At 63.3% G+C, this 55583-nt stretch carries 55 protein-coding genes and 3 tRNA genes (2 of these 58 running past the window's edge); 32 read left to right on the top strand and 26 right to left on the bottom strand.

Features of this window, described 5'->3' with window-relative positions:
* Positions 1–1559, bottom strand: partial view of a phage tail protein gene (locus ACQ3C8_RS05525; RefSeq protein WP_428852754.1) — the 5' portion only. It extends 1411 nt beyond the left edge of the window; only the first 1559 of its 2970 coding nucleotides appear in the window; its start codon is at positions 1557–1559; its stop codon lies off the left edge, out of view.
* A 24-nt stretch (positions 1560–1583) separates the two neighbouring features.
* Here ACQ3C8_RS05525 and ACQ3C8_RS05520 point away from each other — a divergent pair, with 24 nt between their 5' ends.
* The 6 genes from ACQ3C8_RS05520 (at position 1584) to ACQ3C8_RS05495 (ending at position 4973) form a co-directional block, all read left to right on the top strand.
* On the top strand, positions 1584–1790 hold the full coding sequence (locus ACQ3C8_RS05520; protein WP_428852753.1) for a hypothetical protein: 207 nt from the start codon (positions 1584–1586) through the stop codon (positions 1788–1790).
* Positions 1791–1898: 108 nt separating this feature from the next.
* Complete coding sequence (locus tag ACQ3C8_RS05515; RefSeq protein WP_428852752.1) at positions 1899–2474, top strand: hypothetical protein; 576 nt, start codon at positions 1899–1901, stop codon at positions 2472–2474.
* A complete protein-coding gene (locus ACQ3C8_RS05510; protein ID WP_428852751.1) occupies positions 2453–3292 on the top strand; it encodes a DNA cytosine methyltransferase in 840 nt (279 codons plus the stop codon). The genes ACQ3C8_RS05515 and ACQ3C8_RS05510 overlap by 22 nt, the downstream gene beginning before the upstream one ends.
* A gap of 51 nt (positions 3293–3343) precedes the next feature.
* Entirely contained in the window at positions 3344–4435 is a 1092-nt protein-coding gene (locus tag ACQ3C8_RS05505; protein ID WP_428852750.1) for a DNA-methyltransferase, read from the top strand.
* On the top strand, positions 4432–4716 hold the full coding sequence (locus ACQ3C8_RS05500) for a hypothetical protein (RefSeq protein WP_428852749.1): 285 nt from the start codon (positions 4432–4434) through the stop codon (positions 4714–4716). The genes ACQ3C8_RS05505 and ACQ3C8_RS05500 overlap by 4 nt, the downstream gene beginning before the upstream one ends.
* Positions 4713–4973 carry an AlpA family transcriptional regulator gene (locus tag ACQ3C8_RS05495; RefSeq protein ID WP_428852748.1) on the top strand — a complete coding sequence of 87 codons (261 nt, stop codon included), beginning with the start codon at positions 4713–4715 and terminating at the stop codon, positions 4971–4973. Before ACQ3C8_RS05500 ends, ACQ3C8_RS05495 begins: the two co-directional genes overlap by 4 nt.
* On the opposite strand, the gene ACQ3C8_RS05490 is transcribed toward ACQ3C8_RS05495, so the two are convergent.
* The 4 genes from ACQ3C8_RS05490 to acs form a co-directional block, all read right to left on the bottom strand.
* Positions 4948–6180, bottom strand: a complete 1233-nt coding sequence (locus tag ACQ3C8_RS05490; protein WP_428852747.1) for a tyrosine-type recombinase/integrase — start codon at positions 6178–6180, stop codon at positions 4948–4950. The two genes, ACQ3C8_RS05495 and ACQ3C8_RS05490, sit on opposite strands and share 26 nt — an antisense overlap.
* A 144-nt stretch (positions 6181–6324) precedes the next feature.
* A tRNA-Ser gene (locus ACQ3C8_RS05485) sits at positions 6325–6415 on the bottom strand.
* Positions 6416–6504: 89 nt separating this feature from the next.
* The gene (locus ACQ3C8_RS05480) at positions 6505–8556 is read right to left on the bottom strand and encodes a VC_2705 family sodium/solute symporter (protein WP_428852746.1); all 2052 of its coding nucleotides are present in this window, start codon (positions 8554–8556) and stop codon (positions 6505–6507) included.
* Positions 8557–8657: 101 nt separating this feature from the next.
* Positions 8658–10640, bottom strand: coding sequence for an acetate--CoA ligase (acs, locus tag ACQ3C8_RS05475; protein WP_428852745.1), 1983 nt, complete (start codon positions 10638–10640; stop codon positions 8658–8660).
* 187 nt (positions 10641–10827) lie between these two features.
* Here acs and ACQ3C8_RS05470 point away from each other — a divergent pair, with 187 nt between their 5' ends.
* The 8 genes from ACQ3C8_RS05470 (at position 10828) to ACQ3C8_RS05435 (ending at position 17740) form a co-directional block, all read left to right on the top strand.
* Entirely contained in the window at positions 10828–11805 is a 978-nt protein-coding gene (locus tag ACQ3C8_RS05470; RefSeq protein ID WP_428852744.1) for a DMT family transporter, read from the top strand.
* A 75-nt stretch (positions 11806–11880) separates the two neighbouring features.
* Complete coding sequence (locus ACQ3C8_RS05465; protein WP_428852743.1) at positions 11881–12390, top strand: TIGR00645 family protein; 510 nt, start codon at positions 11881–11883, stop codon at positions 12388–12390.
* 145 nt (positions 12391–12535) lie between these two features.
* Positions 12536–14083, top strand: a complete 1548-nt coding sequence (locus tag ACQ3C8_RS05460; RefSeq protein ID WP_428852742.1) for a fumarate hydratase — start codon at positions 12536–12538, stop codon at positions 14081–14083.
* A 64-nt stretch (positions 14084–14147) separates the two neighbouring features.
* On the top strand, positions 14148–14969 hold the full coding sequence (gene murI, locus ACQ3C8_RS05455) for a glutamate racemase (protein WP_009522276.1): 822 nt from the start codon (positions 14148–14150) through the stop codon (positions 14967–14969).
* A gap of 412 nt (positions 14970–15381) precedes the next feature.
* Complete coding sequence (locus tag ACQ3C8_RS05450; RefSeq protein WP_428853037.1) at positions 15382–16044, top strand: energy transducer TonB; 663 nt, start codon at positions 15382–15384, stop codon at positions 16042–16044.
* Between the two features lie 14 nt (positions 16045–16058).
* Positions 16059–16793, top strand: a complete 735-nt coding sequence (locus tag ACQ3C8_RS05445; protein ID WP_428852741.1) for a MotA/TolQ/ExbB proton channel family protein — start codon at positions 16059–16061, stop codon at positions 16791–16793.
* Between the two features lie 11 nt (positions 16794–16804).
* On the top strand, positions 16805–17221 hold the full coding sequence (locus ACQ3C8_RS05440) for an ExbD/TolR family protein (RefSeq protein WP_428852740.1): 417 nt from the start codon (positions 16805–16807) through the stop codon (positions 17219–17221).
* Positions 17222–17422: 201 nt separating this feature from the next.
* On the top strand, positions 17423–17740 hold the full coding sequence (locus ACQ3C8_RS05435; protein WP_009521274.1) for a hemin uptake protein HemP: 318 nt from the start codon (positions 17423–17425) through the stop codon (positions 17738–17740).
* A gap of 307 nt (positions 17741–18047) precedes the next feature.
* Here ACQ3C8_RS05435 and ACQ3C8_RS05430 read toward each other — a convergent pair whose 3' ends face one another.
* From ACQ3C8_RS05430 to ACQ3C8_RS05420, 3 genes are all read right to left on the bottom strand, one after another.
* Positions 18048–18455 (bottom strand): GlcG/HbpS family heme-binding protein, encoded by a 408-nt coding sequence (locus ACQ3C8_RS05430; RefSeq protein WP_009521275.1) that lies wholly within the window; start codon positions 18453–18455, stop codon positions 18048–18050.
* Positions 18456–18716: 261 nt separating this feature from the next.
* The gene (locus ACQ3C8_RS05425; protein ID WP_428852739.1) at positions 18717–19028 is read right to left on the bottom strand and encodes a hypothetical protein; all 312 of its coding nucleotides are present in this window, start codon (positions 19026–19028) and stop codon (positions 18717–18719) included.
* Positions 19029–19318: 290 nt separating this feature from the next.
* Positions 19319–19759, bottom strand: coding sequence for a YXWGXW repeat-containing protein (locus ACQ3C8_RS05420; RefSeq protein WP_009521277.1), 441 nt, complete (start codon positions 19757–19759; stop codon positions 19319–19321).
* A gap of 235 nt (positions 19760–19994) precedes the next feature.
* Between ACQ3C8_RS05420 and ACQ3C8_RS05415 the strand changes: the two genes are divergently transcribed.
* Positions 19995–20465 (top strand): YbaK/EbsC family protein, encoded by a 471-nt coding sequence (locus ACQ3C8_RS05415; protein WP_428852738.1) that lies wholly within the window; start codon positions 19995–19997, stop codon positions 20463–20465.
* Positions 20466–20651: 186 nt separating this feature from the next.
* Positions 20652–21005 (top strand): ferredoxin FdxA, encoded by a 354-nt coding sequence (gene fdxA, locus ACQ3C8_RS05410; protein WP_428852737.1) that lies wholly within the window; start codon positions 20652–20654, stop codon positions 21003–21005.
* On the opposite strand, the gene ACQ3C8_RS05405 is transcribed toward fdxA, so the two are convergent.
* Together ACQ3C8_RS05405 and ACQ3C8_RS05400 are read right to left on the bottom strand one after the other, a co-directional pair.
* Positions 21002–22795: an NAD(P)-binding protein gene (locus ACQ3C8_RS05405; protein ID WP_428852736.1), complete on the bottom strand. Its 1794-nt coding sequence runs from the start codon at positions 22793–22795 to the stop codon at positions 21002–21004. The genes fdxA and ACQ3C8_RS05405 overlap by 4 nt on opposite strands.
* On the bottom strand, positions 22792–24048 hold the full coding sequence (locus ACQ3C8_RS05400; protein ID WP_428852735.1) for a cytochrome c: 1257 nt from the start codon (positions 24046–24048) through the stop codon (positions 22792–22794). Before ACQ3C8_RS05400 ends, ACQ3C8_RS05405 begins: the two co-directional genes overlap by 4 nt.
* A 207-nt stretch (positions 24049–24255) precedes the next feature.
* On the opposite strand from ACQ3C8_RS05400, the gene ACQ3C8_RS05395 reads away from it, so the two are divergent.
* Positions 24256–25674, top strand: coding sequence for a PLP-dependent aminotransferase family protein (locus ACQ3C8_RS05395; protein WP_428852734.1), 1419 nt, complete (start codon positions 24256–24258; stop codon positions 25672–25674).
* Between the two features lie 55 nt (positions 25675–25729).
* Here ACQ3C8_RS05395 and ACQ3C8_RS05390 read toward each other — a convergent pair whose 3' ends face one another.
* Positions 25730–26683: a LysR family transcriptional regulator gene (locus ACQ3C8_RS05390; RefSeq protein ID WP_428852733.1), complete on the bottom strand. Its 954-nt coding sequence runs from the start codon at positions 26681–26683 to the stop codon at positions 25730–25732.
* A gap of 374 nt (positions 26684–27057) precedes the next feature.
* Between ACQ3C8_RS05390 and ACQ3C8_RS05385 the strand changes: the two genes are divergently transcribed.
* From ACQ3C8_RS05385 to ybaL, 5 genes are all read left to right on the top strand, one after another.
* On the top strand, positions 27058–27519 hold the full coding sequence (locus tag ACQ3C8_RS05385) for an RrF2 family transcriptional regulator (protein WP_428852732.1): 462 nt from the start codon (positions 27058–27060) through the stop codon (positions 27517–27519).
* A gap of 82 nt (positions 27520–27601) precedes the next feature.
* Positions 27602–28807, top strand: coding sequence for a globin domain-containing protein (locus ACQ3C8_RS05380; protein WP_428852731.1), 1206 nt, complete (start codon positions 27602–27604; stop codon positions 28805–28807).
* A gap of 21 nt (positions 28808–28828) precedes the next feature.
* Positions 28829–30031 (top strand): NnrS family protein, encoded by a 1203-nt coding sequence (locus tag ACQ3C8_RS05375; RefSeq protein WP_428852730.1) that lies wholly within the window; start codon positions 28829–28831, stop codon positions 30029–30031.
* A 61-nt stretch (positions 30032–30092) separates the two neighbouring features.
* Positions 30093–30428, top strand: coding sequence for a cupin domain-containing protein (locus ACQ3C8_RS05370; protein ID WP_428852729.1), 336 nt, complete (start codon positions 30093–30095; stop codon positions 30426–30428).
* 220 nt (positions 30429–30648) lie between these two features.
* Positions 30649–32388, top strand: a complete 1740-nt coding sequence (gene ybaL, locus ACQ3C8_RS05365; RefSeq protein ID WP_428852728.1) for a YbaL family putative K(+) efflux transporter — start codon at positions 30649–30651, stop codon at positions 32386–32388.
* Here the strand turns inward: ybaL and ACQ3C8_RS05360 are convergent.
* From ACQ3C8_RS05360 to ACQ3C8_RS05340, 5 genes are all read right to left on the bottom strand, one after another.
* Positions 32360–33649, bottom strand: coding sequence for an acetate kinase (locus tag ACQ3C8_RS05360; RefSeq protein ID WP_428852727.1), 1290 nt, complete (start codon positions 33647–33649; stop codon positions 32360–32362). The two genes, ybaL and ACQ3C8_RS05360, sit on opposite strands and share 29 nt — an antisense overlap.
* Positions 33650–33733: 84 nt before the next feature.
* Complete coding sequence (locus tag ACQ3C8_RS05355) at positions 33734–34270, bottom strand: hypothetical protein (RefSeq protein ID WP_428852726.1); 537 nt, start codon at positions 34268–34270, stop codon at positions 33734–33736.
* Positions 34271–34275: 5 nt separating this feature from the next.
* Positions 34276–34965 (bottom strand): C39 family peptidase, encoded by a 690-nt coding sequence (locus ACQ3C8_RS05350; protein WP_428852725.1) that lies wholly within the window; start codon positions 34963–34965, stop codon positions 34276–34278.
* Complete coding sequence (locus tag ACQ3C8_RS05345) at positions 34962–35408, bottom strand: hypothetical protein (protein WP_428853036.1); 447 nt, start codon at positions 35406–35408, stop codon at positions 34962–34964. Before ACQ3C8_RS05345 ends, ACQ3C8_RS05350 begins: the two co-directional genes overlap by 4 nt.
* Before the next feature lie 152 nt (positions 35409–35560).
* Positions 35561–36907, bottom strand: a complete 1347-nt coding sequence (locus ACQ3C8_RS05340) for a hypothetical protein (protein WP_428852724.1) — start codon at positions 36905–36907, stop codon at positions 35561–35563.
* Between the two features lie 389 nt (positions 36908–37296).
* On the opposite strand from ACQ3C8_RS05340, the gene ettA reads away from it, so the two are divergent.
* A complete protein-coding gene (gene ettA / locus ACQ3C8_RS05335; RefSeq protein WP_428852723.1) occupies positions 37297–38961 on the top strand; it encodes an energy-dependent translational throttle protein EttA in 1665 nt (554 codons plus the stop codon).
* A 92-nt stretch (positions 38962–39053) separates the two neighbouring features.
* Here ettA and ACQ3C8_RS05330 read toward each other — a convergent pair whose 3' ends face one another.
* From ACQ3C8_RS05330 to ACQ3C8_RS05320, 3 genes are all read right to left on the bottom strand, one after another.
* A complete protein-coding gene (locus tag ACQ3C8_RS05330; RefSeq protein WP_428852722.1) occupies positions 39054–39500 on the bottom strand; it encodes a PAS domain-containing protein in 447 nt (148 codons plus the stop codon).
* Between the two features lie 168 nt (positions 39501–39668).
* Complete coding sequence (locus ACQ3C8_RS05325) at positions 39669–39962, bottom strand: hypothetical protein (protein ID WP_428852721.1); 294 nt, start codon at positions 39960–39962, stop codon at positions 39669–39671.
* Between the two features lie 416 nt (positions 39963–40378).
* Positions 40379–40455: transfer RNA gene (locus ACQ3C8_RS05320), tRNA-Arg, on the bottom strand.
* A 147-nt stretch (positions 40456–40602) separates the two neighbouring features.
* Between ACQ3C8_RS05320 and greB the strand changes: the two genes are divergently transcribed.
* Positions 40603–41163 carry a transcription elongation factor GreB gene (gene greB, locus ACQ3C8_RS05315; RefSeq protein WP_009521296.1) on the top strand — a complete coding sequence of 187 codons (561 nt, stop codon included), beginning with the start codon at positions 40603–40605 and terminating at the stop codon, positions 41161–41163.
* A 14-nt stretch (positions 41164–41177) separates the two neighbouring features.
* Here the strand turns inward: greB and ACQ3C8_RS05310 are convergent, their stop codons facing one another.
* From ACQ3C8_RS05310 to ACQ3C8_RS05295, 4 genes are all read right to left on the bottom strand, one after another.
* Positions 41178–43724, bottom strand: a complete 2547-nt coding sequence (locus tag ACQ3C8_RS05310) for a RelA/SpoT family protein (RefSeq protein WP_428852720.1) — start codon at positions 43722–43724, stop codon at positions 41178–41180.
* Between the two features lie 69 nt (positions 43725–43793).
* A complete protein-coding gene (gene rpoZ, locus ACQ3C8_RS05305; RefSeq protein ID WP_009521298.1) occupies positions 43794–44003 on the bottom strand; it encodes a DNA-directed RNA polymerase subunit omega in 210 nt (69 codons plus the stop codon).
* Positions 44004–44126: 123 nt separating this feature from the next.
* Positions 44127–44780, bottom strand: a complete 654-nt coding sequence (gmk, locus tag ACQ3C8_RS05300) for a guanylate kinase (RefSeq protein ID WP_428852719.1) — start codon at positions 44778–44780, stop codon at positions 44127–44129.
* A 5-nt stretch (positions 44781–44785) separates the two neighbouring features.
* Positions 44786–45721, bottom strand: coding sequence for a YicC/YloC family endoribonuclease (locus ACQ3C8_RS05295; RefSeq protein ID WP_428852718.1), 936 nt, complete (start codon positions 45719–45721; stop codon positions 44786–44788).
* Between the two features lie 203 nt (positions 45722–45924).
* Here ACQ3C8_RS05295 and ACQ3C8_RS05290 point away from each other — a divergent pair, with 203 nt between their 5' ends.
* The 6 genes from ACQ3C8_RS05290 to ACQ3C8_RS05265 all read left to right on the top strand — a co-directional run bounded on the left by ACQ3C8_RS05290 (position 45925) and on the right by ACQ3C8_RS05265 (position 50850).
* Complete coding sequence (locus ACQ3C8_RS05290) at positions 45925–46959, top strand: serine/threonine protein kinase (protein WP_428852717.1); 1035 nt, start codon at positions 45925–45927, stop codon at positions 46957–46959.
* Positions 46960–47013: 54 nt separating this feature from the next.
* A complete protein-coding gene (locus ACQ3C8_RS05285; protein ID WP_428852716.1) occupies positions 47014–47925 on the top strand; it encodes a PP2C family protein-serine/threonine phosphatase in 912 nt (303 codons plus the stop codon).
* An 81-nt stretch (positions 47926–48006) separates the two neighbouring features.
* Positions 48007–48723, top strand: a complete 717-nt coding sequence (rph, locus tag ACQ3C8_RS05280; protein WP_428852715.1) for a ribonuclease PH — start codon at positions 48007–48009, stop codon at positions 48721–48723.
* 40 nt (positions 48724–48763) lie between these two features.
* The gene (rdgB, locus tag ACQ3C8_RS05275) at positions 48764–49393 is read left to right on the top strand and encodes an RdgB/HAM1 family non-canonical purine NTP pyrophosphatase (protein ID WP_428852714.1); all 630 of its coding nucleotides are present in this window, start codon (positions 48764–48766) and stop codon (positions 49391–49393) included.
* Positions 49390–50613, top strand: coding sequence for a radical SAM family heme chaperone HemW (hemW, locus tag ACQ3C8_RS05270; protein WP_428852713.1), 1224 nt, complete (start codon positions 49390–49392; stop codon positions 50611–50613). Before rdgB ends, hemW begins: the two co-directional genes overlap by 4 nt.
* Before the next feature lie 147 nt (positions 50614–50760).
* A tRNA-Ser gene (locus tag ACQ3C8_RS05265) sits at positions 50761–50850 on the top strand.
* Positions 50851–51185: 335 nt separating this feature from the next.
* Here ACQ3C8_RS05265 and ACQ3C8_RS05260 read toward each other — a convergent pair.
* Together ACQ3C8_RS05260 and ACQ3C8_RS05255 are read right to left on the bottom strand one after the other, a co-directional pair.
* A complete protein-coding gene (locus tag ACQ3C8_RS05260; protein ID WP_428852712.1) occupies positions 51186–51941 on the bottom strand; it encodes a hypothetical protein in 756 nt (251 codons plus the stop codon).
* 6 nt (positions 51942–51947) lie between these two features.
* On the bottom strand, positions 51948–52442 hold the full coding sequence (locus ACQ3C8_RS05255; protein ID WP_428852711.1) for a hypothetical protein: 495 nt from the start codon (positions 52440–52442) through the stop codon (positions 51948–51950).
* Positions 52443–52528: 86 nt separating this feature from the next.
* Here ACQ3C8_RS05255 and ACQ3C8_RS05250 point away from each other — a divergent pair, with 86 nt between their 5' ends.
* Positions 52529–53671 carry a helix-turn-helix transcriptional regulator gene (locus ACQ3C8_RS05250; protein WP_428852710.1) on the top strand — a complete coding sequence of 381 codons (1143 nt, stop codon included), beginning with the start codon at positions 52529–52531 and terminating at the stop codon, positions 53669–53671.
* Between the two features lie 133 nt (positions 53672–53804).
* Here ACQ3C8_RS05250 and ACQ3C8_RS05245 read toward each other — a convergent pair whose 3' ends face one another.
* On the bottom strand, positions 53805–54137 hold the full coding sequence (locus tag ACQ3C8_RS05245) for a DMT family transporter (RefSeq protein WP_009521309.1): 333 nt from the start codon (positions 54135–54137) through the stop codon (positions 53805–53807).
* A gap of 312 nt (positions 54138–54449) precedes the next feature.
* On the opposite strand from ACQ3C8_RS05245, the gene ACQ3C8_RS05240 reads away from it, so the two are divergent.
* A protein-coding gene (locus tag ACQ3C8_RS05240) for an acetolactate synthase catalytic subunit (RefSeq protein ID WP_428853035.1) crosses the window boundary here: on the top strand, positions 54450–55583 show its 5' portion. The gene runs 567 nt beyond the window's last position; only the first 1134 of its 1701 coding nucleotides appear in the window; its start codon is at positions 54450–54452; its stop codon lies off the right edge, out of view.

The raw sequence follows: 55583 nt of genomic DNA, 5'->3' as shown, positions 1-55583 counted from the left end.
AGTCGGCCACGCTTGCGGAACTTGATCTTTCCACCGCTTTCGATCGCGTCAAAATAGTAGGCGCGTTGCAAGGGCTCGATTGCGCCACGGGCGGCCATCTGCCGGGCGACCACGTAGCCATCCACCACGTCGGTCAGTTCGGACACGTCGAATTGTGACGCGACCATCCCGGCCCGCTCACACACGTCCTTTACGATGTCGCTCAGATATACCGTGCCACGCGCGAGGCTGTCAGCACTCAGGTAGTCCACGCAGGCGGTACTTTTCGCGATTGGGAAGTCAACAGGGTAGGTTCCAGGGACACCGGCTGCGGCTGCGGCTGCGGTCCAGTAACCCGAGGTATTGAGTGGGTCGGTTGATCTGAGGACTGGACCGAGTGCATTGGTCAACAGCACGCCGTCCTCGTAAATGAGGTCGGTCAGTTGCAGGAATGATCCAGCTTCAACATCACCACGCGCGTTGAACGAGATGACGCCGTCGCGACTGATACAGAATGAAGGATTGTCCGGCAGTTGGGCAATGCCAATGTCACGAGGATCTCCGACGGCACAGGTCTGGCTGCACGACGGAGTACGTTCCACCTTGATCGAATGCACTTTCGTGTGCAGCGCCACGGGGAAATAGCCCCCTGCATCGGGATAGTTTGTACAGCTGTTGGAGAAAACGAACCCTTCAGGATATGGATTCCCAGTCGCTTCGTTGGGACGCAGCTGAAACAGTTCGTTCGGATAAAGCTTGAACCAGTAGACCTTTCCATCGGAAACCGTCGCTCCGGCGTCCGAGAGAACACTGCAATACAGGAAGTCGCCCGGCGTCGGATCGTTCGATAGGACCTCCGGCGTTGCTGATGCATAGTGGTAGTAAACGAACTGTGGATTGTCGGCTACCGTCGCGCCACCCTCGAAGACATTCGGGACCGGATTCGTGCCAGTACTCCACCCCAGGAAGTACTCTGGCACACCGTACTGAGGTTCTTCTGCCGCGACCTTGGCCTGCAACGCCAGCAGCGCCGCGGACAGCGAAGAATACGCGACATCGCCCACCCAGTAGGTCGTGATCTTGCCATCAGCGTGGACCGGACCGACGCCGGCCAACGACCAGTTCCCCACCGACTGAGGCATGAGCGCTTCGTCGCCAGTATTCGAAGATTCGCCGTTCGTGACTTCGAACTGCATCTGCGGCAGCCGGTTGCCATAGTTAGCCAGCGGTAGATCGGTAAACACCACATAGGCTGTCCCACGATAGGCTGGCACATTGCCCGCGCCGAGGTCGCTCTCCATGGTGGGGTCCGGCATCTGTGTCTCGGTGCCGGTATAAACCTGCATGTAGTTGGCGAACAGCGAACTGGCAGCCTGTGCCGCACTGTCCGCGGTATCGCTCACGTCGTACACCAGCTTGCCGTCCGCCCAGATGCGGCGCACACCGGAGATCTCGTTATCGCTCAGTGAAATGGCGAACGTGCCGAAATAGGCATATGTGACGTTCGTCTGAGTCGGTCCGCCCTTGCCTCCTACCTCTTCCTCAGTGCGCACCTCACGGATCGGCGGCGCATAGAACACGTTAGCCGTGCAGGAGGATCAGTGATGCACGCCCTCCCCTGGTACTTCGGCCTGCTCTTGCACCCGGCGACCTGGATCGCCGCCGGAGCAGTGCTGGTGCTGCTGATCCTGATCGTCATGCGCAAGCACCTGCTGTATGTGGCCACCACCCTGCTCTTCCTGGTGTGGGACGCATGCAAGCGTGTGCGCGGATGGTGGCGCCGCAACTTCCGTGGAGGTTCGAATGGCTGATTTCCTGCACTCCCTCGACAAGCACGACCTGCAGATCCTGGCATGCGCCATCGGCATCGCCTTCGTCTTCGTCGTGCTGGCGTTCTTCGGGCCACGGGGGCCGCGGCGATGAAGACGTGGAACGCCTACACACCGGCAGAGGACCGCATTTTGCGCAGGCAGTGGAAGTCGCCCCTGCCCATGAAGGAATGGCTGCATCTTCTACCTGGTCGCACGTATCGGTCTGTCATCTCCCGCGCCCAGTACCTGAAGCTTGGCCCCCGCAAGGCATTCGTATATCCCTGCTACTCGCCGACGTGGGATGCCGTCAAGCGCGTGCTGGCCACGAACCCAGGCCTCGATTCGATCCAGATCAGCCAGATGACCGGAGCATCCCGCCGTGCCGTCATGACCGCGCTGCAGGTGCAGCACGCAGCAGGAGAAGTCCACGTGCCGGGGTATGGCCCGCGTCCACCATCGGGATACGCACCGAAACTGTGGGCGCTCGGCCCGGGTAAGGACGCACCACGGCCGAAGCCCATGACGGCAAGCCAGAAGGCCAAGCGGTCGTATCGGCGCCTCAAGCAGGAACGGCCCGACATCCTGGCCAAGAAGTCCGCGCGGGCAAAGCTTACCTATGCCGAGCGGAATGGAAAGTTGATTCGTCGGGATCCGGCGGCAGCATGGATTCAGGGGGTCGCGTGAATGAGCTGGCTCTTTTCGCGGGCGCTGGTGGCGGAATACTCGGCGGCAAGCTGCTCGGATGGCGAACAGTCTGCGCCGTTGAGCGTGATGCCTACGCAGCACAGGTTCTGGCGCAACGACAAAACGATGGAATCCTCGAGCCTTTCCCGATTTGGTCTGACGTGTGCAGTTTTGACGGAACACGATGGAACGGCATTGTTGATGTCGTTTCTGGAGGCTTTCCGTGCCAGGACATCACCGTCGCTGGCAATGGGGCCGGCCTTGACGGCGAGCGTTCCGGCCTCTGGACCGAGTTCGCCCGCATCCTTGGCGAAGTACGACCCCGCTTCGCATACATTGAAAACAGCCCAGCTCTCGTTAATCGAGGACTTGACCGGGTGCTGTGTGACCTTGCCGCGCTCGGGTGCAATGTGCGCTGGGATTGTCTATCAGCAGCCGACCTCGGCGCGCCCCACGATCGAGACAGGATATGGATCGTCGGAACGTTTCCCGACGCCGACCGTTCACGGCAACTACAACCGCAAAGGCGTGAGCCCCTCAAGCGGGGATGGGCTGGCAACCTATGTGCGCAAGTTCCCCACACCGACAGCGACAGCCTACAAGGGCTGGAGCCCGAACCACAACCGCGCGCATACGGACGATCGTCTGGATTACACAGTGGAACGCGAGGCGCACCACGCTGGCCTGCCTGGCCGGCTGAACCCAACGTGGGAAGAGTGGCTGATGGCGTGGCCAATCGGGTGGACCGAGTTAAAGCCGTTGGGAACGGACAGGTATCAAGAGTGGCTGCAGCAGCATGGCATCTGCTCGCAACGTGAAGAGGCAGCATGAAACTTGACCACTGCTACCAAGGTGACTGCCGCGACGTGATGCGCGACCTGATCGCGGCCGACGTGCGCGTGCAATGCATCGTCACCAGTCCGCCGTACTGGGGCTTGCGCGACTACGGGGTGGGCGGCCAGCTTGGCCTGGAGCCGACCCTGCGCGAGTTCATCGACCACATGGTGGAGGTATTCGATCTGTGCCGCCAGCTGCTGGCCGATGATGGCACGCTCTGGCTGAACATGGGCGACGCCTACGCCGGTTCGTGGGGTGCACAAGGCCGCCCACAGGGGCCGGGAGAAATGAGCGGGCGCAGTGTGGCCAGCGCACGGCAGATAGGTGCAAGCCCGCGGTTCGGGACAGGAACCGGCACGCGCGGGCGCGAAATGGGGCTGAAGGCAAAGGACCTCATGGTCCAGCCGTGGCGCCTTGCGTTCGCCCTGCAGGACGCCGGCTGGTGGCTGCGGCAGGACATCGTCTGGCACAAGCCCAATCCGATGCCCGAAAGCGTGCGCGACCGATGCACCAAGGCGCATGAATATCTCTTCCTGATGTCCCGCAGCGACCGCTATTACTTCGACGCGGATGCCATCAAAGAGCCGGCAACCTGCGGGCCGACGCCGAGCGGCGTGGGGTTCGGTCATGGGTTCGACGCGGAGTTTCGGGAGCGGGGGCGCATTCGTGTGCCGGGCAATGTCAACCCTGCCAAGGGCCAGGCCGCCTACGAGGCGGGCGACGAGCGCCACCGCACGAAAGCAGGCCTCCAAGCCTATGCCCATAAGGTGCGCGAGAGCGTCAAGCGTGGGGAGTTCAACGGGAAGACGAACGATCTACCAGGCCGGGAGGCCTTCCGCGCGATAACCGAGATGCGGAACAAGCGCAGCGTCTGGACAATCGCCACGCAGCCATACACCGGCGCGCACTTCGCCACCTTCCCCGAGACGCTGGTCGAACCCTGCATTCTCGCCGGCAGCCGGCCGGGAGACATCGTTTTCGACCCGTTCATGGGTTCCGGCACGGTTGCCAGCGTTGCACAGCGACTGGGCCGGCGCTGGCTGGGCGCGGAACTCAACCCCGAATACATCGCCCTGCAGGCCGAACGTACGCGCCAGGCTGGGCTGATTCTGGAGACAGCATGAGAAAGGTATTTGACACCGTTGGCGGCAACTTCGAAGCCTGCCGCGAGGCCGAGGAATGGTGCGCCGAGCGCGGCATCACGGTCGGCCAGATGGAACGCACGCAGCCACGCGGGCTGATCCATGATGCATGCTGGCTCGGCAAATGGTCCAGCCTCGCCGGTCCGGTACGCCGGCAGCTGCACGGCACGATGACGGGCGACATGCGCCATGGCCCTGTGGTGATTGAGCTGAAGGGCGAGGAATCGGCTTACCCGGTCATCGAGGAAGAACGCGAGGAATGACCGAAGCGCTGGAAAGAATCTTGGCGGTCACCCGCCAGCAGTGGAGTGAGGATTACGAGATGAAGGCAATCAATATCAAGCAGGTCGCGGAGAAGGTATCGCTCGGGAAGTCGACAATTTACCGGATGGTGGCGGAAGGAGACTTCCCGAAGCCCTTTTCCCTGGGATCGAACCGGACGGCCTGGCTCGAGGAGGATATTGACGCTTGGCTTGCGGTGAAGGCCGGCCGCGCTACCCCGCAACCTGCGCTTGCGTGATCGGCACCACCACTGCTGTCTTGCCGCCGCAGTAGCGCGCCCAGTCCTCCATCAGACGACGGCGTCTTTCGAGCATATCACCGCGACGATAGGCGCCCTCCACCTTGCTCTCAACCAGGTGCGCGAGCGCCATTTCCGCCAGCGAGTCCGGATATTCCGTGCACTCGGCCACCCAGTCACGGAACGACGAACGGAAGCCATGCACGGTAATGTCGCCGTGCCCCATCCGTTCCAACAGATTCAGCATCGCCATATTTGACAGCGGCTTGCCCGGCTTCGCGCCCGGGAATAGGTATTCCCCGGCCGTCTTCATGGCTTCCTCAACCACTTCGACTGCCCGGGCGCTCAGTGGCACGCGGTGCGGCCTCTCCATCTTCATGCGTTCCGCCGGGATCGACCAGATGCCTGCCACCAGGTCGAACTCTTCCGGCCGGGCAAGCAGCACCTCGGATGTTCGTGCGGCCGTCAAAATCAGCAGCTCCAGTGCGCATGCGGCTGGCGCGGTCCGGTCACCCAGGTCGCGCAGGAATTCCGGCATGTGATGCCAGGGTAAGGCTGGATGGTGCTGGACGCGCCGGCTGCGCTCACGCTTCGGCAGAATCTTGTCCAGATGGCCACGCCAGCGCGCGGGGTTCTCGCCCGACCGCTTGCCGAGCGCCTTGGCGGCGTCGAGCACGCACTCGATGCGACCACGCACCCGGCTGGCCGTCTCGGGCTTCTTGCTCCAGATCGGTTGCAGGATCCGCACCACAAGCGGCGTATCGACCTCACCTACATCTGTGTCGCCAATGACTGGATAGGCGTAGGTCGCGAGAGTGTTTTCCCACTGCTGCGCATGCTTCTCGCTTTTCCAGCTTGAGCGGTGGGCGTCGATGTAATCCTTGGAGGCCTCCCGGAATGACAGCCCGTCCGGCACGGCGGCCTGTGCGCGGGCTTTCCGGTCCTCGATGGGGTCGATGCCTTCGGCAAGCAGTTTCCGGCACCGGGCGGCCTCCGCGCGGGCTTCGGCGAGGGACACAAGGGACAGAGGGCCGAGGCCCATCTCACGGGAACGTTTGAACAGCGAATATCGGAAGATCCATGACCGCGAGCCGCTGCGCGAAATCTGCAAGTACAGCCCGCCGCCGTCGGCATGGTAGCCAGGCTCCACCTCGCGCGAGACGCGCAGGGCGTTGAGCCGGTGTATTTGTCTGCTGGAATTTGCCATACCCACAATCCTACCCCCATTTGATGGGTGGATTATGTGGGTAGCCCTGAGAGCGGGCAAGAAGGTCGTTACCCCCGCAAGGCCGTGTTTTCATGGCTTGGCGGGAGCATCTGAGACTTAGCGAGAGTTGCTAAGACTGTTGTCTGGCGGAGAGAGGGGGATTCGAACCCCCGATAGGCTATTAACCTATACACGCTTTCCAGGCGTGCGACTTAAACCACTCATCCATCTCTCCGGAAGCCCGCGATTATAGCAGAAGCTGTTCGGCTGTCGCACATTTTTGGGCGCGGCATCTGCCTGGAGAGCAGGAGCGTCGCCTATCCCCTACCCCTTACGAATGTACGACACGAGCTTGCCGACCACCGGCCGCTCCGGCCGACTCAGCAGGCTGACGAGAATGGCTGCGGCGAATCCGGCCGGCACGCCGAATGCGCCCGAGGCAATAGGATCGACGCCAAACCAGCGGTCGCCGAAGATGCCGGTCATGCGGGTAAAGAACGGATAGTTGACGAAGATGTAGTAGACGCTGACCGACAGGCCGGTCAGCATGCCCGCGACCGCGCCGGCACGCGTGGTGCGGCGCCAGAAGATGCCCAGCACCAGCGCGGGGAAAAAACACGAGGCGGCGAGCGAGAAAGCGGCGCCCACAAGGAAGAGAATGTTGCCCGGCCGCAGCGATGTGGCATACGCCGCTGCAAGCGCCACTGCCAGCAGCACGATCTTGGCTGTGGTGACGCGCTTCTGGTGCGTGGCACTGCGATTGACCATGTGGTAGTACACATCATGCGACAGAGCATTGGCGATTGTCAGCAGCAAGCCATCGGCGGTCGACAGGGCCGCAGCCAGCGCCCCGGCGGCGATAAGGCCTGAGATCACGCTCGGCAACCCGGCGATTTCCGGCGCGGCAAGGACGATCATGTCGGGCTGCACCATGATCTCGGCCCACTGCACGATGCCATCGCCATTGATGTCGGAAATCGAGAACACGGCTGGGTCGATCTTGCGCCAAGGCACGGTCCACAGCGGCAAGTCGTTGAACGAGGTGCCGACCAGGCCGAACAGGAATTCATACTTGACCAGGGCAGCAAAGGTGGGCGCGGAAATGTACAGCAGGCCGATGAAGAACACGGCCCAGCCGACGGAGTTGCGCGTCTCGCGCACAGAGGGCGTGGTCTGGAAACGTGTGAGGATGTGGGGCAGGCTTGCGGTGCCAAGCATCAGGCAGAACACCAGCAAGACAAAATTGAGGCGCTGCGTGGTTGGGTCCTGCCCTGCATGCGCGGGAAACGGCTCCGAAAATGGCGTGGCTGGTCGGCTGCGCGCCAGCGCCGCATCGCGCTCGTCGTTCCATTGCACGTAGGCCGCCGCGGCATCGCGCGGAAACTCGACGCGCTCGCGCTCCGCAGCCTTGATCTCGCGCAGCGGCGCATTATGCTCGCGCAGGTCCTTGAGGCGCGCCTGCAGGGCCTCGCGTTCTTCCTCGAACGACGCGGGCAGGCGCGCGATCCGCTCGTCCACCGCCCGCGCCTGGGCCAGGTAATGCGCGCGGACGGCCTGCTCGTCAGGATCTTCGGCCAGTGTCCGTTCCCGCTCGGCAATCTGCGTGAGGAGACCGCCATAGGAAAACTGCGGCAGAACCATGCCATGGTGTTTCCACGCAATCAGCGAGACGGTGATGAGGAACGCCAGGATCAGGATGATGTACTGGGCCACCTGCGTCCAGGTGACGGCGCGCATGCCGCCAAGGAACGAGCAGACCAGCACGCCCGCCAGGCCAAAGAACACGCCCACCGCAAACTCCACGCCGATGAAGCGCGTGACGATCAGGCCAATGCCCTGGATCTGGGCGACGAGATAGACGAACGAGCACAACGCCGCGCCAGCCACGGCGATGCCGCGCACGGTCATGCTGCCGCCGGGCCGCCCGTTGCCATAGCGCACGGCCAGGAAATCGGGCACGGTGTAGCCGGCGAACTTGCGCAGGTACGGCGCGAGCAGGAAGGCGACAAGGCAGTAGCCGCCCATCCAGCCCATGATGTAGGCAAGGCCTTCGTAGCCGGAAGCGAACAGGATGCCAGCCAAGCCGATGAACGAGGCCGCGCTCATCCAGTCGGCCGCGGTTGCCATGCCATTGAACATGGCTGGTACCCGCCGGCCGGCGACGTAGTACTCGTTGAGATCGGCGGTGCGGCAAATCAGGCCGATGCAGGCGTAGACGGCGATGGTGACGAACAGGAACACATAGCCCAGCCAGATGCCGGGCCCGTTGCGCTCTTCAATCAGCGCCATCATGGCGACGAAGCCGATGAAGCCGAGGGTATACAGGCTGTAGTACAGCAGCAGCCGGTTGCGGAAGCGCGCCTGGCGTTCGGGCACGGTCACCCCTGCCGTGGGTCAACAGGCATGCCGCAGCCACCGCGAGCGGCTGCGGACATGCAAGGGGTGGGGCGCAGGCCCGGTCCGGCCATGGGGTCGGGTCAGCGGGCCTGCTTGAGCTGCTCGAGAATGGCGGGGTTTTCGAGCGTCGAGGTGTCCTGCGTGATTTCCTCGTTCTTTGCCAGCGAACGCAGCAGGCGGCGCATGATCTTGCCCGAGCGGGTCTTGGGCAGGTTGTCGCCGAAGCGAATTTCCTTGGGCTTGGCAATCGGACCGATTTCCTTGCCGACCCAGTTGCGCAGCTCGGTGGCGATCTGCTTGGCTTCCTCGTCGTTCGGACGCGCACGCTTGAGCACTACGAAGGCGCAGATGGCTTCGCCGGTCGTGTCGTCGGGGCGCCCGACCACGGCCGCCTCGGCCACGATCGGATTGGCGACCAGCGCAGATTCGATTTCCATCGTGCCCATGCGGTGGCCGGAGACGTTCAGCACGTCGTCGATGCGGCCCATGATGGTGAAGTAGCCGGTGTCCTTGTCACGGATCGAGCCGTCACCGGCCAGGTATAGCGTGCCACCAAGCTCGGGCGGGAAGTAGCTCTTCTTGAAGCGCTCCGGATCGCCCCAGATGGTGCGGATCATTGCGGGCCACGGGCGCTTGATGACGAGAATACCGCCATTGCCATTGGGCACGTCCTGACCGGTCTCATCGACGATTGCGGCGGCGATGCCGGGCAGCGGCAGCGTGCAGGAACCAGGCACGAGCGGTGTGGCGCCAGGCAGCGGTGTGATGACATGGCCGCCGGTTTCCGTCTGCCAGAAGGTATCGAGCACCGGGCAGCGTCCGCCGCCGATATTGGTGTGGTACCACATCCAGGCTTCGGGATTGATGGGCTCGCCCACCGAGCCGAGCAGGCGGAGGCTCGACAGGTCGTACTGGCGCGGATGCACCTTGGGATCCGCCTCAGCCGCCTTGATAAGCGAACGGATGGCCGTCGGCGCGGTATAGAAGATCGTGACCTTGAGGCGCTGGATCATTTCCCAGAAGCGCCCTGCATTGGGGTACGTCGGTACGCCTTCAAACATCACCTGTGTCGCCCCGGCAGCCAGCGGACCATAGGCGATGTAGGTATGGCCGGTGACCCAGCCGATGTCGGCGGTACACCAGAATACATCGTGCGGCTTGAGGTCGAAGGTCCACAGCATGGTCATCTTCGCCCACAGCAGGTAACCGCCGGTGCTGTGTTGCACGCCCTTGGGCTTGCCGGTGGAACCGGAGGTATACAGGATGAACAGCGGATGCTCGGCTTCGACCGGGACGGCGGGGCACTCGGCGGACTGGGCATCGGCCAGTTCGTGCATCCACAGGTCGCGGCCAGCCTGCCAGGCGACCTGCCCGCCGGTGCGGCGATAGACGATCACCTTGCGGACCGCCTCGGTGCCGCCGAGGGTCAGCGCTTCGTCGACAATGTTCTTGAGGGGCAGCGCCTTGCCGCCGCGCATCTGTTCATCCGCCGTGATCACGGCCACGGCGCCGACGTCGACGATGCGCTCGTGCAGCGACTTGGACGAGAAACCGCCGAATACCACCGAGTGCGTCGCGCCGATGCGCGCGCACGCCTGCATGGCAACCACGCCTTCCACCGACATGGGCATGTAGATCACCACGCGGTCGCCCTTGGCGATGCCGAGCGATTTCAGGCCATTGGCGAAGCGGCACACGCGGGCATGCAGCTCGCGGTAGCTGATATGGGTGACCTTGCCGTCGTCGGTTTCGAAAATGATGGCGGTCCTGTCGGCATTGCCGTTTTCGAGATTGCGGTCCAGGCAATTGTACGAGGCATTCAGCTCACCATCGTCGAACCATTTGTAGAACGGGGCATTGCTTTCGTCGAGCACACGCGAGAACGGCTTGCTCCAGTGCAGGTTCTCCCGGCCCAACCGAGCCCAGAAACCTTCATAGTCACGCTCGGCCTCGGCACATAGTGCGTTGTACCCTGCCATACCGGAAATCGTCGCCTGCTTGGCCAAAGCCTCGGGCGGGGGGAACACGCGGTTTTCCTGCAGAACCGATTCGATTGCGGACATGCTTGTCTCCTGATGTAATACTGATGCCGTGGCAGCAAGGTATGCGGAGCGCCTTACTCTAGCCTTACGCGGCTTTTCATAAGGCTAGCACAGCTGACCTGCCACGGATAAGAGACGCCGGCGTGACCTGACGCCCCTCGCACCTGTGCATGCCGGCCAACCCCACCGCTCCCTCTACAGGTGCCGCTTGCCGTTTTATCTTTCCTGCCTTGCCGCGGCCATGCTGCTGATCGGCACCAATGTCGGACTGGGCAAGTCAGTGATCGTGTTCTTTCCGGTCCTGCTGTTTACCTTCCTGCGATTCGGTATTGCCGTCATCTGCCTGCTGCCGTGGTTACGCCCGGCCCGCATGCGGCGCATATCGCGCAAGGAATGGCTGCAGATCTTCCTGCAGGCGTTCTTCGGCACCTTCCTGTTTACGCTGTTCATGCTGTACGGCGTGCGCTACACCACAGCCATGGCGGCTGGCGTGATCACGAGTGCCATTCCGGCGTCGGTGGCGATCGTGTCGTGGCTGGTGCTGCGGGAACGGCTGTCGCGACGCACCGCCCTGTCGGTCGCGCTGGCCATCGGCGGGATCCTGATCCTGAACCTCAGCACAGCACAGCATGCCGGTAGCAATACTGCGGAGAACGCCCTGCTGGGCAACCTGTTCGTACTGGGTGCAGTGATTTGCGAGGGGCTGTACGTGATCCTGTCGCGCAGCATCACGCAGACTGTGCCGCCAATGGAGAATTGCGCCTATACCCACCTGTTCGGCTTCCTGCTGATCTTGCCGTTCGGCGTGGCCGTACTGCCGGGATTCGATTTCTCGGCGATTCCTGCCTACGGCTGGGCCATCATGCTGTGGTACGTGCTATCGGCCAGCATATTCTCGTTTGCGCTGTGGGCCACCGGCATCCGCCATGTGCCCGCGACGCTGGCAGGCGTGTTTACCTCGCTGGTGCCTCTGGCGGCAGCGGCATACGGGATCCTGGTGCTCGGCGAGACGCCGGGCTGGGGCCACGCGGTGGCGATGATCTGCGTGCTGGCGGGCATCGCCGTGGCCTGCTGGCCATCCAAGCCGTTCCGGCATGCCCTGACGGCCCTTGACGATCCTGCTGCACCGGCTGATCCTGCCGCGCAGCGGACGCCGGCCCCTGTTGTGGAGCGCGACATGCGCTGACGGTACAATCGCGTCTGTTTTTTGACCACCCACCCTACCGCCACCATGGACACTACCTCTGCCGAACGGCGCCCGATGCCCCCCCTTGCCCGCGCGATTTTCGCGACCCGTTGGCTGCAGCTGCCGCTGTACCTCGGCCTGGTCGTCGCGCAGGCGATCTATGTCTACCATTTCATCGTCGAGGTCTGGCATCTCGTATCGCACGTCACCACGTACAACGAGACCCAGATCATGCTGGTGGTGCTGGGGCTGATCGACGTGGTCATGATCTCCAACCTGCTGATCATGGTCATCATCGGCGGCTACGAAACCTTTGTCTCGCGGCTCCATGTGGAAGGCCACCCCGATGAGCCGGAATGGCTCGACCATGTCAATGCCGGCGTGCTGAAGGTCAAGCTGTCGATGGCGCTGATCAGCATTTCGTCGATCCACCTGCTCAAGACCTTCATCGACGCAGCGCAGCGCGACTCGCAAACCATCATCGCGCAGGTGGCCATCCATTTCGCCTTCCTCCTGTCCGCCCTGGCCATGGCCTGGACCGACAAGCTGATTGCGCATCCGGCGGCATCCAGCCGCGCGCATTGAGTGGCGAACAAGGCAGCAGGCCCGGGGCCACGGCTGGTCCGTGTGCCTTGCCCGCCATGCCTGAAGACCTCGGTAACAACCGGAAAGGTGTATGATTTCCGGTTGTCGTCCCTCAAATCTGTCCCCCAATTCCAAGATCTGTCCAATGACTGCCGCTTCCCAATCTGCTGCCCAGCCCATTCGCCAGGAAGACCTCATCCAGAGCGTCGCCGATTCGCTGCAATACATCAGCTATTACCACCCGATGGATTACATCACCAGCCTGGGCCGCGCCTATGAGCTGGAACAGAGCCCGGCGGCCAAGGATGCCATCGCGCAGATCCTGACCAACAGCCGCATGTGCGCCGAAGGCAAGCGTCCGCTGTGCCAGGACACCGGCATCGTCACCATCTTCGTCAAGGTCGGCATGGACGTGCGCTGGGCGGATGCCACCATGGGCCTGTCGGACATGATCAACGAAGGCGTGCGCCGCGGCTATACGCACCCCGACAACGTGCTGCGCGCCTCCATCGTGAACCCGCCCGAAGGCGGCCGCAAGAATACCAAGGACAACACGCCGGCCGTGATCCACTATGAAGTGGTGCCCGGCAACACCATCGACATCCAGGTCGCGGCCAAGGGCGGCGGCTCGGAGAACAAGTCGAAGTTCGTCATGCTCAACCCGTCGGACAGCATCGTCGACTGGGTGCTCAAGACCGTGCCGACGATGGGCGCAGGCTGGTGCCCGCCGGGCATGCTTGGCATCGGCATCGGCGGTACCGCTGAAAAGGCGATGGTGATGGCCAAGGAATCGCTGATGGAGTCGATCGACATCCAGGAAGTGATTGCCCGCGGTCCGCGCGACTGGGTCGAAGAGCTGCGCGTGGAGCTGTTCCAGAAGGTCAACGCGCTCGGTATCGGCGCACAGGGCCTGGGTGGCCTGGCGACCGTGCTGGACGTGAAGATCATGGCCTACCCGACGCATGCCGCGTCCAAGCCGGTGGCGATGATCCCGAACTGCGCGGCCACGCGCCATGTGCATTTCACGCTGGACGGCTCCGGTCCGGCCAAGCTCGAGGCACCGGACCTGTCGGCCTGGCCGAAGGTCAATTGGGAGCCGAACACCGAATCGTCCAAGCGTGTCGACCTGAATACGCTGACGCCGGAGGAAGTGGCCTCCTGGAAGCCGGGCCAGACCCTGTTGCTGAACGGCAAGATGCTGACGGGCCGCGATGCCGCGCACAAGCGCATTGCCGACATGCTGGCGGCGGGCGAAAAGCTGCCGATCGACTTCACCAACCGTGTGATCTACTATGTCGGCCCGGTGGATCCGGTGCGCGACGAGGTGGTCGGCCCGGCCGGCCCCACGACCGCCACGCGCATGGACAAGTTCACCGAGACCATGCTGTCGCAGACCGGCCTGATCGCCATGATCGGCAAGGCCGAGCGCGGCCCGGTGGCCATCGAGGCGATCCAGAAGCATAAGTCGGCCTACCTGATGGCCGTGGGCGGTGCGGCGTATCTTGTCTCCAAGGCGATTCGCGGTGCCAAGGTGCTGGCCTTCGAGGACCTCGGCATGGAAGCCATCTACGAGTTCGACGTGAAGGACATGCCGGTGACCGTGGCCGTCGACAGCAGCGGCACGTCGGTCCACAAGACCGGCCCCGCCGAATGGCAGGCCCGCATCGCGGGCATTCCGGTCGCGACCAATTAAGCCATCCGCAGACAGAGAGAAAGCCGGGCACCGCCCGGCTTTTTGGTCGCACGAATCCGGCACCATGACCCAGGCATCTTCGGCACCCATCGGCGTATTCGACTCCGGCCTCGGCGGGCTGTCGGTGCTGCGTGATATCCGTGCGCAGCTGCCGGAGGAATCGCTGCTGTACCTGGCCGATTCGAAGTATGTGCCCTACGGCGAGCGCGATGCGGCCTTCGTGGCCGAGCGCACGCTGCAGATGGCACAGTGGCTCGAGGCCCAGGGTTGCAAGGCGCTCGTCATCGCCTGCAATACCGCCACAGCGCATGCCGCGCAACTGGTGCGCGAGCGCATTGCCCTGCCGATCGTCGGCGTCGAGCCGGGACTGAAGCCGGCCATTGCCGCCAGCCAGAGCAAGGCGGTCGGGGTGCTGGCCACGGCCAATACGCTCAAGAGCGCCAAGTTCGCCCGCCTGCTGGACAGCCTCTCGCACGAAGGCCGCTTCATCTGCGAGGCCGGTGTCGGACTCGTGCCGCTGGTCGAAGCAGGACATATCGACGGCCCGGAAGTCGAACAGCGATTGCAGTCCCTGCTGGCGCCGATGCTGGAAGCGGGCGCGGATACGCTGGTGCTGGGCTGCACGCACTACCCGTTTCTCTCCAACGCAATCGAACGGATCAGCCAACAACGCCTGACCGTGATCGACACCGGCATCGCCATTGCCCGCCAGTTGCAACGCCGCTTGCGCGAAGAACAGCTAAGCGCACCGACGGGGAACGTGGCATCCCTCCGTTTCACCACGACCGCGCGTGCTGCCCAGATGCAAGAGATGCTCCATACATTGCTGCAAATCGACGCCACACCGGAAACCGTGGTAATCGAGCCGGCGCCGGCCGCGCGCTGAGCCCCTGCCCGGCGCCGCCCTGGTGTGCGCCGCGCTTCCCTGCGTGGCTCAGGCCATCGCCACGTACACGGGAGGCAAAGTTGCGCACGCCCTGCACGTGCAGCGGTGGCCGTTCTTTTCACGTAAAGTGAAAGGACAAACCTTACAAATAAGAATCATTATCGTTTATAATTCGCGCTGGCAGAACGCAGATACACATGCACACGACGCGCATACGCGTCCGGCCTCTGTGCGTCATAACAGCGCAGCCACTCCCCCACGGCCGATGATTTCAGTCAGGAGGGCGTACGATGGAATTGCTGTTGAGTCTTGTGATTGGGTGTGGTGTCTCCCTCATCATTTTTTCGCGATGATGAAGGCAGCCACGCCAGAATTGGCGGTCCATGCTGCCGGCCACCCCAGTATTGCTAACATGTTCGATCAACGATTACTGAAAGTCACCTTCGCCGTCGTGCTGCTGCACGTCGGCCTGGTCTACCTGCTGCAATCCGGTCTTGGCCGCCGTATCAGCGAAGCTGTCATCGCCCCGGAAATCGTCGCCCGCATCATCCCTGCCGATATCCCCGCCCCGCCTGCACCGGAGCCGCCCAAGCCGATCAAGAAGCAGGAACAGCCCAAACCCGTCAAGGTCACCCCGCCCCGGCCGCAGCCCAAACTGACGCCTACGCCGCTGCCGCCCGCGCCGGATCTTCCGCCAGTGCCGACAGCCCCTGTCGTGGCCGCTGCTCCACCGACCCCGCCCGCCCCGGCCCCGGTTCCGGAAACCCCGGCGCCTGCGGCACCGAGCGTTCCGCGCGCCGTCGGCCTCGGCGAAATTCAGTGCACGCGCCCCGCGCCGTCCTATCCGCCGGTCGCGCGCAGAATGGGTGAGGAAGGCCGCGCGGTCATCAAGATCGTGACCGACGACACCGGCCGCGTCATCCGCTCGACGATTGTCGAATCGAGCGGCTCCTCGCGCCTGGATCAGGCAGCCATGGACGCGGTTCGCAACATGCGCTGCAAACCCTATACGGAAAATGGCCGGGCAGTCTCGGCCACGGCCAACCAGCCGATTGTCTTCAAACTCGATAACTGACCTCTGGACTCGCTATGCAAGAACTTTCCATCGCCCAAGTGTGGTCACAAGGCGACTTCGTCATTCGCGCCACCGCCATCATCCTGCTGGCCATGTCGCTCGCCTCGTGGATCGTGATCCTGATGAAGGGCTGGGACCTGTTCCGGCTCAAAGCCATGGCCTTCGGAGCGGAAAAGAAATTCTGGCACTCCGATGATTTCGACCATGCCCTGGAAACCCTCGGCAGCAACCAGAACAATCCGTTCCTGACACTCGCCGTGGCCGGCCGCGAAGCTGCCCAGCACCATCGCGCCAGCCAGCCGCAGCTGCATGACGTGATGGACATTTCCGACTGGCTCACGCGCTCGCTCAAGAGCTCCATCGACGAGTCGGTATCGCGCCTGCAATCGGGCCTGGCGATCCTGGCTTCGGTCGGCTCGACTGCACCGTTTGTGGGCCTCTTCGGGACCGTCTGGGGCATTTACCACGCGCTGGTTGGCCTGGGCGCCTCCGGCGTGCCGACGATTGACAAGGTCGCCGGTCCGGTCGGCGAGGCGCTGATCATGACCGCCTTTGGCCTTGCCGTCGCCATTCCCGCAGTGCTCGGCTACAACGCGCTGACCCGTGGTAACAAGTCGGTGATCTCGAAACTCAATCGTTTCGCCCACGACCTGCACGCCTACTTCGTGACCGGCAGCCGTGTGCGTCCGGGCAATGTGCGCGGCGCCATGGACGACAGCGTGCGCCTGGCGTCAGTCAAGGCTCAGTAAGGAGCACAGTCATGGCATTTGGCACCTTCGACTCCGACGACGAGGTAATGAACGAGATCAACATGACGCCGCTGGTTGACGTCATGCTGGTACTGCTGATCATCTTCATCGTGACGATTCCCGTGATCAACCATGCGGTCAAGATCGACCTCCCACGCGCAACCAACCAGCCGAACGACGACAAGCCGCAGAACATCAACCTGTCGATCGATGCCGAAGGCAAGATCACCTGGAACAATGCGCCGGTGGCCGACGAAGCCGAGCTGGAGGCAAACATCGCCCTCGCAGCGCAGCGGCAGCCGCAGCCGGAACTGCATCTGCGCGCCGACCGTAGCGTGCGCTATGAGCGCGTGGCCGAGGTCATGGCCGCCGCGCAGCGTGGCGGACTGGGCAAAATCGGTTTCATTACCGAACCGCGGACCCAGTGATGCCGCTGTCAGCCGCGACCCTCACGCCGGGCACGGCCCAATCGAAAGCGCCTTCGGGCGCTTTTTTCGTGCGCCCGCCCCCGCCTCTCATGGAATACCCATAAAATATGTACGGGTTATATTGAATGATAACGATTCTCATTTAATATAACACCCACGACATACGCACTGCATACCGCAGGCCTTTCAACCGGAGAATCCATGCTCGCTGCCGCCCTTACCAGCCAATCAGCCGAAGTCTCCCGCCAACCCGCTGAAATTTCTCGCCGCCGCCTTTCGCTGCGGCACGTCCGGGTGGCACCGGCGCGCGACATGCACCGGGAAGCCGCGCTTCGGACCGAAACGATCCTGGCGCCCCTGATGATGCCGACACGCGCTGCTGCCAACGAGAAAAAGCCGGCAACACCGCTGACGACCGAAAAGATGTTCCAGGGCCAGGGCTCGCTCGAGATCCTGCACAACGGCGAAGCCTACACCCTGCGGATCACCAGCAAGGGCAAGCTGATCCTGACCAAGTAACGATCACCGCCGCACGACCTGTCTGCGCGATACGTTGGGCAGGACGGGCAGCAACACCGTCTTTTGTGGGGACCACCTCCCAGCGAGGTGTTAGGCGTTAGCCAGCCAACCGGTGCAGAAAAACTGCTAGACCCCGTTTGCGTCTTGCACCGGCCAGCCAGCCAGGCCCTCTTTTTATTCCGCCCGCCGCCTTTTACCGGCGGACAACAAAAAACGCCGCATCTGCGGCGTTTTTTTCGTCCGGAACATGCATCCGGTGCAGGGTCGGCGGCACCCACGCTCCCGGAACGCAGACCGCGCGGAATGCTCAGAGGCCCAGTGCAGCGATACCCGCCTTGGCAATCTGCGCATCTTCCGATGATTTCACACCAGACACACCTACCGCGGCAATGCAGTGGCCATCCACGACGACCGGCACACCGCCTTCCAGCATGCCCTGCAGCGTCGGTGCCGTCACAAACGAGACACGGCCGTTGTTGATCACGTCTTCATAGACTTTCGATTCACGGCAGCCGAGCGCCGAGGTCTTGGCCTTTTCCACGCAGATATGCGACGAAATCGGCGCTGCCTTGTCGAGACGCTGCATCGCCAGCAGATGGCCGCCATCGTCAACCACGGCAATCGACACGGCCCAGCCGTTCTGGGTTGCTTCGGCTTCGGCGGCTGCCATGATCTTCTTCACATCGGCAGCGCTCAGGGCGGACTTCTGGTACATGCGTGGCTCCTTGGGAATTGAGTTTGGCTGCAAGTATACCCCGCCCGTCGCCCGAGCCAAGCCCATGCGGCATGAAGACTCTGCATCGCCACGATGAAAAGTACCGGGCTGGCAACATGATGCTCGCCCACGCTAGCGCAGACATGCCGCCATGGTCCGCTCCATTTCATTTAACGCTGAGCGCCCGACGGGATGGTAAAACCGCTACCAAAGAAAAGAGCCCACAGGGGGCTCTTCTGGTACATACGGTCCGGTTACCGATTACCGGTGGCCGCGTCCGCGCCGGTGTTCATGCTTCCAATGGCGATGACCGTGGCCATATCCCGGATGACGGTAGTAACCGCGCGGCGGGCCGTAATAGTAAGCGGCCGGGGGCGGCGCGTAATACACCGGAGCCGGATGGACGTAGCGCGGAGGCGGTGCGTAATAGACCGGCGGGGGCGCATAGTAGCCGGGGCCAGCCACGACGACGCCAGGCACGCCGACTGCGATGCCAACACGGACATCCGCAGCCGCTGCACCGGACAGCAATGCCGCAGACACGCCAAGGGCCAGCAGGATACGTTGTTTCATGGGGTCTCTCCTGTCGCGTCAGCCGAGCTGAGATATTTTTCGTGCTCTTATTGTAGGTGCGCAGCATCACACAGGGTGCAACCTGTGGGCTAAAGCTGTAAGCAATGGTAACGATGCCCAAAAAGAATCCCGCTGACGACGGGTCAGCGGGAAATGTTTGCCACAAAGGGGAAATGTGGACTTAAGGGGCATCTCGGGGGAGAGTGCACTATCAGTGTAGACAGGCCCCCACGCCCATACTGTCCGCCGTGCACTGAAGTCCTTGTCGGTGCATGGCCTACAAAACTCCCTCAATGGCGGTGGCCGTACGCATGGCCGCGGCCGGGGTGACGGTCATGCCGGTCATCGCGGTTGGCTTGCCGGTATCCCTGGCGGTAACCACGGTCGTAGACGCGTTCCCGACGGTCAGCCCGACGCTCGGCGCGCCACTGCTCGCGCTCGAAGCGCCAGCCATCGCCAGCGCGCACCCAGTGCGGCGCAGCATAAGCGTAGCCGGGACGCGCGCGCACCCAGTGACCGCGCTGCCACACATGGCGCTGGTTTTCCCAGCCCCAGTAACCCGGGGCCCAGACATAGCCGGCACGCGGCGCCGGGACGGGCTCGTAACGCACCGGCGGCGGTGCCACACCAACCGAAATGCTCACGCCAACCGCAGCCTGTGCGGTCATCGGCACAGCGGCCAGGGAAGCAGCGGCAAGCGCGGCGGCGGCCAGGATCTGACGTGTCTTCATGGGATCGCTCCTTTGCTGATCGAGTAGATGCAGTCTAGCGAGACCTTCCGTAAAGTTGTGTGCCGTATCTGTATCTCTGTGTTTCGGGTGTAACCAGTCCCGCACACCATGCGCATGACTGGACCGTAACCCGAAAAGCTACAATCACGGCTGCGCCATGCATGGTGTATATGCCACTCGCGCGCAACCATCCTGCCGGTTTTGAACCAGCTTTCCAACACAACCGCTCCAGACCATGACCGTCGAATCCGTTCGCACCTTCTTCGCCGCGCGGCAGCTTGCCATTCCAATTATCGAACTCGACACGAGTACCGCCACCGTGGCGCTGGCGGCGGAAGCACACGGGGTCGAGCCAGGCCGCATCGCCAAGACACTGTCGTTCCGCCTCACGGACGACCGGGTGATCCTGCTGGTCGCCAAAGGGGACGCGCGAGTCGACAACCGCAAGTTCAAGGAGCAGTTCGGCAAAGGCCGCATGCTGGCGGCCGAGGACGTGCAAGCAATCACAGGGCACCCGGTCGGCGGCGTCTGCCCATTCGGGCTGGCGACGCCATTGCCCGTTTACGTGGATGTTTCGCTACAGGCATATGACGAAGTCCTGCCGGCAGCAGGCGGTGTCCACACGGCGGTGCGTATCGCCCCGGCGGAGCTCGTGCGCATCACCGAGGCGCAATGGGTGGATGTCTGCCAGGCAGACGCGCCGTAGCAGCACGCATCGCCCATACATGCGCAGCGCCCCTGGGGGCATAGCGTGGCCGGGTTACACAGGTTCAGAAAATCTGCAGGACTGCATCAAGATTGCGGCATCCTGCCGCATGGCGAACCTGGCACCATGGTCAGGTCTGCCCGTCGCCTGTTGACGGTGCCCCCTGCCGCCTGCCCTCGCACCATCATGCCTTTTGTCGTCACCGAAGCCTGTATCCAATGCCGCTACACCGATTGCGTGGACGTTTGCCCGATGGACTGCTTCCATGCGGGACCAAATTTCCTGGTCATCGATCCCGATGGCTGCATCGATTGCTCGATGTGCGTGGCCGAATGCCCGGTCGGCGCCATCTATTCCGCTGACGATCTCCCGCCCGAGCAGCAGCATTTCATTGCCCTGAACGCCACGCTTTCGCAGCGCCCGGACTGGCCGGTCCTGCCGCAATCGGAAGCGCCGTTGCCGGAACACGAAAAGTGGGCCGAGGTCCGCAACAAATTCGAGTACCTCGACACCTCTCCGCCTGGCACGCCAGCAGGCTAGCGGAACGCTTCCACCGCACGTGCCGCCTGCTCGATGGCGGCGCCGACAGACGGGCTGCCACCTGCATCGCTGTTGGCAATGGTCACGCGCCCCGCCGGGGCGGCTGCCGCCTGCAGCTTTTTCCTCGCGGCCTCGACATCTTCGTACAGGCTGTTCGGCATGCACGCATAGCCATGCGACCAGCGATTCACCGTGATGGCGCGCACTTCCTTCTTCGATGCAAACCCGGCCGGGCCCAGCATGCGATCGAGCTGCCCCAGGACATCGCGCTCCAGTGCCTCATATGGCGTGGCCAGTAACTGCGCACGCCCGGCACGGAATCGCTCGCGCGCTGTCATGCCGCTATCCGGGACCGTCGGCACGTACAGCATGTGCAGCACCACCGGGTCGTCCGGACTCGCGCCCGCTGGCGTCTCGAGCCGGAGATCGGTGTAGCGCTGCGTCGGCGCATGGATGCTGCGTGTCTTGAGCGCATCGAAGGCACGCCAGTTGTCGAGCGCCACCTTGGTGTAGATCAGCGGCGCCTTGACGGCATCGCGCAGTGCGGCTTTCTGCGGCGCGGGGAGTTCCGGCATGATGAAAGGAATCATCATGTTGTAGCCGGCCAGCACGACATGTGTGGTCTCGGCCGCGTACAGCGCCCCATCCACACCATAGGTTACGCGGCTCAGCCGGCGATCCTGCTCCAGTCCGACCACCAGGCTATTGAGCCGCAGGCGTACCTTGGCTTTCTCCTGGTCCAGCTGGGCATAGTCGAATTGCGCCTGTGCAATGCTGTCCGCCGCACCGGCCTTGGCAACGCCGGGAATCAGGTCGCGCACCAGCAGGCGCGCGATGCCGGCATTGCCATCGACGAAACGCAGCCCGGTGTCCGGCGCCTTGCCCAACCATGGATTGTTCACACCCGACGGCATGCCCGCGCCGGCTGGCAGCCCGATCGCCAGCGCATCGAGCACGGATACGCCTTCGCTGTCCAGCGCGTAGGCATCGTTGGTCCGGCTGCGGAAGAAGCGCAGCCCAGCGACGCCCAGTTTCACGCGTTCACGCAGGAAAGCAGCATAGCTGGTACGGCGCAGGTAGGTCGCGCGCTCACCGTCCGGCATGCCTACCAGGAAATCGGTGCTGCCATCGAACAACCGCTGCAATGCGGTACGGTCCTCGGCCGGCAACGGCGCCTGCGCGAGAAACGCTGCGGCGGTTGCGCGTTCAAGGAGCGGATCGCCGGTCAGCAACTGATCGCGCCCAAAATGTTCGCGGTTGAAGAACACCGCACGGCCCAGTCCGCGCTGCGTGTACATTCCCTCGTCCGCCAGGCGCGTGCGAGCATCGAGACCCAGCCCAGCAAACAATGCAGCGACGGCCGGCTGTTCCAGCGCGGAGGCGCGAATACCGGCGCTACCGCCATACGAGACCAAGCGCTTACCACGGACAGTGAACTCGTTGCGGCGCGCATGCCCCCCGAAATCGTCATGGTTCTCGAGAATCAGGATACGTTTGTCCGCGCCGAACTTGCGCCGATAGAACCACGCGGCCGCGAGGCCGCTGATGCCGCCGCCCACGACGACAAGATCGTATACCTCACGGGGCGTCACGGCACGGTACTTCACGCCTTCCCGGCCAAGGCTATGGGCCAGCGCATACGAGCCTGCGTGGTTGCCACGCAGGCCGGTCAATGCTGGCGGATAACCCACGCGCGCCGCGTCCGCCGCATGCAGCAGTGAAGACGGCAGCATGCCGGCGGCGATGCTCAGCGCCGTACCATTCAGAAAATCTCGTCGCGTGATGCTCATGGTTGTCTCACTTGCTTGGCCTGCGCGGCACGATGGCGGCCCACCGTGGCGTCGGTAACGGCCGGCGCGGCATTGCCCCAGCTGGTGCGGATGAAGGTCAGGATGTTGGCCAGTTCCTGGTCGTCGAGGGTCCAGCCATAGGCTGGCATGTGGTACTCGGCAGGTCCGGTGGCGACGTTCGCAGTCACCGCACCGTCCAGCAGCAGGCGGATGAGCGATGCAGGATCGGGATCGGCCACTACAGCGTTACCGGCCAGCGGCGGAAACACCCGGCGGAAACCCTTGCCGTCTACGCCATGGCAGGCCATGCAGTACTCGGCATAACGCCGCGCGCCGGGCTTGTCGAGACGGCCCTGGGCCAGGGCCTCGGCGACGGCCGGATCGTAGCGGAACGGCGTCTTCTCGCCGCGCACGCCCGGCAAGGTCTTCAGATAGGTAGCGATGGCCAGCGCATCGCGTTGCGTGAGATATTGCGTACCGCCAGAAATCACTTCCGACATCGGGCCGAAGGACGTTGCGTGGGCGTTGCGTCCGGTACGCAGGTACTCGGCCACCTCTTCGCGCGACCATGCACCCAGCCCGGTGATCTGGTCTCCCGTGAGGTTCGGCGCGGACCAACCGTCGACACGCGCTCCGGCGAGATACAGGCTGCTGCGCTCGTCCAGCGCCCGCTCCGCCGCCACCACGTTGCGCGGCGTATGACAGGCACCGCAATGCGCGACTGCCTGGGTGAGATAGGCGCCGCGATTCCATTCGGCCGACTTGCCCGCATCCGGCTGATAAGGCTTGCTGTCCACGAACAGCCAGTTCCAGATCGCCAGCGGCCAGCGCATGCCCAGCAGCCACGGGATCTCCGGCGCAGGCGTCGCCTGGCGCACCGGCTTGACGGCATGCTTCAGGTACACGTACAGCGCATCGATGTCGTCATCGCTCAGCCCTGCGTACGACGGATACGGCATGGCCGGATACAGCCGCTTGCCATGCCTGGCGACACCGCGCCGTACCGCCTGCTCGAACTCGTCACGCGAGTAGGCGCCGATGCCAGTCTCGGGATCGGGGGTGATGTTGGTGGAGTACACCGTGCCAAGCGGCGTCTTGAGCGGCAAGCCTCCTGCCAGCGGTGCGCCGCCAGGCGCGGTATGGCAGGACATGCAATTGCCGACGGTGGCCAGATACTGGCCACGGCTCAGCTGGGCGCTATCGGCTGACGCAGCCATCGCTGCACAGGGCACAGCCAGTGCCAGGGCCAGCATGGCCCGTTGAAGATATCGGGTGATCACAGCAATGGGTCTGGATTCGTAGGGTCGGAAAGGTTGAACTACACGTACGCGAGTTGTGTCAGGGTGCAGTATGACGAGCCCCAAGAAAAAGTAACAGAACCAGTTTCATGTTAATTTACCGTATCAGATTGTCAGTCAGAGCGTCGATTAAACCAACTACCCAAGAACCACTCCACTCCCATGAAACGCTACGAAGCGCTGGCCGAGGCGCTCTCCCGCGACATCCGCAACGGTAAGCTGCCACCCGGCACCAAGATGCCATCGATCCGCACCACGGTGGCGCAGTATGGCGTGAGTCCGTCGACCGCCTTCCAGGCCTACTACCGGCTGGAGGAACGTGGTCTGGTCCGCGCCCGCGAACGTTCGGGCTACTACGTCGCCGGAACGCCGGGCCGCACGCTGCCGCCGCCCGGCATGACGCGTTCGCGCAAGGTATCGACAAGCGTGGACATCTCCGAACTGGTGTTCTCGGTGCTCGATGCGGCACGGGACCCGCGGCTCGTACAACTGGGATCGGCATTTCCGTCCCCTGAGCTGTTTCCGTGGGCGCGGCTCGGCAAGTCGCTCGCCCGCGCGGGGCGTGCCATCGACCCCTGGTTGTCGGTCGCCGATATGCCGCCCGGCAATCCGGCGCTGCGTCAGCAGATCGCTCTGCGCTATCTCGGCGCTGGCATTCCGCAACCGACGGAGGACATCATCGTCACCAACGGCGCATTGGAAGCGCTCAATCTGTGCCTGATGGCCGTGACGCGGCCCGGCGATGTAGTCGCCATCGAATCGCCGGGCTTCTACGCGGCGCTGCAGGCGCTTGAGCGGCTTGGCCTGAAAGCCGTGGAGATCCCCGTGCACCCCAGCGAGGGCATTGATCTCGCCGCCCTCGCCGATGCACTCAAGCGTCATCCGGTGCGTGCCTGCTGGTTCATGACGCAGTTCCAGAATCCCATGGGCGCGAGCATGACCGCGGACAAGAAGAAAGCGCTGGTCGAACTGCTGACCCGCCATCAGGTTCCGCTGATCGAGGATGATGTCTACGGCGAGCTGTATTTCGGCAGCCGCAGCCCGGTGCCGGCCAAGGCGTTCGATACCGAGGGACTGGTCATGCATTGCGGCTCGTTTTCAAAGACGCTCGCACCCGGCTTCCGCATCGGCTGGGCTGCCCCCGGGCGCTTTGGCGATGCCATCCAGCGGCAGAAACTGATGACGACGCTGTCGGCAAGCATTCCCGCCCAGCTGGCAATCGCCGAGTACTTGCAGAACGGCGGCTACGACAAGCACCTGCGCAAGCTGCGCCACGCGCTCGAGACCCAGCAGGGCCAGTTGCTCAAAGCCATTGGGCGCGACTTTCCGGAAGACGTGCGCGTCTCCCGGCCGGCAGGCGGATATTTTCTGTGGGTCGAGTTCCCACGTGAATTCGACGCGCTGGCGCTACATCGCGAAGCGCTCGAGCACGACATCTCGATTGCGCCTGGCCCGATTTTCTCGGCGCGCCGCAGCTATCGCAACTGCATCCGCCTCAACTATGGGCAAGCGTGGACCGAGGCGACGGAACAGGCCATGCAGACCCTTGGCGCACTGGCGCACCGGCAGTTGTCGCAATAGCAGCGCTGGCTGCGAAGCCCCAGCAGCAGCACAACCGCCATACAGCCTGGCAAGATCAGACGCGCGTCTCGGTGGGCACACCCAATGGTGTCGCATCGACCCATGCACCGCTGCGGCACAGGTGGCGCACCAGCGTATCCAGCATCTGCAGAACCGCCGTGGCGGCAGCCGTCAGCGGTACACGGCGCGACGCACATACCGCCACCACCCTCACCAGCGGCGGCGATACCACGGGCACAGCCACCAGCCCGCCGCTGTCGATGTCGGCCTTGAGCGGCATCACCGGTAACAGCGTGTGTCCGATACCCGCGAGCAGAGTCGACCGCAGAATGCTGACAGAACTGATATCGGCAATCACATGCGGCGCACCATAGCCGCGCTCCCGCGCCATCCGCTCGATGATCGGCCGCACGCCATGGCGGCCGGCAGGCAATACGAGCGGCATCGACAACGCCTTGCGCAACGATACCGACCGAGGCCCCTCACCCCGGTCGGGCCGGCGTGAGACCAGGCACAGCCGCTCGCTCGCCAGCAGCCTCGTATCGAACTCGGACAGGTCGCCGTTATCGAACAGCACCGCCAGGTGCAGCGAACCGGTACGCAGCTGGTCAGTCAGCGTGCCCGTCAGCTCTTCCGTCAATTCGAGCTCGACATTCGGCAAGGCAGCGCGTACTGCTTGCAGCAGCGGAAGCGCCAGCACGTTGGAAATACTTTGCGGCAATCCGATCACCACCTTGCCGGCGGGCTCGCCTGGTGCGCTGCGCACGCTGGCGCGGGCGTCCTCGGTCTGACGCAGGATGGCCTTGGCATGTGGCAGAAACGCATGTCCCGCCTCGGTCAGCTCGACGCCGCGGTGTGCGCGGTGCAGCAACTGCACGCCGAGTTCCCGCTCGAGCTGCGCGAGCTGATGACTGAGCGCCGACTGCGCGATAAACACCTTCTCGGCCGCGCGCGAAAAGCTGCCGTGTTCCGCAATCGCCACCAGATACCGCAGCTGCCGAAGTTCCATGAGGCTTCCCAAAAGACATACCCACCACAGGATAACGCATACCATCTGTTTTCAAGATAGTTTTAGCGACATTCTATATTTGTCAGATGGATTGTTCAGGCGTGTAATGACACCAGCCGACACGCTTCGCATACCCCACGACGGCACAACCGCTGTGGCCCGGTGTTGAACGAACACCCTGCCGACCAGGCAAACCGGTATGCGCAGCCCCGCCTTTCGATCGGAAGGCGGCGTCCGACGGCCACCTGACAGCTGGGACCGGTGGTCGGGATGTGCAGAGACAACACAGCCACATCACAGCCACATCACAGCCACATGAATATGTTGCATTTAAAATGCAAATTTAATATCATGGCGCCATCACGGAGCCTGTCATGCGTCTCACGCGTTTTTCCGATATCGGCTTGCGAGTGCTGATGTATCTCGCCAGCGATGCCCGCACCACCCCGGTCACCGTGGCCGAGGTGGCGCAGCAGTTCGCCATTCCGCACAACCACCTGGTCAAGGCCGTGGGTGCACTGGCCAAGCTGGGATGGGTGGATGCGACACGCGGCCGCCACGGCGGCATCCGTCTCGGCATTGCCGCCGAGCAGCTGCACATCGGTACCGTCTTGCGGGCGCTGGAAGGCGATGATGAAGTCGTCGACTGCCAGGGACTGGATTGCGCCCTGTCCGGCGACTGCCTGCTGCGCCATGCCCTGCGTGCCGGCCAGGATGCGTTCTACGCCACCATGAACCGCTATACGTTGCGCGATATCGTGGGGGCCGGCACCGGTGCCCAGATCATTCGCCTGCATCGGGAATTTCTGGGTCGCACGGCCAGCGCCGCGCACTGAGACCCGTTTGTCATGCCACGGACGACCGTGGTTTTTTTAGGTACTTAAAGTTGCATTTTATATGCAACATTGGAGAAAAACGATGTTGTCCGCCGAAGCCCGCCCGTACATCGACGCCAGCGTTCCCGTGCTGCGCGAACATGGACTGGCCATCACCACCACGTTTTACCGCAACATGTTCGCCGCCCATCCGGAGCTGACGAACCTGTTCAACATGGGCAACCAGGCCAGCGGCGCACAGCAGCAATCCCTCGCATCGGCCGTGTTTGCCTATGCGGCAAACATCGACAACGCAGCGGCGCTCGGCCCGGTGGTCAGCCGGATCGTGCACAAGCATGCCTCGGTCGGCATCACCGCCGAACACTATCCGATCGTTGGCCGGCATCTGCTCGGCGCCATCCAGGAAACCCTCGGCGCTGCCGCCACGCCGGACCTGCTGAGCGCGTGGGAAGAAGCCTACGGACTGCTCGCGCATGCGCTGATTACCGAGGAGCGCAAGCTGTACGAAGCCGCCGGCACCGCTCCCGGCGCACTGCAGTCGATGCGCGTGGTGGGCCTCGAGAACCAGGGTACGCTGGCGCGTTCGTTCACGCTGGCGCCCATGGATGGCGAAGCGACACCCGACTTCGTTCCCGGCCAGTATGTGAGCGTCGCCGTCGACCTGCCCGGCGGCCTGCGCCAGTTGCGCCAGTACAGCCTGTCGGACGCCCCCGGCCAGCCGACGCTGCGCATCTCGGTCAAGCGTGAAGTCGCCGGCCAGGAAACGCCCGCCGGCCAGGTGTCGAACTGGTTGCACGACAATCTCGAAGTGGGCGGCACGCTCGCCATCACCAAGCCATTCGGTGACTTCCAGCCCGACGTGCGCAGCACCACGCCGATCGTTCTGCTATCCGCCGGCATCGGCATCACGCCAATGATCGGCACGCTCAACGCAATCGCCCGATGCCACCCGCAGCGCGAAGTCGTCTTCGGCTACGCCGCACGGGATGCCGCGCATCATCCGCACCGCCAGGACCTGGCCGACGCGCAAGCCCGCATGCCGAACCTGCGGACCGCCGTATTCTATGAGACGCTCGATACCGCCGCGCAGCCGTCCACAGGCATCTTCGCCGGACGGATGGATGTCGCCCGGCTGCCGGTCTGGGCCTACGCCGACCAACCGGTGTACCTGTGCGGTCCGTTGCCGTTCATGCAGGTACAGTGGCGTGACCTGGTTGCCGCTGGTGTACCGCCCACGCGCATCCACCGCGAAGTGTTCGGCCCCGATCTGCTCGACCACCTGCTCTGATCTTTGACACCCGGACAGGCCATGCACGAGACAACTTCCCACGGCGCTAACATGTCGCGCCAGCCTGCTGCACGCCACGCGCTGTGGGCACTCGGGTTCCGGCCGTTCTACCTGCTGGGCGCGCTGCTGAGTGCAGCCGGCATGTTGCTGTGGATCCTGCAACTCTCACCGCATGCGCCTGGCGTGCCGCTGCCCGGCGGCATGCCGGCCATGTTGTGGCATGCACATGAAATGGTATTCGGCTTCACGTTCGCCATCATTGCCGGCTTTCTGCTGACCGCCGTACGCGCCTGGACCGGCCAGCCGACCCCTGATGGCTGGCGGCTGGCTGCACTGGCCGCGCTGTGGCTGCTCGGCCGATTCTTCGCCGCAGGTCCATATCCGCTGCTTGCGGCCGTGACCGTTACCGCTTTCCCGCTCGCTGTGGCGTGGGCCATCTCCGGGGCGTTGTGGCGTTCCGGTAACCGGCGTAATTTTTTCTTCATCGCCCTGCTGGTCGCGCTGGCAGCTTCCAGCGCAAGCTTTCATCTGGCCTTGGCGGGCCGCCTGCCGATTTCACCGCTGGATGGCCTCCATATCGCACTCGATGTGGTGCTGTTCATCATCGCCGTCATCGGTGGCCGTGTCATCCCCATGTTCACCAACAACGGCGTCCCCGGCACGCGGGCCACGCGTCGCCAGTGGATCGAGCGTGCCGCACTCGGTCTGTTGCTGGCCTTGCTGGCCGCGCATGTACTGGCCTTGCCTGAGGGCATACAGGCTGCGCTGGCGCTCGCCGCCGCTGCCGCTCATGCAGCGCGCCTGCACGGCTGGCAACCGTGGCGTACGCTGCGTACGCCTCTGGTCTGGATCCTGCACGCTGGCTATGCATGGCTCGTCGTGCACCTGGTCCTGCGCGGACTGGCGCATCTGCACCTTGTCCCTGCCGTGCTGGCAACGCATGCGTTGACGGCAGGCACCATCGGCGCCATGACGATCGGCATGATGACGCGCACCGCGCGCGGTCACACTGGCCGTCCGTTGCGCGCCGACCGCTGGGAGATTACAGCCTATCTCTTGATCCTCTGCGCCGCTTTCGTGCGCGTAGCCGGCGGCGCATGGCCAGCCGCCTACGGCAGTGCCATGCTCGCCTCGGGCTTGATGTGGGCGGCCGGCTTTGGCATTTATGCCGTCCGCTACTGGCCGGTGCTCAGCCGGCCGCGGCTGGACGGCAAGCCAGGCTGACTTGAACTTCCGTGCACGCCGGGGTTCAATAGAGACACCAACCCTGCACGGAGGAGACCTCATGGCCATGCCGCATGCCGCCCCTGGCGAGCTCATCGATCTCCACCCCAACGGCGCTTCGCTGCTCGAGACGGCAACCCAGGCGTTCTTCAAGACCGATCACCTCGAAGTGATGCGGCTGGTGCTGCTCAGCGGGGAACGCTTTCCCGAGCACCAGGTCGCCGGTGAAGTCACCATCCAGTGTCTCGCAGGAAAAGTCCGGCTCCAGCTCGGCGCGCGGTCGGTGGAGATGACGGCCGGCACCCTGCTGTTCCTGCTGGGCGGCACTCCACATGCACTTGAAGCCCTGGAGGATGCCGCCATCCTGGTGACTATCCTGTTGCCGGCCAAGCAATAGTCAGGCGCCCTGCACACCTCCCCCCAAGGCGGCGCTCGCCGCTACGCTTGCAGCGACATGCCCATGCAGCGCCGCCATGGCGTGTCGCATCATGACGTGCCGCTGAATCGCCACTTTTTTGTCGGCGGCTTCGAATTCCATCCGTTACAATAAATTTCTCCCTGTCGAAAGCGGCATGCCGCCTTCGTCTCCGCATGACCGCCCTCGGATTCCATATATAGTGCCTCACGACATATCGCTGATCACGACCATCGCGGCTGGCCTCGGCCTTGCGCTCATTCTGGGTTTCATCTGTTCGAAGCTTCGAATACCTGCGCTTGTCGGCTACCTGCTGGCCGGAATCGCGATCGGGCCGGGAACCCCAGGGTTCGTCGCCGACCTCGAACTCGCTGGGCAGTTGGCCGAGATTGGCGTGATGCTGCTGATGTTCGGCGTGGGCCTGCATTTTTCCCTGAACGACTTGCTGGCCGTCCGCCGCATTGCCTTGCCTGGAGCCATCGTGCAGATTGGCGCAGCAACGCTGATGGGCATGGGCGTGGCATGGACCTGGGGCTGGAGCATCGGCGAAGGCATCGTGTTCGGCCTGTGCCTGTCGACCGCAAGTACCGTGGTGCTGCTGCGCGCGCTCGAAAGCCGCGGCATCCTCGAATCGATGAATGGCCGCATCGCGGTCGGCTGGCTGATCGTCGAAGATCTCGCCATGGTCCTGGCGCTTGTGCTGCTGCCGGCAATGGCGATTCCGCTTGGCGGCGGCGTGCCGGGCGAAGCGGCACAGCCGGACACCGCGCTGTGGCAGACCATCCTGTGGACGCTGGCCAAGGTCACTGCCTTCGTGGCCTTGATGCTGGTCGTCGGACGCCGCGTGTTCCCGTGGCTGCTATGGCAAGTCGCCCGCACCGGCTCGCGCGAGCTGTTCAGCCTGTGCGTGATTTCCGCCGCCATCGGCATCGCCTATGGCGCCACCGAACTGTTCGGCGTGTCGTTCGCGCTCGGCGCCTTCTTCGCCGGCATGATCCTGCGCGAGTCTGCCCTCAGCCATCGCGCCGCGGAAGAATCGCTGCCGCTGCGCGATGCCTTCTCGGTGCTGTTCTTCGTCTCGGTCGGCATGCTGTTCGAACCGCGCATCCTGATCGAGGAACCGCTGCACGTGCTAGCCGTGATCGCCGTGATCGTGCTTGGCAAGACCGTTGCCGCGTTCCTGCTGGTGCTGGCCTTCCGCTATCCGCTCAACACCGCGCTGACGGTATCCGCAAGCCTCGCGCAGATCGGCGAATTCGCCTTCATCCTCGCCGGTCTCGGCGTCGCCCTGAAGCTGCTGCCGGTGGAGGGCCAAAGCCTGATCCTGGCCGGCGCGCTCATTTCGATTGCGCTCAACTCCTTCGTCTTCCAGGCTATCGAACCGCTGCTGCGCTGGATCCGCGCCCGCTCCGGGCTGGCGCGCCGGCTCGAGCAGCGCGACGATCCGCTGGCCGAGCTGCCGATGTCTACCGACCAGAAAAGCCTGCGCAACCAGGTGGTGCTGGTAGGCTATGGCCGCGTCGGACGTCGCATCGGCGCCGCGCTGACGACCAACGGTATTCCCTACGTGGTGGCAGAACAGAACCGGGAAATCGTCGAGGCCCTGCGTGCTCGCGGCATCCCGGCGGTATCCGGCAATGCCGCCGAACCCGCAGTGCTCATTCAGGCACACATCGTGCACGCCCGCATGCTGGTGATCGCTACGCCCGACACCTTCCATGTGCGTCAGATGATCGAGATCGCACGGACGCTGAACCCGGGCATCGAAACCGTGGTACGTACCCACAGCGAGGAAGAAGCCACGCTGCTGGCACGCGAGCATGCCGGCCGTATCTTCCTCGGCGAGGAAGAACTGGCTGCCGGCATGACGGACCATGTGCTCGAACGCATGTCCGACGGTATGGCCACGCACGTTAAAACGTCATCGGCAAGCGTAGCGTAACGGTCAGGTCCGGTGTGTCGCGCGTCAGGCCCGCCCCAATTGCCAGGTTGAGCGTGCGCTTGTCGCTCAGGCGGTACGAGTAGCCAACCAGCAGCGTACCCAATACCGTCCGGACCGAGCCAGGCACCGTCTGGCCATTCTGCTTGGTCTTGCCGACGATGCTCTGGTCATAGCCGATGCTGAACGAAGCCTTGTCGTTGAGTGCTAGCCCCATGCCGAAGTTGAAACCGATAATGCCGCCCGGCGCGACCGAGCCGATGAACTCCTTCTCGCCATTGACCACTGTCCGGCTGACACCACTGCGCTTGAAGTTGTAGAGGTAACTGACACTGCCGAAGAACACTACCGGATCGGAAGGATAGAGCCAGGTCAAACCAGGCTGGATCGCGTAGAAGCCCGATCCCGTCGGCATCGACAATGGCAGGCCCGTACCGGTCGTATTGCCGACACAGCGTGTCACGCAGTCGGTCTCGACCTCGAAAGGATCCTTGCCCGTACGCGACTTGAAGCGCAGCCAGCCGACGTAGTATGCCTTGTCGACCCCGCCGTCATTGATCTGGTAGCGGACCGTGACTTCTGCGTCGCCCAGCGCGTGGCCGCGCGCATCGAAGGTCCGTTCGCCGGCCGTGCCGATGAATGGCTCACGGCTGACCGTGGAACTCGAGGTATAGACGTAGGGAATGCGCGCCTCGATCTCCAGCCGGTTGGTCAGGCCATAGCGAAACGTCGCCGCGCCAACCAGGGACGTGATCTTGACCTCGCGCACATCGATCAGCCCGATCAGCAAGGCCGGGATGATGGTGTACCCTACCAGCGCGACCCGGTTATTGGATGAGTAGCCGAACTGCAAGGACGGCTCGAAGACGAACGTACGGGCCGGCGTCAGTACGCCCGGCTGGTCGAAGATGGGCGCGATCTCCGGCGGCCTGCCATCGTGCTCCGGCGCGCGGCCAACCGGCCCGCCATCGGGTGGCGTAGCGTTCTGCGCCAGCATGGGTGCGCCCCAGCCACCAGCATCCGCGCTGCGCCCCGGGGCCATGCCGCCACGCATGTGCGACAGCGTATCGTCACGCAGCATGCGACGGAAGGCATTCAGGCTCTCCTGTTGCGCGTCGAGCGTACGCCGCAGCGCTTCCATCTCGGCGCTCTGCTCTGCCATCCTCTGCTTGAGCTGCTCGAGCTCGATCAGCGGATCCCGCACCTCCTGCGCATAGGCAGTTGGGACACACAGCCCAGCAGCCGCAAGGGCCGCAACCGACATCTTTCTCGTTGTTGTGTTCACGATGCGTTCTCCCGATCGAGCGGATATGGATGGCAAGTGCCGCTCCGCGGCATTGCGGATGGGTCAGCGACCTCCTGTGACGTTGGCCAGCGCCTGGCTCAACGCTGTCTGTGCATGCATGTTCTTGAATCCCTCGAGCGTGTTGACGATGGCATCAATGCGCAACAGGCTGCTGATCTGCTGGTTGTTCAAAGTATTCTGGATCACCGTGCCAACCGTGAGCGGGTTCTCCAATGCCGGCTGGAAAGTGTTGGCCGGGCCGTTCTGGACGAGATTCATGGTGGTGTTGACGTTCGCCAGGGCGCGCGCCTGTTCCTGCGTGATGCGGCCCAGGTCGGGAATGCTGATGTTCACCGATGCCACCAGCTCGCCATTGACGTAGATCGCGCGCTCGATGCCGAACGCAACATGCAGTCCCTGCGGTGTCACGAAACCGCCGCGCATGGTATCGAGCCGTTCGATGCTGACCTTGTGCCAGCCCTGCGCCACATTGATCGGATGGCCGGCATCCATGGCACCGGCGTGCAGCGGAACAAGCCATCCGGCCAGCATGCATATGCCGCCCAGCCATGTCCGTGAAGAAGATTTGAATTGCATCATGCACCTCAGAAATCACCGGGGCCCAGGCGCGGAATCGTGATGTTCCACAATCCGTCGCGATGAACCGCGGCTTCGAGAGGCGCCCGGGGCGCCACGCTCCAGTCCACGGGCTGGTTGAAACGCGCCAGCTCCTGGCGGTTGTGCACCACGAACAGCACCTCGTTGTCCCACATCGCTTCGAACGCCGTGCGCGAGACCGCACGCGTCCCGAAGGCCGGATCGCCGATCAGCACGCGCTCGCCGCGCATGCCCTTGATGACGACGAAATGGTGATAGCCCTTTTCCTTGATCAATACGATGGCAGGCAGCCGCGCCTCGGCCAGCTTGTCGAGCGTGAGCTCGAAGCCGTCCGCGGCGAAACCGCGTGTCTCGAGAAAACGTTTGATATCCAGCAGCGAAAAACCCTCGCGACGGATCTTTTCCTGATCACCCGCGGCATACATGGCGGTGAAGGCTGTCTGTTCGCTGATCGGCTGGCCGTACTGGTACGTCAGCAAGGTGGCGATAGCCGCCGAGCCGCAACTGAAATCGAACTGCTGGCGAACTGTGCCTTTGAAACGCGCCTCCTTCATGCTCGTTACCCTGACGGAGGCAGGTCCGCCACGCATGCCGGGAATGTCCAGCGATGCGGCATACGTGGCAGGCCACCCGCCTGCCAGTGCGGACAGCACAAGTAATGCAGGCCAGGCTTTCATGGCGCCTGGAACTGCACATTGACAATCGTGGCGCTCTGGATCAGGACATTGGCCCCGGTGTTCTGCACCACTGTAGGAATGCCGTTCATATGCGCGAACGCGCCACCACGGATCATGTTGCTGCCGGTGGTGACATCGATGGCCGTGTTGTCGGCGACTACGCCGCGCAAACGTATGTCATTCACCACGATGCCGGTACCGCCACGGTACCCATCCAGCGCACGCGCATCGACAGGTCGTCCGATACCCGGCACGACAGCTGCGACAGCAACGGACGGCGCCGGCGCGTCGCCCGAGGTCCCCGCATGTACGGCATAAGGCGGCACCTGTACCGTTTCCTGGACCACCAGGGTTTCCACAACAGGCTCTTCAGGGCCGGGGGCAGCCCACGCTGCGACCGCCAGCGCCAGCGCCGCTGGCGCAACCAGCGCACTACGGATCATCGCTCGCACGATCACACTCCTCTCCCCGTACGGTTGTACGAGGTTCAGCCGCCGCACCGTCGTTCACACTGCAATTCGTACCGTAGCTCGTACGATATGGCGGACGATTGGGAGCGCCGGCCACACCATCTGGCCGGCGCCGCCGGTCAGCGTTACCGTCCGACGTTCAGATTGGCCTGAACGTTGACGCTCTGCTGCACCAGCGAAGCGAAGCCGCTGTTCTGGTTGGCGATCATCACGCCTGCTGCGGACTGACCGACACTGGCCATGGCATTGGACATATTGAAGGTGCCCGCATCCACCACCTGTGCACCGCCATTGCCGCCGGCGCCGCCGACTGCACCGTTGCCGGTGCCGCCATTGCCAACTCCACCGGTACCACCGGCGCCGCCCGTCGCACCCACCGCGCCGTTGCCGGCCGTAGCGCTACCGTTCGAGGCCTGGGTCGATGCGCCACCATTGGTCGCGCTGCCGCCGTTGCCGGCGTTGCCTGCCACGTTGGCCGCCGAGCCACCCGCTCCACCACCGCCGGTTCCACCGCCAGCCGTGACTGACGACGAACCGGTCGTACCGCCACCGCCGCTGCCAGATCCTGCGCCGCCACTGCCCGTCGCGCTACCGGCAGTACCTGCTCCGCCAATCCCCGCGACCGCGCCGCCGGTTGAAGTTGCTGTCGAACCACGTCCGGTCTCCGCTGACGACTCACCGCCAGCACCTGCACCCGAGCCGCCGCCAGCTAGGCTGCCAGCAAGCCCGTCACCGCCACTGCCTTTACCGTAGCCGCCGCCGGCCAAGCTTCCGGCCGCGCCCTGCCCGCCGGTACCCTTACCGTAACCACCAGCTCCGCCGGACGCATCGCGCGCTGTGCCGCCACGTCCACCGTTGCCAGCAGTCGCGCTGCCATTACTGGCATTGCCGGCCGATGCGCTACCGTTGATTGCCGAGCCACCGTCTCCACCGCCGCCGCCCGCACCGCCATTGCCGGCATTCCCGCCAGTGCCATTGCCACCGTAGCCAGCCCCGCCTTTGCCGCCTGTCGCGCCATTCGCGTTTCCGAGGTTGGTCGCGACATTGCCGATGCCATGCAGGCGAATGTTCGTGACCGTGCCCTCGAGCTTGCTGATGGCGATGGCCTTGCTGGTATTGAAGGCATTGCTGAACGATGCCGTAGCGATACCGCCATTGTTCGCCGCCGCCGTGCCATAGCCTTCGGCACGCGCACGACCCTGGTTGTCGCGGTTGCTGCCGGCGCTCTTATCATTGTTCTGGTCAGAATTGTTGCTGCTGTCATTCGCCTGGATGGCCAATGCATTGTCACTGGCCGCCGCACCCGAGCCATTTTGGGTGGTCGTGGTGGAATCGGTCCGGCTCTTCACCTTCGTAATGGTCTGCGACGCGTCACCCGCACCGCGCTCATCCACGCTCGGCCCATCTGCCCATGCCTGGCTTCCTATGCCAAACGCAAGCGCAATCGCCGATGCCAATAAAGTTTTTTTCATGGCAACTCCCGTAATCGGATTCAGGGGGGATGGCTTGACACATGAGGCAACGCCAAGCCAGACCGCTACCCTGCAATATGAGTGCCACCGGCTGCCGAGCGTGTTGTTGCCGTATCGTGTACAACGGCATGGCATGCTGGCGGATTCGGCGCTGCCCAAGCGTCTCACTGCTGTTACGCCCGTGCGCGATCCGAAGCGCACGTTCCCCGGTACCCTTCCGTCAGCGCGTGATACGTGCGCAGACGACACGCTTCAGGCCGCCAGCACACGTCTTGTCAAAACTGTATCGCGGCTGAAACCATGGCAAGTGACGTACGGGCATCGCCCCGGATCGCGCAGTAGGGTAAGCTTGCACCTTTGTTCATCCATTCAGATTCAGGCACTCGCAAATGGCTCAGTACATCATGTCAATGCTGCGCGTGAACAAGACTGTTCCGCCCAAGCGCCAGATCATCAAGGACATCTCGCTGTCATTCTTCCCCGGCGCCAAGATCGGCCTGCTCGGCCTGAACGGCTCTGGTAAGTCGACCGTGCTGCGCATCATGGCCAATGTCGACAAAGAATATGACGGCGAGGTGCAGCACCAGCCGGGCGTGTCCATCGGGTACCTGCCGCAGGAGCCAGAACTCGACGCGGACAAGACTGTGCGCGAGGAAGTGGAATCGGCACTCGGCGAGGTTATGCAGGCCAAGCAGAAGCTGGAGGAAATCTATGCGGCCTACTCCGACCCGGATGCCGACTTCGATAAACTCGCAGAAGAACAGGCCAAGTATGAGAACATCATCGCCACCAGCGGCGCGGACCTCGACACCCAGCTCGAAATCGCTGCCGACGCGCTGCGCTTGCCGCCATGGGACGCCAAGATCGGCCCGCTGTCCGGCGGTGAAAAGCGGCGCGTGGCGCTCGCCAAGCTGCTGCTCTCCAAACCGGACATGCTGCTGCTCGACGAACCGACCAACCACCTCGATGCTGAATCGGTGGAATGGCTCGAACAGTTCCTCGTGCGCTTTCCCGGTACCGTGGTGGCTGTCACCCACGATCGCTACTTCCTCGACAACGCGGCCGAGTGGATTCTCGAACTCGACCGTGGCCATGGCATTCCGTGGAAGGGCAACTACTCGTCCTGGCTGGAACAGAAGGAAGCGCGTCTGAAGCAGGAAGAAGCCTCGGAGTCGGCACGCCAGAAAGCCCTCAACAAGGAGCTCGAGTGGGTACGGCAGAATCCCAAGGCGCGCCAGGCTAAATCAAAGGCCCGTATCGCCCGCTTTGAAGAACTCAACTCCGTCGAGTATCAAAAACGTAACGAGACGCAGGAAATCTTCATTCCGCCGGGTGAACGGCTGGGTGACCGCGTCATCGAGTTCAACAATGTCAGCAAGGGCTTCGGCGACCGACTGCTGATCGACGACCTCAGCTTCAGCATTCCGCCGGGCGCCATCGTCGGCGTGATCGGCCCCAACGGCGCCGGCAAGTCGACGCTGTTCCGCATGATCATGGGCAAGGAACAGCCGGACAGCGGCACCATCGATATCGGCCCGACCGTCCATCTGGCAGCCGTGGACCAGAGCCGCGAAGGGCTCGATCCGTCGAAGACGGTGTTCGACACCATCGCTCAAGGTTCCGACACGCTGACCGTGGGCCGCTTCGAGATGCCGAGCCGTGCGTATATCGGCCGTTTCAACTTCAAGGGCGGCGATCAGCAGAAGGCGGTCGGTACCTTGTCCGGCGGCGAACGCGGCCGTTTGCACCTGGCCAAGACCCTGATTGCCGGCGCCAATGTCCTGCTGCTCGACGAGCCCAGCAACGACCTCGACGTGGAAACCCTGCGCGCACTGGAAGATGCCTTGCTCGAGTTCGCCGGTTGCGTGATCGTCACCTCCCACGACCGCTGGTTCCTCGACCGTATCGCGACGCACATCCTCGCGGCCGAAGGCGACTCGCAATGGACCTTCTTCAACGGTAACTACCAGGAGTACGAGGCCGACAAGAAGAAACGCCTCGGTGAAGAAGCCGCGAAACCCAAGCGGATCCGCTACAAGCCGATCAGCCGCTGACCGCGGTACGGCTCATGAAAAAACCCGGCAAGTCGCCGGGTTTTTTCATATTCGCTCCACACACCGGGGTACACGCCGGAAAACACGGGATATCAGGCTTTTGGCGCTTCCAGTTCGCGCAAGCGCATACGCATGGCACGCTCCGCCTCGTAACGCGCCGTGCAGTCGCGTGCGATCGCCAGTACACCGACCACCTGGTCCGACGCATCACGCAGCAGGTTGAAACTCATGTCGATATACAGCTTGCGTCCGTCCTTGTGCATCGAACGGGTGGTCATGACCTCGCCTGAATATTTCATCTGACCAGAGACCACCGCGCGGTCGAAGCCGATCCAGTGCGCCTTGCGCAAGGTTTCGGGAATGATGACATCCAGGCTGCCGCCCAGCATCTCGCTCTGGCGATGACCGAACAGGCGCTCTGCTCCGGCATTCCAGACGCGAATGACGCCGCCACGATCGGTCGCGATGATGGCATCCGATGTCTGCGCTACGATCATCGTCGCCCAATCGACCCCGGAACATACGTCGGTCTCCTGCATGGTGGCTTCCCCCGTCTTTGCTGCCTGCATACAGACTATACCCCACGCGCCACGCAGCGCCCGGCCACGAACATCGCAAGCCTGCGCATCCGCACTGCCGCCACGCTCAGCACGAATTCAGCACGCCACAGAAAAACATGAAAACAACAGGGACAGCATGGAGAATGGTCAGGACGCCGAAGAGCCTGGCATTACGTGAGCGGGAGGCGTTGCGTCTGAGTCGACAGGCTCGCGCCAGCGATAGGGAATGACCTCGCGTTGTGCACCAGAGATACGCGCACCAGCAGGGTCGATCAGGGCCAGTACGGCCTGCTCGAACAACTCGGCCGACAGACTGCCATCTGCCATCAACTCCCGTACTGCGTCCTTGGCCCGCGCCATGCGAATCGGATCGCGCTGCTTGCGCGCGGCATGCAACGTAGCGAGTCGATCATGAAGGAGAGCGCGGTTGATGGCGTCCAAGAAAGACAATCTCAGTGGAGATGGACCTGCATGCAATATAGCCGAGACGGAGAACCAGAGCAACATTCATAACAGGAAGCGCCCTGCTCCGATCTTGCTCCAACCTCTTTGATCTTGCCCCGTCCTATCACTGGCAACGTCTGCAGTCCGCTCGAAGGCACACCTTCGAAGCCTCGCGCACATACGGTGCCGTCGAACCTTTGAGATCGAAGAAGATTTCTTGCCGCCTGACATCAACGGGCGCGCTATCGCTTTACATTCAATTGGGACATTCAGATTTTTCTGGACAAGCGGCGAAGCGCGCAAGACGTTGCGTAGAAGAAGCGAGCCGGACAGCGCTGTATCCAGCCGAAGTTCTTTGATGGGGAATGGGCAAAAGAAAAAGGGCTTCCATTGCTGGAAGCCCTTCTTGTAGGTGGCGCGGCTGGCAGGATTCGAACCCACGACCCCTTGGTTCGTAGCCAAGTACTCTATCCAACTGAGCTACAGCCGCACTCGAGAAGCAAGATTATATCGGAATTTTTGCGTTTGGGAAGCCCTTTTTTAAAAAAAGAGCAGATGACCTCTGTCGCCCTGCCAATCCGGCGGTCCTCCTATAATAGGCGCATCCTGATTTTTCCTGGCGCAACCGCAGCACCGCATGAGCAAAGCATTTACCAAAGAATCCGAAACCAGTGACGACGACGATCTGGGTGAGGACATCAGTCCGCTCCCCCCGGGGACCAAGAATTACATTACACCGGCAGGCCATCAGCGCCTGAAGGATGAGTTGCTGCACCTGATCGACGAAGAGCGACCGGAAGTGGTAAAGATCGTGTCGTGGGCAGCGTCGAACGGCGACCGTTCGGAAAACGGCGACTATCTCTATGGCAAGAAACGCCTTCGGGAAATTGATCGCCGTATCCGCTTTCTGACCAAACGCCTGGAAAAGGCGGAGGTCGTGGATGCCAGCCTGCAGGGCGACAACGACCAGATCTTCTTCGGCGCGACCGTCACGTATATCACGCCCGCAAACGAGGAGTGCACTGTGACCATCGTCGGCACGGACGAAGTGGACCTGGAGCGCGGACACGTCAGCTGGATCTCGCCGATTGCTCGGGCGCTGATCAAGGCACGCGAGGGAGATACGGTGACGCTGCACACGCCTGCCGGGCCCGAGGAGATCGACATCATCGCGGTAACCTACCCGCGCCGCACGTGAAGCCTGGGCAATGATCAGTGGTCGTTGCGGTCCCGCGCAATCCGGATCACGTCGGGATTACGACGCAGCGCGCGCATGACATTGGCGAGGTGCACACGGTCGCGCACCTGGATGATGAACTGCATGAACGATGCTTCCTGCCCCATTTCAGGTTCCATCGAGACGTGCGCCACATTGGCATCGGCGGCCGTCAGATCGGCGGTCACGCGGGCCAGGATGCCCTTGACGTTGTGCACCATGACTTTGATCGACACATCGAATACGCGCGAGATGCGCGGCGCCCACATGACATCGATCCAGTGATCCGGATCCTTGCTGTGCAGGCGCTTGGCCACCTTGCAATCCTGCACGTGGATCTGCAAGCCTTCACCCTTGCCAAGATAGCCAACGATGTCGTCACCGGGAATCGGCCGGCAGCAAGGCGACAGAACCATCGACATGCCCTCGTCGCCGGTCACCGCCACCGCTGGCGAGTCCTCACCGGCCATACCCGGCGCAGTCAGCGCAGCCGTGCTCGCCTCGTCTCCAAGCTCATGCAGCACGATCTCGATCCGGCGTGCCATCACGGCGGCCACGCGGCGGCCCAGCGCGAGATCGGCAAAGATATCCTCGCGGGTCTTGTTGCCGGTCCACTGGATCATGTTGTCCCACACTGCCTGCGGCAGGGCCTGCAGATCGATGCCGAGCAGGCGCGTGGCCTGTTCGAGCAGACGCTCGCCCAGCTGGATGGCCTCATGCAGCTGCGTGGTCTTGAGGTAATGACGGATGGCGGCGCGCGCCTTGCCGGTACGCACGAACGACAGCCACGCTGGATTCGGTTTCGAATATGGCGCGGTCGTGACCTCGATGATGTCGCCGTTCTTCAGTTCGGTACGCAGCGGCAGCAGTTCGTTATTGATCTTGACGGCCACGCACTGGTTGCCGATGTCGCTGTGCACGGCATAGGCAAAATCGAGTGCCGTCGCGCCGCGCGGCAGGTTGCGGATCTCACCCTTGGGCGTGAACACATAGACCGCATCCGGGAACAGGTCGATCTTGACGTGCTCGAGGAATTCCTGCGAGTCGCCGGTCTGGCTCTGGATATCCAGCAGCGATTGCAGCCACTGGTGCGCATGCTTCTGGACATCCGTAAATTCTTCATTCTGTTGCTTGTACATCCAGTGCGCCGCCACGCCGGCCTCGGCGATCTGGTGCATCTCGCGCGTGCGGATCTGGAACTCGACCGGCGTGCCGAACGGCCCCACCAGCGTGGTATGCAGCGATTGATAACCATTCACCTTGGGAATGGCGATGTAATCCTTGAACTTGCCGGGCATCGGCTTGTACAGAGAATGCAGTGCGCCAATGGCCATGTAGCACTGCATCTGCGTATCGACGACGACGCGGAAGCCATACACGTCGAGCACTTGCGAGAACGACAGCTGCTTCTCGTGCATCTTGTTGTAGATGCTGAAGACGGTTTTTTCGCGGCCGCTCATTTCGGCGGGAATGCCGGCATCGCGCAGTGCACGCTGCGCGGATTCCAGAATCCGGCTGACCACTTCGCGGCGATTGCCGCGCGCCGCGCGGATCGCCTTGTCGAGCGTGGCATACCGAAATGGTGAACCAACCTTGAAGCTGAGTTCCTGCAGCTCGCGATAGGTGGAGTTCAGTCCGAGCCGGTGTGCGATGGGCGCGTAGATCTCCATCGTTTCCAGCGCGATGCGGCGACGCTTTTCCGACGGCACATGGTCGAGCGTGCGCATGTTGTGCGTGCGGTCGGCCAGCTTCACGAGGATCACGCGCACATCGCGCGCCATGGCCAGCAGCATCTTGCGGAAGCTTTCGGCCTGCGCCTGTTCGCGGCTCTGGAATTCGAGCTTGTCCAGCTTGGTCAGGCCATCGACCAGTTCAGCAACCTTGGGGCCGAATTTTTCTGCGAGCTCGGTCTTGGTCACCCCCTGGTCTTCCATCACGTCGTGCAGCAGGGCTGCCATGATCGACTGGGCGTCAAGCATCCAGTCGGCGCACAACTCGGCGACAGCGACCGGATGGGTGATGTAGGGTTCGCCGCTCTGGCGGTACTGCCCGAGGTGCGCTTCGTCGGAAAAATGGAAGGCCTCTCGGACCAGCTTGATATCGGCGGGCTTGAGGTATTTGAGCTTCTCCGCGAGCGCGGAGATGGAGACGACCTGCTGGCGTGGCGGCGCGGCAGGTTGCGAGGTGGGCCCGAACAGATGCCGGTAGGATTGCTCCAGTACGGCATCGATGAACAGGTTATCGGACTTTGTGCCTGCATCCGCCGCAACGCTGGCTGGCACGACCACCGGTTCATCCCGGCGTGGCGAGGTGCGGTGTTCCTTGAGGGGAAGCGCCACCGCGCGCTCGCCGACGATCTCCGTGCCGAGCGGGTCAGGCAGGTTCGGCGCGCCGGTGCGTGGCACTGCAGTCGCCGTTGAAGTGGCACCCGTGCCACGCGACGCGACGGCCCGCTCCACCGGAAGCGTCGTGGCCGTATCGGCCTCGGCGTGCCGGCTGGGACGCTTGGCTTCAGGCGTGGAAGGTGGCAGGCTGGACGACATCGCGACTCCGCTCCTCAGCGCGGCACACTATGCACACAGTCGCAGCAACACCATCTGCCCGCTTGCCAATCAGTTCAGAGGAACTTTTTTGAGCATTTCCACGCCGGTCAGGCCCGAGGCCACTTCACGCAGGGCGATAACGGTCGCCTTGTCGCGGTTTGCTTCCAGCTTGGGCGAGTGGCCGCCCTCGATCTGACGCGCACGGTACGTTGCCACGAGCGACAGTACAAAGCGGTTCGGGATCTGTTTCAGGCAGTCTTCGACTGTAATACGCGCCATAAATGATTTACCTCGGAAGAATTCCTAAACACAATATGTGCATTCTAGCAGCACCGCCGGGGAGGCTGCCGGAAAGGCTATTTCCGACTCGCCGCCATGCCGTGCTGCATCGCTCTCTTGAGCTTAATGAATACCCAGTTCGCTGAACAGTTGCGTGTGCCGTGCACGCTGCGAATCGACGCGTAGCCGCGTCGCCTCTACCACGCCGCGCAACTGCTGCAAGGCGGTGTCGAAGACCTCATTGATAATGACGTAGTCCGCTTCCGGCGCATGTGCCATCTCGCTGCCTGCCGCCAGCAAGCGTCGCGTGATGACGTTGTCGGCATCCTGCCCGCGTTTCTTGAGCCGCTCCTCGAGCGCCGTCAGCGATGGCGGCAGAATGAATATCTCCACTGCATTGGCAAACTGCTTGTGCACCTGCTGCGCGCCCTGCCAGTCGATCTCCAGCAGGACATCGGTGCCGGCCGCCATCTGCTGCTCGATCCACACGCGCGAGGTCGCATAGTAGTTGCCATGCACCTCGGCCCATTCAAGAAACTCGCCGCGATCGCGCGCAGCCATGAACTCGTCGACCGAAACGAAATGGTATTGAACCCCGTCGGTTTCGCCCGGCCGCGGGGCGCGCGTGGTGTACGAGACCGACAGGCGGATGTGCGCGTCCTGGGCCAGCAGCGCATTGACCAGCGACGACTTGCCCGCGCCCGATGGGGCCACGACCATGAAAAGGTTGCCGGGATAGTGCATCTCGACGGCGGACGAATGAATACCCTGCGACATTGTGCTTACTCCAGATTCTGTACCTGTTCGCGGACCTGCTCGATCAGCAGCTTGAGCTCCATCGAGGCGTCGGCGAGTTCCTTGGCTGCGGCCTTCGAACCGAGCGTGTTGGCCTCGCGGTTCAGCTCCTGCGTCATAAAGTCGAGCCGCTTGCCCAATTGCCCACCCTTCTGCAGCAGATGACGTGTCTCCTGCAGATGCGCCTCGAGACGCGACAGTTCTTCGGCGATGTCGATGCGGATGCCGTAGACCGTCGCCTCCTGGCGGATGCGCTCAGCGACCTCCTCGCGGCTCATGGCGGGAATGCCTTCGGGAGCCGCCAGGCCGAAAGCGTCGCGCAGGCGTTCGGTCAGCTTGTCCTGGTGCTGCTGAATCAGCTGGGGCACCAGCGGCGCCAGCCGCGTCACGATCGCCAGCATGCCGTCCACGCGATCCAGCAGTACCTGCCGAAGCGCGGCCCCCTCACGTGCCCGGGTTTCGCGCAATTGCTGCAGCGCGGCCTCGGCGGCCGCCATGACAGCATCGCGCAGCGCGTCCTGCGTCAGTTCCGGCTCGGCCACGACGCCGGGCCAGCGCAGGATTTCACCCATGCGCAGTCCGCCGGCCTGGGGAAAGCGCGCCTGTACCTGCTGCTCCAGCGCCTGCAGTTGCGCCAGCGGTCCGTCATTCAGCGTCACCGCGGCACTGCCGACATCCACGCGCTGCAGGTTGATGCGGCACTCCAGCTTGCCGCGCGACAGCACCTTGGCAAGCAGTTCGCGAATCGCCGGCTCAAACGGCCGGCATTCGTCGGGCACGCGGAACAGCATGTCGAGAAAACGGGAATTCACCGTACGGAATTCCACCGTTACCGTGGCGGTCCTGCCGCTGGGCGCACCATCGGGCCCGGTCAGGATAGCCTGGCGCGATGCCGCGCCATAGCCTGTCATGCTGTAGATCATGGAAACGTTCCTAAACGATGCTTGCAAAAAGAGGACAGATGGCTTCGGCAGGGCTCGCGGCGGTGCAGCATGGGCTCGATCGGCCTATGCTGCAACCGCCCGCATCGGGCGGTTGGTGCGGCCATCCAACAGTAGGGCCCGGGCGGCTTTACAAGCGCTGCAATACCTCCGACAATCGCCGGGCCAACACGTCGATGAGCCCCATGTCTGAATCCAAAGCCGGCCAGCCGCAAAAAAGCGCGCCCCTACCTGTTGGCACGCTGCTGTCCAATTACCGCATTGTAAAGAAGTTGGCGAGCGGCGGTTTCAGTTTCGTCTACCTGGCGGTGGATGAACAGGGCGAGCCGGTCGCCATCAAGGAATACCTGCCCTCCTCGCTGGCGCGTCGCGCGCCTGGCGAGTTGATTCCGCTGGTGCCGGAAGAAAGCGCCTCCGCCTTCCGCATGGGCCTCAAGTATTTTTTCGAGGAAGGCCGCTCGCTCGCGAACATCGTGCACCCGAGCATCGTGCGCGTGCTCAACTTCTTCCGCGAGAATGGCACGGTGTACATGGTCATGGCCTACGAGGAAGGCAAGACGCTGCAGGAACACATCCTGCACGCCCGGCAGCAAGGCAAGTCGAAGATGCTGCGCGAACATGTGATCCGCAAGGTATTTCATGCGCTGATGAACGGGCTGCGCGAAGTCCATATCCACAAGCTGCTGCACCTCGACATCAAACCCGGCAACATCTATCTGCGCGAGGACAACTCGCCGATCCTGCTCGATTTTGGCGCGGCGCGACAGATCCTGATGGCCGAAGGTTCTCGCTTCCAGCCCATGTACACCCCGGGTTTCGCTGCCCCGGAACTGTATACGCGCGGTGGCGCCCTGGGTCCCTGGACCGATATCTACAGCATCGGGGCAACACTCTACGCGTGCATGGCCGGCTCGCCCCCGCAGGAAGCAAACCAGCGCCACCGCGAAGACCGTGCCCCGGCGCAACTCAACCGCCTGCGCGCCTACTACACGGAAGGACTGGTCGACCTCGTCGGCTGGTGCCTGAGCCTGCAGGCCGAGGCGCGTCCGCAAAGCGTCTATCATCTGCAGAAGGTGTTGCGCGAACAGTCCAACGCGCTGATCGACGCCACCACCCGCGCGCCGGCCACGCAGGCCCTGACGGATGATGCGCCGCTGGCTACGCGGATTCTGAGTATCTTCAAGGGAGGCGAAGAGCGCAAGCGCGACCGCTCGGCGTAACGGCACCCGCCGCCCCGCCAGCTGTCATGCCTCGCGTATCGCCAGAACCGAGCCATGCGATTTTCGGTCTATCAGGAAAGCAGAAAAGGCGGCCGCCGCATCAATCAGGACCGCATGGGGTACTGCTTTACCCGCGATGCCCTGCTGATGGTGCTGGCAGATGGCCTTGGCGGCCATGCGCTCGGCGAGGTTGCGGCTCAGCACGCCCTGCAGATCATCGCCCGGCAGTTCCAGGTGCAGGCACGTCCGACCGTGCGCCGCCCGGCCGATTTCCTGCAGGACAGCATCCTGCAGGCCCATCATGAAATCCACCGCTACGCGCGCATGAACAATCTGCGCGACGTGCCGCGCACCACCATCGTCTGCTGCCTGATGCAGAACGACAGCGTACAGTGGGCGCATGCAGGCGACTCGCGCCTGTACTTCGTGCGCCAGGGCCAGTTGCTCACCCGCACCCGCGACCACTCGAAGATCGAGAACCTCCTGCAGCAACGCCGCATCAGTGCCGAAGATGCCGCCCTGCATCCCGAGCGCAACAAGCTGTACAACTGCCTGGGCTCGCCCAACCTGCCGCTGGTGGACATTGGCGAACCGCAGAGCCTGTGTGCGGGGGATGTCGTGCTGCTGTGCTCGGACGGCCTGTGGGGCAGCGTGCCGGAAATCGAACTGGTCCGGCAGCTGAGCACGCTGTCGGTGGTCCAGGCCATTCCCAACCTGATTACCCAGGCGCTGCACAATGCTGGCGAATCGGCCGACAACACCACGGCCATCGGCATGATGTGGGAAAACGATCCCCACGCCACGCGGCACGACACGGTGCTGACCGAATCGATGCCGCTCAATGCCTTCACGACCTCGATCATGAGCCAGGAAGACGGCGCCGACGAGCTCTCGGAAGAAGATATCGAGCGCTCCATTGCCGAGATCCGGGCGGCCATCGACAAGAGCAGCAACTTCACGCGCTAGCCGGCCCCAAGCGGTCTGCCGCATTGCCGCGACGGTCGCGGTAGAATCCCGCCTTTCCCTGCCATCCATTCGAGGACACCCATGCGCCCCAGCGGACGTGCCGCCGACCAGCTTCGCCCAGTTACCCTGACCCGCCACTACACCCGGCATGCCGAGGGATCGGTCCTGGTGGCCTTTGGCGATACCAAGGTGCTCTGCACCGCCAGCGTGCTGGACAAGGTGCCGCCGCACAAGCGCGGCAGCGGCGAAGGCTGGGTCACAGCCGAGTACGGCATGCTGCCGCGCTCCACCAATACGCGCTCCGACCGTGAAGCCGCACGCGGCAAGCAATCGGGCCGCACCCAGGAAATCCAGCGCCTGATCGGCCGCTCGCTGCGCTCGGTGTTCGACCTGTCGGCGCTCGGCGAATACACGCTGCAGCTCGATTGCGATGTGCTGCAGGCCGATGGCGGCACGCGTACCGCCAGCATCACCGGCGCCTTCGTGGCCGCCTATGATGCCGTCTCGACCATGCTCGAGAAAGGCCAGATCGCCACCAGCCCGGTACGCGACTTTGTCGCGGCGGTATCCGTCGGCATCGCTAATGGCGTACCTGTGCTCGATCTCGATTACATTGAAGACTCGGCCTGCGATACCGACATGAACGTCGTCATGACCGGCCAGGGCGGTTTTGTCGAACTGCAGGGCACGGCTGAAGGCATACCGTTCTCGCGCGAGGAGATGAACGCCATGATGCAGCTCGCCGAGCACGGCATCGCGCAGCTCGTCCAGGCCCAGCGCCAGGCGCTTGGCCTGTAACGCATCCGCATCCCGTATCCGTATCACGCCACACAACGCCATGTCAGACATCGTCCTCGCCTCCAACAACGCCGGCAAGCTCGCCGAATTCTCGGCGCTGCTGTCCGCGCTGGAGATGAACGTGATCCCGCAGGGCCAGCTCGGCATTCCCGAAGCAGAAGAACCGCATCCCACCTTTGTGGAAAACGCCCTGGCCAAGGCGCGCCACGCCAGCCGCCTGAGCGGGCTGCCAGCGCTGGCCGACGATTCCGGCATCTGTGTCGATGCGCTCGGCGGTGCACCGGGGGTGTACTCGGCGCGCTTTGCGCAAATGGCCGGCGGCGAGAAATCAGATACAGCCAACAACCGGCATCTGCTGCAACAGCTCACCGCCCATGCCGACCGGCGTGCGCACTATTACTGCGTGCTCGTCTATCTGCGCCACGCCGACGACCCCCAGCCGCTGATTGCCGAAGGCTTCTGGCATGGCGAGGTGAGCGATGCCCCGCGCGGCGCAGGCGGTTTTGGCTACGATCCGTACTTCCTGCTGCCCGACCTCGGCAAGACCGCCGCCGAACTGGACAAGGCGGAAAAGAACCGCCTGAGCCACCGCGCCCAGGCCATGCAGCATCTGCTGGCACGCCTGCGTGCACGCGAGGCATATGAAGCAAGCGGGGCCGGACGGTCATGATCCCCATCGTGCCGGCCGGCGCTACCAGCGGCGTACGTGCCGCCTTCAGCGAACCCGGGCAACTCAACCTGCCGGCCCTGCCGCCGCTGTCGCTGTACGTCCATTTTCCGTGGTGCGTACGCAAGTGTCCCTACTGCGATTTCAACTCGCACGAGCAGCCGGGCGGCGACATTCCCGAACAGCGCTATCTCGACGCCTTGCGCGCCGATCTCGAACAGGCGCTGCCCATGGTCTGGGGGCGACCCGTGCATACCGTATTCATCGGCGGCGGCACCCCGAGCCTGCTCTCGGCAGCGGGCATGGATCGCCTGCTCTCCGACATACGCGCCTTGCTGCCGCTCGAAGCCGACGCGGAAATCACCATGGAAGCCAACCCCGGCACCTTCGAGGCGGAGCGCTTCCGCGAGTACCGCACCAGTGGCATCAACCGCCTGTCGATCGGCGTGCAGAGTTTCAACAGCCAGCACCTTGCCGCACTGGGCCGCATCCACGGCGGCGATGAAGCCCGACGTGCCATCGACATCGCCCAACGCCATTTCGACAACATCAACCTTGACCTGATGTACGCGCTGCCAGGCCAGAGCCTCGCCGAATGCCAAGCCGATGTGGAAACCGCACTCGGCTTTGGCACCACGCATCTGTCGCTGTACCACCTGACCCTCGAGCCCAACACCTACTTCGCCAAGTTTCCGCCCGCATTGCCAGACGACGACAGCGCCGCCGACATGCAGGACTGGATTGCCGAACGCACGCGCGCAGCCGGCTTCGAGCATTACGAAGTCTCCGCCTACGCCCGCCCCGGTCGTCGCAGCAAGCACAACCTCAACTACTGGCGCTTTGGCGACTACCTCGGCATTGGCGCCGGCGCGCACGGCAAGCTCTCCTTCCCGCATCGCGTACTGCGTGAGGCGCGCTACAAGCGCCCGCAGACGTACATGGCGCAATGCGAAGCCGGACAACCCGTGCAGGAAAGCCGCGAACCCGGCCCCGACACACTGCCGTTCGAATTCATGCTGAACGCGTTGCGTCTCACGGAAGGGTTTCCGGCCACGCTCTTCTACGACCACACCGGATTGCCGCCACACACCATTGAAGCGCAGCTCGATGCGGCCGAGCGCAAAGGCTTGCTGGAACGCGACCACCTGACGATCCGCCCCACGCCGCTGGGACAGCGCTTTCTCAATGATCTGCAGGAGATCTTCCTTGGCGCCGATGCCTGAACCGGGGGATTGCCAGCGGTAGCCAGCGGGCAGTGCTCAGGCTATAATCAGCGCCCACGCTCCCCCTGGCGGATCAGGCCTGAGGGGAATACACAAGAGGTGTGGCGGAGATCGATTCCGCAACTCATACACTTCTGACCCAATCAAGGAAACGTGGCCGAGCGGTTTAAGGCAGTGCTCTTGAAAAGCACCGAGGGTTGATCCCCTCCGTGAGTTCGAATCTCACCGTTTCCGCCAGACAAAGATGCGGCCCCGAGAGTGGGGCCGCTTCGTTCAAGCAGTAGCGCCTACTTGGTCAGCTGCACCACCTCGCTCACGCACCGGCACACCTTCTCGGTCATCTCCTGTGCAGTGTGACCGGCAGCTCGCTCGCGTGCTCGACGATAAGTTCGCTCGTAGTCTTCGAACGGATATCCCGGAACTGGAAGGCGCCGATGCGCGAAGCCAGGTCGTTGTCATCTGCGGCGACAAGCGCCTTGGCTGCCGCGGCCCGCACTGGGCGGGTCGCGGATAACCACCAGCCGGCGCACGAGCCAACACCTACGGCATACCACGCAAAGCCCCTGCTTGCTTCATATCGCGAGTGTCGGGCCCAAGGCCTTGCCAACCTCGGCCAGCACACCGCGCGCCGTGATTTCATCCAAGCCGGCCGCCAGAACATGGGCCTTGCCGCCACTCTCGACTTCGATACGGTAGGCAACCTTGGCCACCTGCCGTCGATGTGCCAGTCCTATCACCGTACCCGTCGGCACACCGCGATTGGCGTCGTAGGTGATTTCCACATCGCCAGCGAACTTGTTCTTGATGCGCAGGTGATGAATGTCCTCCTTGCGCAGCATCTGACCGCCGATGTCGATGCCCGCCTGGCTGACCAGGAAGCTGCGGGGGTTGGCCGTACCACGTCCTCTTGGATCGCGTAGCAAGATGAGCGCAGCTATGGCAGTAAAGAGCAGACCCAGCATCCACAAGCCAGGCGTCCCCGGCGCCAAGACCATCCCGCCGACCAGCAAAACAGGCAGGACCGCGGGAAGCCAAGCGGCAGGGGCTGCCGCCGGAGTCACTTCAATCCTGGTGGAAACGCCGTCTTCGTGCTTGACGTATCGTGCCAACCTCCTTGAGGCGGCGTGGAAAGTCTTGTATGCAAAGGCCAATAACACGGCGGCCATCGCGTATTTGACGAGGGAGTATTGGAGGAACGCAGTGCGATCACGGTAGAGGTGTATGGTCGCAGTCAGCAACCAGAGACCGATGGCACCGGAAAGCGCCGCGACGACGTGGTCGGCGATCCTGGAGTAATGAAAGTTGACTGGCGTGCTCTGATCGCTCATCGCTCTTTACCGGCTTCCTGTCGGGCACAAGCGGAAACGCGCGGTCTGGGCGACGCTCGTTAGCGGACCGTCGAGCGCTACAGGACGCTCCTTGCCGGGGTTCTCCCGCTCGGCAGTCAGCGCGCCGCGCTTTTCGCCTGCGTTGAACGTCAGGATGACAGGGGTGTTGTCATCACCCCACCGGTTCTTGCCGCCATGCTTGACTAGCGCCCATACCTGGATGCCGTTGTAGCGCGCACCGCCTACGAAGGTGTAGCTGACCATGGTCGGCAGCGGGCCGCGCCTCCCCGCCGCCGTGTCAAGATGAATCCCGGCCTTGTTCACGATGATGCGCGGCTGCTTGGCGCAGTCGCCACCCGGGGCATAGGTGCCATACACGTCAGGCGGGAGTTCCAGGTTGGCAGCCAGCGCGCTCGAGCAAAGCCCCCATCCGGATATCGCTGCGGCGAGGTACAACAGCCTGAGAGAGGTCTCGCGCCCTGAATGATGGAGGCTCATCATTGCATCTCCGAATAGAATGTTCCTACCTCATCAAGCTATCACATCACCCATTGAAATTCGTCTCCCAAATAGGGTAGAAATCGGTCATGGAGTCCTCGTCCGCCCATGAAGCAGCCGCCCTGTCGGGCCTGATCGCGCATCTCTATGACGCGGCGATGGACGCTGCCTTGTGGCCTGGCACCGCATCCCGGATTGCCCAAGCCCTGGGTTCGACCAGTACCGTGGTCAAGCTGCACGCGGACGGCGGCCAAGTCAGCTTGCTGGAATGTACCGCCAATCTATTGGTGCCCGAGCGCGATCAGGCCTGGGCCGACGACTGGCACCGCCGTGACCTGTGGGTGGAGCGCTCCCTGGCCTATGGCATGTCCCGCATCATTACTGACGAGGACTTGGTGACCCCCGAGGAGCAAGCGCGCAGCGGCTTCTACCAGGAATGGTTGCCGCATCTGGACATCCACCACATGCTTGGCGCGGTATTCCCCACCGCGCAGAACGCAGTGGGGGTACTGGGCATCCACCGCCCACGTGACGCCGGTGCATATACCGACCAGGAGCGCCGGCACGCAGCGCTGATCTTGCCGCACTTGCAGCGTGCGCTGCGACTCGGGCAACGCTTTGCTGAACTCTCCTACCAGCATGAGGTAGCCCTACAGGCACTGGACCGGTTCGATACTGGTGCCATGATCGTGGATGGTGCCTGTCGTATTCTCCATGCAAGCGCCATGGCTGAGACCCTGATGCGTGAGTGCCCGGAATTGGTTGTGGTGCGTGGGTGCCTGTCACTTCATTCGCCCATGCTGAAAGACAAGTTGTCGGCCTTGGTACACGCCGCGTTGGAGACTGCACACGGCCGAGCGGCCAAGCCCGGTTCGGCGCTTCTCATACCAAGGTCGCGGCGGATACCCTTGGTGTTGGAGGTCGCACCCTTGAGGCCGGCCTCAAGCGTCTTCGGCGAAGCGCGACCCGCCGTGCTGGTCTTCATCCGCGATCCCGAAGCGCCGCTTGAGGTGGCACGGCTGCGCGACCTGTTCGGGCTGACACGCACGGAAGCCGCCGTCGCAGTCGCCCTGGGGAGGGGACAGTCACTGGATGACATCGCGACGGACATGGGCATCGGCATTGGGACAGCACGTACGCACCTCAAGCGCATCCTGGCCAAAACAGGCATGCATCGGCAGGCGCAATTGGTGGCACTGTTGGTCCGAAGCATAACCACACCGGCTAGCTGACCGCTTGATTACACGGTTGCTTACCGGCGTTCGCGCCGATAAGCCAGACTGCGACTCACTGACCGGAGATCGTCGGCCTGCGCGCACTGGGTCGAAGCGCCCCGCCGCCATGCCTGTCGCTCCGCCGCCGCACTCAGTGCGCCACGGTCTTCGAAAAGACATTCATGACCACCACGCCGGCAATGATCAAGCCCATGCCCAGGATGGCCGGCAGATCCAGCTTCTGTCCGAACAGCACCAGGCTGGCGATCGAAATCAGCACGATCCCGAGCCCTGACCAGATGGCATAGGCCACGCCGACCGGCAGTGTCTTGAGCGTCAGCGACAGGAACAGGAAGGCGCATCCATAGCCCGCTACCACCACCAGCGACGGCCCCAGCTTCGAGAAGCTCTCGCTCGACTTGAGCGCCGAGGTCGCAATGACTTCCGCCACGATGGCAACCCCGAGGTAAGCCCAGTGATTCATGTGTGTTCCTTATGTCATGGATGGTGGACTGCATTGTCGGGGAAGTCATGGCGGCCGAACAGTCTTGCGCGATGCCACGGCCTGTGCGCAAACCGGAATGGGAGATGGCAGGCACACCCTCAAGTCTGCGGGTAAACACTTATATTTGTGATTTGATGTTTGATACATCATACATCGAACATCAATTTACCCCCGCTCACGCACACAGAGGACACCATGAGCCGTACCCAGCTTTCGCCCGCTGCACTTGCCGCAGATTCGCAGCCCTCTCGTTCCGACCGGCCCAGCCCGCTCCGTGCGCCCGGCTTCAAGATGGCCGGCCAGCATACGGTGGCGCACGCCGTTACTCGCGCCCTGCTGAGGCACGGTGTCACGCACGTCTTTGGCCAGGGCATCCCCAACCTGCTGATGCTGACCTGCGAAGAGCTTGGCATTACGCAGGTTGGCTACCGTACGGAGAATGCCGGCGGGTACATGGGCGACGGCTTCTCGCGCATCTCTGGCAAGGCCTGTGTGCTGGCGGCGCAGAACGGCCCTGCCGCCACCCTGCTGGTGGCGGCGATGGGTGAAGCCATGAAGGCCTCCACGCCGATGGTGGCGCTGGTGCAGGACGTGAACCGCGAGTTCACCGACAAGAATGCCTTCCAGGAATACGACCACCTCGCGCTGTACGCAGGCTGCACGAAATGGGCCCGCGTGGTGCACATGGCATCGCGTATCGAGGAGTACATCGACATGGCCTTCACCATCGCCACGTCGGGCCGGCCCGGCCCGGTGGCGCTGATGCTGCCTGCCGATCTGCTGCTGGAGCCGGGACATGAACTGAAGCGGACCGAGAACCTTGGCTATTTCCCGCTCGACCGCGTGATGCCGCCGCGCCAGCGTGTGCAGGAAGCCGCGCGCCGCATTGCATCGGCCAAGCGCCCCCTGGTCATCGCCGGAGGGGGCGTGCATCTGTCCGGCGCAGCCGAGGTGCTGGCACGCTTGCAGGAAGAAGCGCACGTGCCAGTCGCCACCACCATGATGGGCAAGGGCTCGGTTTCTGATCATCACCCGCTGACCATCGGCGTGGTCGGCTCGGCCATGGGCGTGAACAGTCCGACACGTTATCTGCGCGAGCAGATCACCGGCGCCGACCTGGTGGTGCTGGTCGGCAACCGTACCAACCAGAACGGCACGGATTCGTACACGCTGTATCCGCGCGATGCCGAGTACATCCATATCGATATCGACAGCCACGAGATCGGCCGCAATTACGAAGCCTACCGGCTGCAGGGCGATGCGCGCGAAACGCTCGAAGCGCTCGTCGAGGCACTGCATGAACAGGATCTCGCCCCGCGCAGGAACCACCGCGCACAGGTCGAGCGGGAGATCGCGGAAGGCAAGGCAAAGTACCGGGCGGAAGCCGCCAGCGTGTTGAGCTCGACGGCCTCGCCGATCCGCCCG

This window comes from Imbroritus primus, assembly GCF_964332355.1.
GTDB lineage: Bacteria > Pseudomonadota > Gammaproteobacteria > Burkholderiales > Burkholderiaceae > Imbroritus > Imbroritus primus.
This window is presented reverse-complemented; position numbering and strand designations above follow the sequence as displayed.

What these genes read in the sequence shown, in the direction of transcription:
- ACQ3C8_RS05465 (WP_428852743.1), top strand. Translation starts at nt 11,881, where the DNA reads ATGCCCCCCCTTGCCCGCGCGATTTTCGCGACCCGTTGGCTGCAGCTG.
- ACQ3C8_RS05260 (WP_428852712.1), bottom strand. Translation starts at nt 51,941, where the DNA reads ATGAGCGATCAGAGCACGCCAGTCAACTTTCATTACTCCAGGATCGCC.
- ACQ3C8_RS05500 (WP_428852749.1), top strand. Translation starts at nt 4,432, where the DNA reads ATGAGAAAGGTATTTGACACCGTTGGCGGCAACTTCGAAGCCTGCCGC.
- ACQ3C8_RS05385 (WP_428852732.1), top strand. Translation starts at nt 27,058, where the DNA reads ATGCGTCTCACGCGTTTTTCCGATATCGGCTTGCGAGTGCTGATGTAT.
- ACQ3C8_RS05505 (WP_428852750.1), top strand. Translation starts at nt 3,344, where the DNA reads ATGCGCGACCTGATCGCGGCCGACGTGCGCGTGCAATGCATCGTCACC.
- ACQ3C8_RS05435 (WP_009521274.1), top strand. Translation starts at nt 17,423, where the DNA reads ATGCTCGCTGCCGCCCTTACCAGCCAATCAGCCGAAGTCTCCCGCCAA.
- ACQ3C8_RS05350 (WP_428852725.1), bottom strand. Translation starts at nt 34,965, where the DNA reads ATGAAAGCCTGGCCTGCATTACTTGTGCTGTCCGCACTGGCAGGCGGG.
- ACQ3C8_RS05430 (WP_009521275.1), bottom strand. Translation starts at nt 18,455, where the DNA reads ATGTACCAGAAGTCCGCCCTGAGCGCTGCCGATGTGAAGAAGATCATG.
- ACQ3C8_RS05395 (WP_428852734.1), top strand. Translation starts at nt 24,256, where the DNA reads ATGAAACGCTACGAAGCGCTGGCCGAGGCGCTCTCCCGCGACATCCGC.
- ACQ3C8_RS05490 (WP_428852747.1), bottom strand. Translation starts at nt 6,180, where the DNA reads ATGGCAAATTCCAGCAGACAAATACACCGGCTCAACGCCCTGCGCGTC.
- rph (WP_428852715.1), top strand. Translation starts at nt 48,007, where the DNA reads ATGCGCCCCAGCGGACGTGCCGCCGACCAGCTTCGCCCAGTTACCCTG.
- ACQ3C8_RS05415 (WP_428852738.1), top strand. Translation starts at nt 19,995, where the DNA reads ATGACCGTCGAATCCGTTCGCACCTTCTTCGCCGCGCGGCAGCTTGCC.
- gmk (WP_428852719.1), bottom strand. Translation starts at nt 44,780, where the DNA reads ATGTCGCAGGGTATTCATTCGTCCGCCGTCGAGATGCACTATCCCGGC.
- fdxA (WP_428852737.1), top strand. Translation starts at nt 20,652, where the DNA reads ATGCCTTTTGTCGTCACCGAAGCCTGTATCCAATGCCGCTACACCGAT.
- ACQ3C8_RS05340 (WP_428852724.1), bottom strand. Translation starts at nt 36,907, where the DNA reads ATGAAAAAAACTTTATTGGCATCGGCGATTGCGCTTGCGTTTGGCATA.
- ACQ3C8_RS05460 (WP_428852742.1), top strand. Translation starts at nt 12,536, where the DNA reads ATGACTGCCGCTTCCCAATCTGCTGCCCAGCCCATTCGCCAGGAAGAC.
- ACQ3C8_RS05405 (WP_428852736.1), bottom strand. Translation starts at nt 22,795, where the DNA reads ATGAGCATCACGCGACGAGATTTTCTGAATGGTACGGCGCTGAGCATC.
- ACQ3C8_RS05510 (WP_428852751.1), top strand. Translation starts at nt 2,453, where the DNA reads ATGGATTCAGGGGGTCGCGTGAATGAGCTGGCTCTTTTCGCGGGCGCT.
- hemW (WP_428852713.1), top strand. Translation starts at nt 49,390, where the DNA reads ATGATCCCCATCGTGCCGGCCGGCGCTACCAGCGGCGTACGTGCCGCC.
- ACQ3C8_RS05355 (WP_428852726.1), bottom strand. Translation starts at nt 34,270, where the DNA reads ATGATGCAATTCAAATCTTCTTCACGGACATGGCTGGGCGGCATATGC.
- ACQ3C8_RS05420 (WP_009521277.1), bottom strand. Translation starts at nt 19,759, where the DNA reads ATGAAGACACGTCAGATCCTGGCCGCCGCCGCGCTTGCCGCTGCTTCC.
- ACQ3C8_RS05450 (WP_428853037.1), top strand. Translation starts at nt 15,382, where the DNA reads ATGTTCGATCAACGATTACTGAAAGTCACCTTCGCCGTCGTGCTGCTG.
- rpoZ (WP_009521298.1), bottom strand. Translation starts at nt 44,003, where the DNA reads ATGGCGCGTATTACAGTCGAAGACTGCCTGAAACAGATCCCGAACCGC.
- ACQ3C8_RS05380 (WP_428852731.1), top strand. Translation starts at nt 27,602, where the DNA reads ATGTTGTCCGCCGAAGCCCGCCCGTACATCGACGCCAGCGTTCCCGTG.
- ACQ3C8_RS05400 (WP_428852735.1), bottom strand. Translation starts at nt 24,048, where the DNA reads ATGCTGGCCCTGGCACTGGCTGTGCCCTGTGCAGCGATGGCTGCGTCA.
- ACQ3C8_RS05255 (WP_428852711.1), bottom strand. Translation starts at nt 52,442, where the DNA reads ATGATGAGCCTCCATCATTCAGGGCGCGAGACCTCTCTCAGGCTGTTG.
- ACQ3C8_RS05345 (WP_428853036.1), bottom strand. Translation starts at nt 35,408, where the DNA reads ATGATCCGTAGTGCGCTGGTTGCGCCAGCGGCGCTGGCGCTGGCGGTC.
- ACQ3C8_RS05295 (WP_428852718.1), bottom strand. Translation starts at nt 45,721, where the DNA reads ATGATCTACAGCATGACAGGCTATGGCGCGGCATCGCGCCAGGCTATC.
- ACQ3C8_RS05245 (WP_009521309.1), bottom strand. Translation starts at nt 54,137, where the DNA reads ATGAATCACTGGGCTTACCTCGGGGTTGCCATCGTGGCGGAAGTCATT.
- ACQ3C8_RS05250 (WP_428852710.1), top strand. Translation starts at nt 52,529, where the DNA reads ATGGAGTCCTCGTCCGCCCATGAAGCAGCCGCCCTGTCGGGCCTGATC.
- ACQ3C8_RS05290 (WP_428852717.1), top strand. Translation starts at nt 45,925, where the DNA reads ATGTCTGAATCCAAAGCCGGCCAGCCGCAAAAAAGCGCGCCCCTACCT.
- ettA (WP_428852723.1), top strand. Translation starts at nt 37,297, where the DNA reads ATGGCTCAGTACATCATGTCAATGCTGCGCGTGAACAAGACTGTTCCG.
- ACQ3C8_RS05425 (WP_428852739.1), bottom strand. Translation starts at nt 19,028, where the DNA reads ATGAAACAACGTATCCTGCTGGCCCTTGGCGTGTCTGCGGCATTGCTG.
- ACQ3C8_RS05285 (WP_428852716.1), top strand. Translation starts at nt 47,014, where the DNA reads ATGCGATTTTCGGTCTATCAGGAAAGCAGAAAAGGCGGCCGCCGCATC.
- murI (WP_009522276.1), top strand. Translation starts at nt 14,148, where the DNA reads ATGACCCAGGCATCTTCGGCACCCATCGGCGTATTCGACTCCGGCCTC.
- ACQ3C8_RS05495 (WP_428852748.1), top strand. Translation starts at nt 4,713, where the DNA reads ATGACCGAAGCGCTGGAAAGAATCTTGGCGGTCACCCGCCAGCAGTGG.
- rdgB (WP_428852714.1), top strand. Translation starts at nt 48,764, where the DNA reads ATGTCAGACATCGTCCTCGCCTCCAACAACGCCGGCAAGCTCGCCGAA.
- ACQ3C8_RS05330 (WP_428852722.1), bottom strand. Translation starts at nt 39,500, where the DNA reads ATGCAGGAGACCGACGTATGTTCCGGGGTCGATTGGGCGACGATGATC.
- ACQ3C8_RS05390 (WP_428852733.1), bottom strand. Translation starts at nt 26,683, where the DNA reads ATGGAACTTCGGCAGCTGCGGTATCTGGTGGCGATTGCGGAACACGGC.
- acs (WP_428852745.1), bottom strand. Translation starts at nt 10,640, where the DNA reads ATGTCCGCAATCGAATCGGTTCTGCAGGAAAACCGCGTGTTCCCCCCG.
- ACQ3C8_RS05445 (WP_428852741.1), top strand. Translation starts at nt 16,059, where the DNA reads ATGCAAGAACTTTCCATCGCCCAAGTGTGGTCACAAGGCGACTTCGTC.
- greB (WP_009521296.1), top strand. Translation starts at nt 40,603, where the DNA reads ATGAGCAAAGCATTTACCAAAGAATCCGAAACCAGTGACGACGACGAT.
- ACQ3C8_RS05375 (WP_428852730.1), top strand. Translation starts at nt 28,829, where the DNA reads ATGCACGAGACAACTTCCCACGGCGCTAACATGTCGCGCCAGCCTGCT.
- ACQ3C8_RS05310 (WP_428852720.1), bottom strand. Translation starts at nt 43,724, where the DNA reads ATGTCGTCCAGCCTGCCACCTTCCACGCCTGAAGCCAAGCGTCCCAGC.
- ACQ3C8_RS05440 (WP_428852740.1), top strand. Translation starts at nt 16,805, where the DNA reads ATGGCATTTGGCACCTTCGACTCCGACGACGAGGTAATGAACGAGATC.
- ACQ3C8_RS05370 (WP_428852729.1), top strand. Translation starts at nt 30,093, where the DNA reads ATGGCCATGCCGCATGCCGCCCCTGGCGAGCTCATCGATCTCCACCCC.
- ACQ3C8_RS05515 (WP_428852752.1), top strand. Translation starts at nt 1,899, where the DNA reads ATGAAGACGTGGAACGCCTACACACCGGCAGAGGACCGCATTTTGCGC.
- ACQ3C8_RS05360 (WP_428852727.1), bottom strand. Translation starts at nt 33,649, where the DNA reads ATGTCGGTTGCGGCCCTTGCGGCTGCTGGGCTGTGTGTCCCAACTGCC.
- ACQ3C8_RS05520 (WP_428852753.1), top strand. Translation starts at nt 1,584, where the DNA reads ATGCACGCCCTCCCCTGGTACTTCGGCCTGCTCTTGCACCCGGCGACC.